Here is a 56,695-nt window from a genome sequence, read left to right on the forward strand (position 1 = left end):
GGCCGTTGCGGCCGGTGGTGGGGCTGTGGCGGGCGTGTTCAGCCCCATGGCCTTCTGCAGTTGCAGGCCCACGAGCAGCAACTCCTCCTCTTCGGTGTCCAGCGCGAGGGCCAGGCACTCGCGGGCATAGGCCGCGTCTTCCACGAACCGCATCACATCAAAGGGCTTGCCTTGCCGCCCCGACAGCTTGCGGAACTTGGCAAGCAGTTGCAACGTTGCTGGATTCATGTGGACTCCCTGTGTGGTTGGATCGAATGGAATGCTGGGAGGCTGGGTGGGGTGCGCTCCCTGTCGCCGCGCTGGTGAGCAGGGAGTCGGGCGGTGCGGCCCGCTCGCCATTCTGAGGTTGCCCGCCCGTTGACGCGAGCCTCCATTCGCTGGGCGAGCAAAGCCGGCGACGAAAGGGCACTCACGCGCTGCGCGCGCGGCCACCTTTCTCCGCCCACGTGCGCGTCCAGCGCACCTGCATCGTGCGCATCACGCCCAGCATCAGCACCGAGAACACGGCCATCACGATGAAGCCGGTGAGGAAGCTGTCGGTGTGTTGTTTGGACTGGCCCATCATGGCCGGCACCAGGCCGCCGCCGAGTGCGCCGATCTCGCCAATCATTGAGCCGGCGACGGCGGTGGACATCGGCCAGCGCAGCGGCACCAGCTGGAACAGCGCGCCGTTGCCCGCGCCCAGCGCGGCGAAGCAGATGATGAGCAGCAGCGTGGTCAGCACGATGGAGTGCGACGACAGGCCCACGCCCACCAACGCCACCGCCACCACGACCAGCACCACGGTGAGCGTGTTGACGCCGCCCCAGTGGTCGGAAATCCAGCCGCCGAAGACGCGCACCACCGCGCCCATCAGCGCGGCCAGCATGGTGAGCTGACCGGCCTGCACCTTGCTCACGCCAAACTGGTCGTAGTAATAGGTGGGCAAAAAGGTGGTGATGCCGATGAAGCCGCCGAAGGTGACGACGTAGATCAGGCTGAAGACCCAGCCGTCTTTTTCCAGCAGGCAGGCCAGGTGTTCGCGCATGCCGGCGTGCACGTCGCGGTCGGGCGGCTCTTTGGCCATGAAGGCCACGACCAGCATGGGCAGCACCGAAGCAATGGCCGCGAAGCCGTACACGGTCTGCCAGCCGTAGGCCTGCGCCAGCGGGGGCGCCAGCAGGGCGGCGATGGCGGTGCCGGCGTTGCCCGCGCCCACCAGGCCCATGGCCAGGCCCTTGTATTTGGGCGGGTACCAGCCCGAGCCCAGCGACATGGCCACGCCGAAGCTGGCACCGGCCACGCCCAGCAGCAGGGCCATCTTGAGCATGTCGTCGTAGGTCTGCACGAAGAAGTAGCCGTACGACATGGTGACGGTGATCAGCGCCAGCTCGACCAGCGTGGCGGTCTTGCGGCCGACGTACTGTGCGAGCAGGCCAAGCGGGAAGCGCATGACGGCGCCGGCCACGATGGGGATCGACAGCAGCAGGCCCTTCTGAGCGGGCGTGAGGTTGAACTCTTCGCTGATAAAAGGCGCCATGGCGCCGTTCATGACCCAGATCACGAACGAGAACGTGAGGTAGAAGAACGCTGCAAACAGCGTCGGTGTGTGCCCGCTTTTCAGGAACGTACGGAAGCCCGCCATGGCGTGGACCTTTTGAGAGAGAGGTGGGGGATTGAAACCCATGCCGCGGCCCCTGTGCCGGACGGCAGGGAGTCATGGGATGGGGCGCTGTGGATCGCCCAGGGCGGGCGACTCGAAGCATCGAGCAAGGCCATCGTCAGCCTTGCAGATGCTGAGCAAATTCCATGCCTGTTTCAGGGGCGTTGCGGTGGGGCAGAAGCCCGGTCTGGCGCACCATGGCGGTGATGTCGGACCCCCTGGGCGTAAAAAACGGGGCATGCCCGGCAGCATGCCCCGTTTTGGGCTGGAGGCGGGATGGGCGGTCTACGCCATCTGCATGTCGAATGCGTTCAGCGTCATGGCCACGAAGCTGTAGTAGCCCACGATGGCCACCAGTTCGACCATGCCCCGCGTGCCCAGCTCGCGAACGCCCTCGTCGTACAGCGCGTCGCCGATGCGGTTCCTTTTCAGAAGCTCTTCCGCGATCGCATGGATCATCGTGAGCCGGGCGCTGGCCAGGCGCGTGGGGCGCTTCTCGCGGATGTCGGCGATGTTCTCGACCGACAGCCCCGCTTCGGCGGCGATGGGCTCGTGGATCTGCTGTTCGCCGACGCAGCGGAAGTGGGCCGCCACGACCAGAATCAGCGTTTCCGATTCCACCAGCAAAAAACCGGTCTGGTACCGGCAAAAGGCGCCGAGCTTCTCGGCATGCGAGGCCAGCTCGGGGCTGTGCATCCAGGCCAGGAAGGGGCCGGTGAGGTTGCCCCGGGTGGACATGATGGACCGGTACACCGCTTGCTGCGGGGCGTCCAGCTGGTCCACGTCCGGCAAGGGCAGGCGTGATTTCATCGCTCGGGTGGCGCTCAGGTCGAAGCAGTGAAGTTGAATGACTTCACGATGGGGCGCCATTTGTCGATGTCGGCCTTGAGCCGGGCGGCGAGGTCGGCGGAGGTGGTCCACCGCAGTTCCAGGCCGCGTTCTTCCATGGCCTTCATCAGCGGTGGGCTGTTCAGCGCCGTTTTGAGTGCCGCGCCCAGGGCGTCCACCTTGGTGGCCGGGGTCTTGGCGGGCAGGAAGAAGCCGAACCAGTCGTCGAGCACGACGTCGCGGTAGCCCTGTTCCAGGAAGGTGGGCACCGAGGGTGTGAAGCGGCTGCGCTTCTCGCCGGTGGTGGCCAGCAGCCGGCACTTCCCCCCGGCCACGAACGGGATGAAGTCGCCCAGGGGCGCGCACACCGCGGCGATCTGGCCGCCGACCATGTCCAGGATCGCGGGGGTGGTGCCGCGGAAGGGCACGTGCGTGAGCTCGGTGCCGGCCGCCCGGGCGGCCATGCTGCCAGCGAAGTGGGGCGTGGAGCCCGCCGCGGGCGACCCGAAGTTGGCCGCGCCGGGGTTCTGTTGGCACCACTTGAAAAACTCCGCCATGTTGGTCACGTTGGCGGGCACCATGGGGCCGACCGCGAAGGCGAGGTCAAACACCCCGCCCATGGACACGGGGATGAAATCCGCCACGGGGTCGTAGGGCAGCTTGGGGTAGCTGTGCGGAAAGATGCCCATCATGGGCATGGGCGTCAACAGGATGGTGTTGCCGTCCGCCGGGGCGGCCTTGACCGCCGACACCGCGATCTGGCTGGCCGCGCCCACCTTGTTTTCGACCAGCACGGTGCGCGCATAGGCGGGCGTGATCGCCTCACCCACCCGTCGCGCGAACAGGTCAACGAGGGTGCCGGGCGGTGGCCCGATGATGATGCGCGCGAGTTCCGAAGGCGCCGCGGCGCTTTGCGCGTGGGCCGATGGCAGGCCGCTGGCGGAGGCCAGCGCAGCGGCCGACAGCTGCAGGTATTGGCGACGCGAGAGGGGGCGTGGATGGGTCATGGTGGTCTCCGTGGGTGTTATGGGGAAGCGGTTGGCTCAAGCGATTGCACAAGAAAGGCGCCCACGGTTTCGGTGAACGCCAGGGCTTGCTGCACGTTGCCGATGTGGCCGGTGCCGGGCAGCGTGTTCAGGGTGGCCGTGGGCAAGCGGTCGGCCATCAGCCGGGCCAGGGCTGGCGGGGCGGCCGCGTCCAGCTCCCCGGCCACCACCAGCGTGGGCGCGGTGATGCGGTGCAACTGGTCCAGGTGGTCCAGTCGCTGGATGGCGCCGATGGCCGCCGCGTAGCCGGCGAAGGGGGTGGACTCGATCTGCGCCGCGACCCATTGCAGCGTCATGGGCGCCGACGCCGCGAAACCGGCCGGGAACCAGCGTCCCAGGATGGCCGGGACCTGGGCCGCCAGGCCCTCGCCGGCCGCCTGTTGCAGGCGGGTGCTCCACAGGTCTCTGACGGCGGGCTCGGTCCGGGCGCTGGTGTGTGCCAGCACCAGGGCGCGGGTGCGCTCGGGCCAGTCGAGCGCAAAGGCCTGCGCGACCATGCCCCCCAGCGAGAGCCCGACCAGGGCCGTGCGGTCCACGCCAATGGCGTCGAGCACCTGCCGGACCTCCCCGGCGTACTGGCTCAGGGTGGTGACCTCGGGCAGCACCGGGCTGCGGCCGTGGCCGGGCAGGTCGACACAGACCACCCGGAACCGGGTGGTCCACGCGGGCAACTGCGCAAGCCAGAGGTCGCTGTGGGTGGCCAGCGGATGCAGCAGCACGACCACGGGCGCACCGTCCGGCCCGTGCACGCGGTGAAACAGGCGGGCGGTGTTCACTGGACAACCCCCCGTGCTGCGCCCCCGTTGCGCCAACGACCGAGGCCGATGCCGGTGTACCACGCCGGGACGGCCTTGTAGTACAGGGCTTCGAAGGCGGCGCCTTCGGCCACACCGTGGGCGATCAGCCAGGTGCGCACCTCTTCGGCGCCGTTGCCCGCCTCGTGCACATGGTGGGTCGCGTGGTCCAGCAGGTCGGCGTCGTTTCCGGCCGCCAGCAGGCGCAGGAACTCGCGGTCGAAGGCTTCGTTCACCAAGCCCATGCGGGGTGTGGCGATGTCGTGGCTGAGGCCGCCGGTGGCCAGCACGGACACCCGTTCGCAGCCGCTGTAGCTGCGCAGCGCCTGGCCCAGAAGGCGGCCCCACTGCAGCGCGCGCTTCATCGGCGGCAGCGGTGGCTGCACACAGTTGATCAGCACCGGAACCACCACCACTTCGCGGGCGATGCCGGCCAGGTGCAGCGGGGCGAGCGTGCCGTGGTCCAGGGTGAGCTCCATCGAGAAGGCGGGGTCGAAGCCGCCTTCGAGCGCGCTGGTGATGAGGTGCCCGCCCAGCTGCACGTCGCCGCGCAGCTCGTGTTTGTCGATCTTGAGCCAGTGCTCCACCGGCGACTTCCAGGAGGCGGCGGCGCCGATGCAGACGGCGGGCAAGTTGTCGAGAAAGAAGTTGTGGACATGGTCGTCAGAGACCACGACCACGGTGTCCGGGCGGGCCTGCCGGATCTCTTCGCCCACCTGCCGGAAGCCGGCAAAGATGCGTTCGCGGTCCTCGTCCGGAATGGCTCCCGGGAAATTGATCATCACCGGCGTGTGGCTGGTGGCGTGCACGGAGACGATCTCAGCCATGGGACGGCTCCTCGGTCGAACCCTCGCCCACCGCGCGCAGCGAGGCGACGAACATGCTCTCGGGGATCTGAAGCCCCAGGCAGTGCGCGCGCAGCAGCAGCGGGTTGACGCCCGCGAGGTACATGGCGCCGATGTCGTTGTCGCGGATGGCGGCCTTCATGGGCGCGGCCAGCGGCACCTCGGCCATGTAGGTGTCGGGGTCGGCCTTGTAGCGTTGCAGGTGGCTGTCGACGTGGTGGATGTCGTAGAGCACGCGGTTCATCCAGTAGGCCTCGGTCGACGGCATGGTCTGGCGCCAATTGCTCTTGCTCACTGGGCTGCCCTTCGTGTTGCGCGGAGCTGGCGCTCCAGCCAGTCCACGATGGTGGGCAGGGTCATCGGCGTGAGGCCCATGTGCCCGCCAGGGAACATGCGAACCGACTTGGGCCAGCCATGGTCGAGCAGCAGGTGGATGTCGGCCACCGGGCACTGTTTGTCTTCCTTGCCGTTGACCAGCAGCAGCGGTGCGCAGGGTTGGTCCAGCAGGCCCTGGTCGAGCAGCGAGAGCCGCCCGAAGCCGCTCACGTACTCGGCGTCGTTGGTTGCGCCCAGCATGCGGCTGCGGGTTTCGACCAGCTCCATCAGGTAGCTGTCCGGGTAGCGCGAGGCCTGCACCCAGGACGGTTGGAACATGTGGTGCACGCCACCGCCCCAGTTGACCGCGCCGGCCAGGGCATCGGGCAGCAGGTGCGCCAGCTTGGTTGCCCAGTAGCCGCCGAAGGAGCGGCCGAGACAGGCCGGCTTTGTGCCGTCGAGATCGGCCTGCGCACCGATCCAATTCAGCGCGGTGATGAACTGGCGCTCGGCGTCCGGCACCCCTTTCACGGGCGACTCCCCGGTGCCAGCGTTGTCCATGGCCACGGTGGCCACGCCCCGCGCCAGCAAGGCATCGGACGCGGCCGTCATCTGCTCCTTGCAGGCGTCCACGCCGCCCCACATCAGCACCACGGGCGGGCGGGTCACGCCGGCCGGTTTGCGCACCAGCACCACGACCTGCTGCCCTTCGCCGGGGTGGCCGGCAAAGGGGATTTCGACGCGCTCGGTGGGCTCGCGCCAGTGGCGGCTGCCCGCCAGGTAGGTCTCGCGTTCGGCCACCGCACAGCGCTCCTTGGCGGGGTGGTTGGGGCAGGGAAACCGGCCCATGAAGAAGAGCCCGCTGGCCTTGCGGTACAGAGCTTCCGCCTGTTCGGCGCGGCCGGCCTGATCGGCCTGGACGGCCTCGCTGCGCAGGCGGTCGCCGAGACCGAACCAGTAGCCGCCCCAGGTGGCACCGTCCAGGCCCGGCACACCGTCGATGAAGGCGGGGCCGTCGTCCAGGTCGAGCGCGTTCATCGGGTGGAAACGGGCGGCCAGCCGCTGGTGCATCCACCGCTTGGACTCGTCGAGGGTCTTGGGGCGGTCGGCAACGTCAGCGACCGGTGCGGCGTGGCTCAAGGCGGGGACTCCTGTGGTGGGACAACAGCAAAAAGGGCTGCGGTGATCGTAGGGAAAAGCACGGTGCGGTGTTGTGCTGTTCGTGTAGCGGAACTTGACTGCGCCTGCATCGGTGACGGCTGTCCAGAGGGCTGTGCCGGGCGCTGGCCGTTGGCTGGACGCCTGCGGGAAGGGCGCCATTTGTCTGGGCTTGCGGTGCGTGTTGCCTGGGTTGGCGACAACCCTTCCGGCGCATTGACGCCCGTTGCGCGCCACCCGCCTAATGCCTCCAGGCATCGCCATTGCGGGCGATTCGAGCCCACCCTATCTACCGAACGAGCACCATGGAAACGTCATCCACACGCAGGGCTTTGATCGTCGGCGGCGGCATTGCCGGCATGTCCACCGCCATCACGCTGAGAAAGATCGGCATGGCCGTGGACCTGATCGACCTGGACCCGCACTGGCGGGTGTACGGCGCGGGCATCTCGATCACCGGCCCCACGCTGCGCGCTTTCGGTGCGCTCGGCATCCTCGATGACATCCGGCGTGAAGGCTTCACGGGCGACGGCATCCAGGTGTGCGACGCGCAAGGCACGCCGTCGCACGTGATGCCCACGCCCATCGTGGCCGACGGCGACGTGCCCGGGTCGGGCGGGGTCATGCGACCGGTGTTGCACCGCATCCTTTCAGAAAAGACCCTGGCCAGTGGTGCCCGGGTGCGCCTGGGCATGACGGTGGATGCGCTGCGGTCCGACGCCGACGGGGTCACGGCCCGTTTGTCTGACGGTCAATCAGGCCGCTACGACCTGGTGGTGGGCGCGGACGGGGTGTTCTCCAAAGTGAGGCGCCTGCTGTTTCCCGAGGCGCCCGGGCCGACGTACACCGGTCAATGCGTCTGGCGCGTAACCGTGCCGCGGCCGCCCGAGGTGGTCCGCCGCATGTTCTTTCTCGGTGGGCCGCTGAAGGTCGGGTTGACGCCGGTGTCGCGCGACGAGATGTACATGTTCCTGCTCGAACCGGGCCCCAAGCGGCCCGCCATGCCGGACGAGCAACTGCCCGGCGAGCTCCAGCGGTTGCTGGAGGGATACGGTGGCGTTCTTCGGGACATCCGCAACGGCCTGAATGCGTCTTCTTGCGTGGTGCTGAGACCGCTCGAGGGCTTCCTCTTGCCGCGCCCCTGGGAGAAAGGCCGGGCCATCCTGATCGGCGACGCGGCGCACCCGACCACGCCGCACCTGGCCTCGGGCGCGGGCATGGCCGTGGAAGACGCCCTGGTGTTGGGCGAAGAGCTGGCCCGACGCGGGTCGGTCGAGGCGGCCTTTGAGGGCTTCATGAACCGGCGCTATGAGCGCTGCCGCCTCGTGGTGGAAAACTCGCTGGAGATCGGCCGCAGAGAGCAGGCGCGTGCGCCCATGCATCAACAGGCCGAGCTGGTGGAGCGCTCGCTACAGATACTCGCCGAGCCGATCTGAGCCCGCGCGAAAGAGGCCCGTCGCTCAGTGGTGGCGAAGATGGGTGGCACCCGGCAGCAAGGCCAGGTCTTGGGACCGTCGGAACTCGCGCGGTCCGATGCCGAACTCGGCCTTGAAGGCACGACTGAAATGCGACACGTTGCTGAAGCCCCAGGCGTAGGCGATCTCGCCGATGGACCGGGAGCGCATGGCCGGCGCCGACAGGTCGCGGCGGCACATGCCCAGCCGCTGTTTCCACACCGACTTCATCAGCGGGTGCCCGTCCCGCTCGTCGAACAACTCGTAGACGTGGCGCGGGGACAGGTTGACACCCTGCGCGATGGCTTGCGCGCTGAGCTGGCTGTCCCACAGATGGTCGCGCACGTAACTGAGGATGCGCTGGCGGTGCAGCGCTTTCAGGCGGGAGGGCGAGGTGTCCGCTTCGTCCTGCAGTGTTCTCAGCGCGGGGGCCAACAGGTGCGGCAAGGCCTCTGCAATGTCGTTGGCCGTGTCTTCGCCGATGTCTGGTGCCATGGCGAACAGCTGGTCCAGCAGGCCGGTGAAGAGCGCGGCGGTTTTCACGCCGGGCCGGATGGCCCGGGCCGTCAGCATGTCCCATTGCGGCAGCACATGGCGCAAGGCCTGGGGTTCCAGGTAGACCGAGTGCACCTCGCTGTCGGTGGTCTGGATGTGAAAGGGCCGCGACGGATCGATCACGAAAAAATCACCCGCTTCGATGCGACTCTCGCGTCCCCCCTGCGCCACCACGGCGGCACCCTGCTTGTGACAGGACACCAGCAGCCGCGACTCGCTCGCGTGCCGGGTTCGGGTGGACACCGTGGAGTGGGCCGAGAACCTCAAGGCGGCAAAACGAAGCTTGCGTCCGAAGTAACCTCGCACCTCCGCCGTCAAGGGCGTGGTGGGCGGGCTGCTGATCGCCAGGTGCATGGAAAAAGTGGATTGCATCTCCTTCTGGAACAGCTGCGCCCTGAGGGGTTCAGGGGTGGATTCCATCGTGAAGTGGCAAGCCTTGCCGGGGGTGGCGGTGGGCATGTTGTCTCCATCTCGTTTTTCTGCGGTTTCAGAACCGGTGGGCCATTAGAGCCGATCAGAAAAACCAGACAGGAGGACGGGTTGTGCAACGCACCAGATGGGTGCGCCGCCGGCATGGGCCCTGCCTGGTGCCCATGCCCGCCTGCTTCAGGCTGCTTTTTCCACGTGCGCCTGGCGCGTGTAGAGGAAGTCGATCACGGCCTTGCGGTGCTGCTGGTACTTCGGGTCGTCGGCCAGGGCCACGCGGTGGCGCGGGCGCGGCAGATCCACCGCCAGCACCTCGCCGATGGTGGCGGCTGGGCCATTGGTCAGCATCACGATCTTGTCGGACAGCAGCACGGCTTCGTCCACGTCGTGCGTGACCATGACCACGGTGGCCTGCGTGGCCGCCACGATCTCCAGCAGCTCGTCCTGCAGCTTGGCGCGGGTCAGCGCGTCGAGCGCGCCGAAGGGCTCGTCCATCAGCAGCACCTTGGGTTCCATCGACAGCGCCCGGGCAATGCCCACGCGCTGCTTCATGCCACCCGAGATTTCGCCGGGGCGCTTCTGGGCCGCGGCGGTCAGACCGACCAGGGCCAGCGCGGACTCGGTGCGGGCCTTGAGCTGGGCCTTGTTCTCGGTGGCGGCAAACACGCGCTCCACCGCGAGGTAGACGTTTTCAAAACACGTCAGCCAAGGCAGCAGCGAGTGGTTCTGGAACACCACCGCGCGCTCGGGGCCGGGGCCGGCGATCTCGCGGTCGGCGCAGAGCAGCACACCGTGGGTGGGCGTGGTCAGGCCGGCGATCAGGTTGAGCAGGGTGGACTTGCCGCAACCCGAGTGGCCGATGAGCGTCACGAACTCGCCTTTGGCGACCGTCAGGTTGATGTCCTTGAGCGCGGGGAAGCTGCCCTTCTTGGTCTTGAAGGTCTGTTCGACGCTCTGGATGTCGATGTAGCGTGCAGGGTTGGAGTTGCTCATGACTTGACTTCCTCAAACGTGAACAGGGTGGCGATCTTGATGAGCGCGAATTCGAGCAGCAGGCCGACGATGCCGATGACGAAGATCGCGATGATGATGCTGGAGACGTTGAGGTTGTTCCACTCGTCCCAGACCCAGAATCCGATGCCCACGCCGCCGGTCAACATCTCGGCAGCCACGATCACCAGCCAGGCCGTGCCCACCGCGAGGCGCACGCCGGTCAGTAGGTAGGGCAGCACGGCGGGAAACAGGATCTTGGTGAAGATCTTCCACTCGCTCAGGTTGAGCACGCGGGCCACGTTCATGTAGTCCTGCGGCACGCGCTGCACGCCCACCGCGGTGTTGATGATCATGGGCCAGATGGAGCAGATGAAGATGGTCCAGATGGCGGCCGGGTTGGCGCCCTTGAACACCAGCAGACCGATGGGCAGCCAGGCCAGCGGCGACACCGGGCGCAGCAGGCTGATGAGCGGGTTGAACATGCGGCTCAGGAACTCGAAGCGGCCGATGGCGAAGCCGGCGGGGATGCCGACCGCTGCGGCCAGGCCGAAACCGATGGCCACGCGCTGCAGCGAGGCCAGCACGTTCCAGCCGATGCCCTGATCGTTCGGACCTTCGCTGTAGAACGGATCAGAGAACACCTCCAGCGCCTGCGCCCAGGTTTCGGCGGGTTTGGGGATGCCGCTGTTGCTGGTGCTGGCGATCAGTTGCCAGAGCAGCACCAGGCAGGCCAGCCCCAACACGGGCGGCAGCACCGCCATCCACACGCCCCGGAAGTCGCGGCTCGCGGCCGACGGACGGGCACTGACCACAGGCGCCGCGGGCGCTTCGGTTTTGGGTTTGCTCATGGCTTTGCCAATCGGTGAGTGGGTGCTGGTGACCGGCGGTGCCGAAGCCTCCAGCGGTGAATGAAAAACGGCGCTGACCATGGTGGATGTCCTTTCAGAGCAAAGCGACGGGAGAGGTGTCTTCAAACAGAGAACGCCGCGGAACTGGCTTCGCCGGGCCGCCAGCGTTGCCCCCCTCCGGGGGGTGACGGCCAACGGCCGGCGCGGGGGGCATCAAGGCTCATGCCTTGATCTTGAATGAATCGGCGTACTTCGCCGGGTCCTTGCCGTCCCAGACCACGCCGTCCATCATCTTCACGCTGCGCATGTCCGACTTGGGCAGCGGCGTCTTGCTGGCGCTGGCGGCCTCCTTGTAGACGTCGATGCGGTTGACCTTTTTGGCCACGGCCAGGTAGTCGGGGTGGGTCTTCATCAGGCCCCAGCGCTTGTGCTGGGTCATGAACCACATGCCGTCGGACAGGTAGGGGAAGTTCACCGAACCGTCGTTGTAGAACTTCATGTGGTTCGGGTCGTCCCAGGTCTTGCCCATGCCGTTCTGGTAGCGGCCCAGGATGCGCTGGTTGATCGCGTCCACGCCGGTGTTCACGTAGGCGCGCTGGGCGATGGTCTCTGCCATCTTGTTCTTGTTCTGCAGGCCGGCGTCGATCCACTTGCCGGCTTCCAGGATGGCGGCCGTCACGGCACGGGCGGTGTTGGGGTTCTTGGCGACGAACTCGGCCGTGGTACCCAGCACTTTTTCGGGGTGGTCTTTCCAGATGTCCTGCGTGGTGTTGGCGGTGATGCCGATGCCGTCCACGATGGCGCGGTGGTTCCAGGGCTCACCCACGCAGAAGCCGTCCATGTTGCCCACGCGCATGTTGGCCACCATCTGGGGTGGGGGCACCACGATGGCGCGCGTGTCTTTGAATGGGTCGATGCCGGCACTGGCCAGCCAGTAGTAGAGCCACATGGCGTGGGTGCCGGTGGGGAAGGTCTGGGCGAAGGTGTATTCGCGTTTCTCGGCCGCCATCAGCTTGGCCAGCGAGGGGCCGTCCACGGCGCCCTTGTCGGCGAGTTTTTTCGACAGCGTGATGGCCTGGCCGTTGTGGTTCAGGTTCATCAGCACGGCCATGTCTTTCTGCGGGCCCGAGGTGCCGAGTTGCAGACCATAGACCAGGCCGTAGAGCACGTGGGCCATGTCGAGTTCGGCATTGACCAGCTTGTCACGCACACCGGCCCAGCTGGCTTCCTTGGTGGGCACGATCTTGATGCCGTACTTCTTGTCGATGCCGAGTTCGGCGGCCATCACCACGCTGGCGCAATCGGTCAGGGGAATGAAGCCGATCTTGACCTCGGTCTTTTCTGGTGCATCGGAGCCGGCGGCCCAGACGCCGCTGTGGCCCAGCGTGGAGAAGAAGGTGGCGGTGGCCGCACCCTTCTTGATGAAGTCGCGGCGCGAGGCGCTGGCCGAGACCGGCGCTTCGGGCGTGGCTGCAACGGTGGGGGGGGTGGTGCTAGCGGTCATGTCCAACTCCTTGCTGATAAAAGATCAAAAAATGGGTGGTCAAAAACAAAACGGCGCCCATTTCCAGCCCAGCTTGATGGGGCTTGAAATGGACGCCGTTGTCCTGTGTCTCGGGAGACTGCGGGGTTTGTGCCGCCGTTGGCACAGTTCCCGTTGCAGGGATCTAAGCAGGGAGCGTGCCAGGTCTGTATTTGTGACCCGATGTGACCGGAAGATACTTGTTATTCAAAGGAAAACGGGCTTCGGCCCTGGGGGCGGGCACCGCTGGAGCCCGGTTTCAGTGGCGGGGCGGGGCGGTGCTCAAGGCATCAGCTTGGTGCGCCGCGGAGGTGGGGCACAGGTTTTGTGCGCCGCAACACCTTGGCGCGGTCTCAGGTGGTCAGCGCCGCCGCTCGGGCAGCACTTCGGCCATCGACAGCACCGCTTCGGCCACGTCGATCAGGCGGCGGTTCTGGTTCATGGCCATCTGGCGCAGGGTCTTGTGGGCCTCGGCCTCGCTCAGATTGCGGTGCGCCATGAGCAGGCCCTTGGCGCGCTCGACCAGCTTGCGCTCGTTGAGGCTGGCGCGCACGGTGTCGAGCTCGTCGCTGATGGCCTGCAGCCGGCGCGCCTGGTCTTGCACCATGTCGAGGATGGAGCGGTCCAGCTGGTGGCCGTAGCCCTGTGTCGGGTTGCTGCCGGCCACGTGGTCGGGCACCGGGTGCTGGAAGAACGAGAGCGGATCGGCCGGCTGGGTGGCGGCGGCGTTGAGGCCCTCGAACCCCAGCAGCTCGTCCAGTGCGGCCTGGGTCTTGTGTTCGCACAGCCGCTGCAGGCTGTGGGCAAGCCGGTCTTCCACCGTCTTCATGCGGTCCATGCGCAGGCTGCAGCAGTCGAACCAGGGCTGGCTCTGGTTGGCGTCGAGTGGGCTGCCGTCGACGGCGGTGCAAAGCACGCGGCGCATGCGTTCGAGCTCGGCGCGGGCCGCGATGGTGTCCTGGTCGGCGGTGGCCCAGAGCGTGGCGAGCTCGTCGTTGGCGAACTCCTTGAACACCTGCAGACAGCGTTCCTGCGAATCAATCAGGTGCAACAGACGCTGCTGCTCGGCGGCGTCGGCGCGACCGCTGGCGAACAGGGCCGAGCCGGCAGCGCGCTCCTGACCCGCGAACTCCTTGCCCTGCATGAAGTTGAACAAGGCCACCAGCTGGCGCGAGATGGCCGGGTCGCTGGCGCTGTCGGCGGCCTCAAACACCACCGCCAGCAGGCCAGCGATCAGGCGCACATAGGCTTCGGTCGCGTCGCGGGCCGCCCAGGCCTGCGCGTCCACGCGCTCGCGCAGCGCGGGCAGGGCGTCGAGCCCTTGCAGCACATAGGCGATGCGGCTGAAGAGGCGCGCGCCGTGGCCGAGGTGCGCGTCGAGGTTGGCGAAACAGCGGCGCAGCTCGGTCTCTGTGGCCTGGCACTCAGCGATCTGCTGCTGGCGCGGCTCGGCGAAGCGGGTGCCTTGAGAACCCAGGAACAGGTTGGAGAGGCCGCGCTCGCGCTGCAGGCCATGGACCAACCGGCCGGTGACGTTCACCAGCACGCTGGTCAGGGCGAGCTGGCGCAGGGCGTCGATTTCGCAGCGCTTGGCGGCGATCAGGAAATGGAGGCCTGATTTCAGGGCCAAGGCGGTGGAGGACATGGTGTATTGGACATCAGCAATAACTGTGCCTCAGGCGATGGCGCGGTGTGTGGCGGGGGTGGCTCATCGGCCACAGGCCGCCGCTCGTCTCGACCCACGCGCGCAGGCGCAGCGCTTGGGTTGAAATGCGAGGTCTTTTTCCCGCAGAAATCCGCCAATCACCGTCTGGGCCTCAACATGGAATTGTTTTCGCGTCACCGTCTGTTGCCCGCCACCCGAGCGGCTCGTGGGCGGCTGGTGGCTGGGTTGTGTGTCGGTCTGCTGGTGGCCTGCGGCGGCGGTCAGTCGGGTGGCGATGCGCAGGGGTCGGGTGCCGGCGCGTCGATGGCCCGTGATTCGGACACACCGATGACCGAGGCACAGGCGCTGCAGGCGGGTGCGGCGCTGAACGCGAAGAGCCTTCAGGACGCCCTGAGCCGTGCCCAGACACTGCCTGCCACCAGCAAGGTGGCGCCGGGCGATGTGGCGCCAATCAGTGCCTATGCCCAGGGCGAGGTGTCACGCAAGGCGGTCGGCCGGGTGTCGGTTTTTCGCTTCTACAACACCGGCACGGGCGCGCATTTCTACACGACCAGCGTGGACGAGCGCGAACAGGTGTACCGCACCGCGCCTTCCATGAGCCCGGAGGGTGAGGCGTTTTATGCGGCCAGCGCCGCCTCGACCGGCCTGAGCCCGGTGCACCGCTTCTTCAACACCCAGACGGGCGTGCACTTCTACACCATCAGCGAGGAAGAACGGGTCAGCGTGCAGGCCAACCTGCCCCAGTTCAACTACGAAGGGGTGGCCTACCACGCCAGCCTGGTGCCCGCAGCCGGCTTCAAGCCGCTGTACCGGTTCTTCGTGAGGAACCAGGGTGTGCACTTCTACACCGCGAGCGAGGAAGAGAGCCTGTCGGTGCAGGCCAACATGACCGCCACCCACCAGTACGAAGGTGTGGGCTACTACGTGATGGACGCCGCCTGTGCCAGCCCGCCTTGCGGCAGCACCGGCCCCAATCGACCACGCGTCTTCATCGCGCTGCACGGCAACAACCAGCTGGCCGACAACGCCTCGCTGGACGCGCAGTGGACCTATGTGCGCCAGAACGCGCACGGCATCTGGGGCAACAACGCCAACATCTCGGACGCCCAGAGTGCCAGCCTCATCCGCAAGATGACCACGCGCAACCTGATCACCGAGTACCCGGTGCCCTCGGGCGCGGCTGCGTGGTTGCCGCTCAGCGCGTTCAACAACCTCCAGGTGCTCTACCCCGACCTCGACCAGAGCCTCAACCCGGAGGCGATCGCGTTCTACACCAGCGACATCAGCCGCTGGAACGGGCGCACCGTGGCCCAGGCCGAGGCGATCTACACCAACCCCGCCGCGTCGGCGACCCGCCGGTACGGGGGCGTCTACACCGGGTGGCAACCGCAGAACTTCGATCCGGCCAACGCCAAGTACATCTACAACAACCCCAACGCATTGATGGCCTTCCGCAGCAGCAAGGGCACCTTCATCGAGTGTCCGCTGGGCGCCTGCACCAGCGGGAAGCTTGGTGAAGCTTTCCGCCGGGCGATCCGTGAGACCCACGTGCGCGGCCGGCCCTTCATCTGGTTCGCCAGCAACAGCGGCTCTCCTGGCTGGCTGGCCGCCTTCCAGGCGACCTACAACGCGGTGGCGACCGAAGGCCTCTGGCGTTCGGAAGACGTGATCGCCATCGTGAACTACGGCGGTGTGTATCCGAAAGTGCCCGAGGCGGTGGGTGGCGTGGCGGCCGACACGTCCACCGGCCTGGCCTACTGGGCCCTGCAGCAGCGCGCCGCGGCGACGCCCTGACGGCGCCCGCTCAACCGCCCCTCACGCCATCGCGGACCGGTCCAGGACGGCGCTGGCGCTGTCCTGGGGCCGGCCGGCCTGCAGCGCCCGGGCCGGTTCGCGGGCTTGCAGCTGCGCGCGCAGCGCCACCACCCCCCCGATCATGATGAGCGCCGGCGGGCGCACCTGGTGGCGCAGCGCCAGCGCCGGCAGCTCGGCCACCGTGCCGGTGACGCAGCGTTCTTCGGGCATCGTGGCCTTTTCCACCAGCGCCGCTGGCGTGCCTGGCGGCAGGCCGTGGGCGAGCAGCTGGCGGCAGATCTCGGGCAGGTTGTTCACCCCCATGTAGAGCACCACGGTCTGGCGCGGGCGCGCGAGCATGGCCCAGTCCATGTCCAGGCCGTTGTCGTCGCGCGTGTGGCCGGTGGCCAGCACCAGGGCGCAGGCGTGGTCGCGGTGGGTGAGCGGAATGCCCACCGACGCCGCGGCGCCCTGGGCGGCGGTGAGGCCGGGCACTACCGTGAACGGAATGCCTTCGGCGGCCAGGGCCTGGGCCTCTTCGCCGCCCCGACCGAAGATGTAGCCGTCGCCGCCCTTGAGGCGCAGCAGCGAACGGCCGCCGCGCGCCAGCTGGACCATGAGGTCGATGATCGACGCCTGAGGCAGGGTGTGGCGCGAGGACTCCTTGCCCACGTAGATGCGTTCGGCATCGGGGCTGAGATGGTCGAGCACCGCCGGACTCACCAGGTGGTCGTAGAGCACCAGCGTCGCGGCCTGCAGCGCCTTCACGGCCTTGACCGTGAGCAGTTCCGGGTCGCCAGGGCCGGCACCCACCAGCGTGACGGTACCGGGCACCGTGCCCTGCGGGGAACGCTCGGGGAGCAGCAGATGGCCGAAGTGAACCAGGTTCATGGGGGTGCTCCGTTCTCGTGGCGTTTCTTCTCTGGACGGGGCCCATTGTTCTGAGGCCCTGGTGGCCTGTCCTTGAACCAGTTCAAGGACAGGCCGTGTGGCCGCCTTGACGATCTCTCCTGTTCGCCACGGTCCTGGACAGCAACCGGGCGAATGGGTCCAAAGCCCCCACAGGGACGGCCACTTCAACAGCTGATCCACGACGGAGAGAGAAACCCATGAAACCCAGAACGATCATTCGCCTGACCACGCTGGCCATGGCCGCCATGCTTGGCGCCGGTGCCTTCGCGCAGACGACCGACAAGAAGGTCAGCCCGGCCGAGACGAACTACCAGGCGGGCAGTTCCCCCATCGGTGCCGAGGCCATGGTGCAGAGCGTGAACCCCAAGGCGCCGCCCATGACGCAGACCGAGTTCGATGTGGCGCGCAAGGTGTATTTCGAGCGCTGTGCGGGCTGCCACGGCGTGCTGCGAAAGGGCGCCACCGGCAAACCGCTCACGCCCGACATCACCGTGGGCAAGGGCACCGACTACCTCAAGGTCTTCATCGCCTATGGCTCGCCGGCCGGCATGCCGAACTGGCAGACCTCGGGCGAGATGACCGAGAAGGAAGTGGACATGATGGCGCGCTACATCCAGCACGAGCCACCGACCCCGCCCGAGTTCGGCATGGAGCAGATGAAGGCGACCTGGAAGGTGATCGTGCCGCCCGAGAAGCGGCCCACCAGGAAGATGAACAACTACAACATCACCAACATCTTCAGCACCACGCTGCGGGACACGGGTGAAGTGGCGCTGATCGACGGCGACACCAAGAAGATCATCAACATCATCAAGACCGGCTACGCGGTGCACATCTCGCGCCTGTCGGCCTCGGGCCGCTACCTATTCGTGATCGGGCGCGACGCCAAAATCAACATGATCGACCTGTGGATGGAGATGCCCGACAACGTGGCCGAGATCCGCACCGGGCTCGAAGCGCGTTCGGTGGAGACCAGCAAGTTCAAGGGCTTCGAAGACAAATACGCCATCGCCGGTTCGTACTGGCCGCCGCAGTTCGTGATCATGAACGGCGACACGCTGGAGCCGCTGAAGATCGTCGCCACCCGTGGCATGACCGTCGACAAGCAGGAATACCACCCCGAGCCGCGCGTGGCTTCCATCGTCGGCAGCCACTACAAGCCCGAGTTCGTCGTGAACGTGAAGGAAACCGGCCAGACGCTGCTGGTGGACTACTCCAACATCGACGCGCTGAAGATCACCACCATCGGCACCGCGCGCTTCCTGCACGACGGCGGCCTGGACTCGACCAAGCGCTACTTCATGGTGGCGGCCAACAACAGCAACAAGATCGCGGCGGTGGACCTGAAGGAAGGCAAGCTCACGAAGCTGATCGACGTGGGCAAGATTCCCCACCCCGGTCGCGGCGCGAACTTCACCCATCCGAAGTTCGGCCCCGTGTGGTCCACCGGCCACCTGGGCGACGACAGCATTTCGCTGATCGGCACCGATCCCGTGAAGCACCCCAAGGAAGCCTGGAAAGTGGTGCAGACGCTCACCGGCCAGGGCGGCGGTGCGTTGTTCATCAAGAGCCACCCGAAGAGCACACACCTGTATTCGGACTCGCCGCTGAACCCCGATCCAAAGATCTCGCAATCGGTCGCGGTGTACGACATCAACAACCTCGAAAAGGGTTATGTCGTGCTGCCGATCGCCGAGTGGGCGGGCATCAAGGACGACGGCGCCAAGCGCGTCGTGCAGCCCGAGTTCAACAAGGCGGGCGACGAGGTGTGGTTCTCGGTGTGGAGCGCCAAGAACAAGGAGAGCGCGCTGGTCATCGTCGATGACAAGACGCTCAAGCTCAAGGCCGTGATCAAGGACCCACGCCTGATCACCCCCACGGGCCACTTCAACGTGAACAACACCCAGCACGACGTGTATTGACTCCCCCCTGCGCCGCTTTGCGGCTTCCCCCCGGAGGGGGGACGGCCCTGGTGGCCCGGCAAAGCCGGTTCCACGGGGCCCTGGGGTGGGGTCATTTCGTCTTCGTTGTGCTTTTTCTGGAATTTCAAATGAACAAAATTAATGTGTTGTTGCTGGCGTCGTTCATGGCGCTCGGGTCTGGTGCTGCGTTTGCCGATGGCGACGCTGCCTTGACCAAGTCCGGCTGCATGGCCTGCCATTCGAAGGACAAGAAGCTGGTCGGTCCTTCGTTCAAGGACATTGCGGCCAAGTACAAGGGGCAGGACGTTTCGGCCAAGCTGTTCGAGAAGGTGCGCAAGGGCGGCTCGGGTGTGTTTGGCCCGATTCCCATGTCGCCCAACGGCGCCGACAAGATCGGCGACGCCGATCTGAAGGACGCCATCGCGGTGATCCTCAAGTCCTGAGGCATTGATCTTGCGCACCGCCTTGTGTCTGCTGTCGCTGCTGCTGTGGGGCAACGCGCATGCCGCGCCGCCCGACGCGGCTCGCGAGCAGGCGCTGGTGCGCATGGTGCGGCAGGACTGCGGCTCGTGCCACGGCATGCGCCTGACCGGCGGCCTCGGCCCGGCGCTCACGCGCGAAGCCCTGGCCGATGTCCCTCTTGAAAGCCTGGCCGCCGTGATCTTTCACGGTCGGCCCGGCACCCCCATGCCGCCCTGGCGCGCGATGCTCAGCGAGCCCGAGGCGCGCTGGATCGCACAACGCCTGCTCCAGGGCTTTCCTGAAGAAATGGTGAAAGCACCATGAAGCGCCGTGAATGGCTGGCCGCTGCGGCCACCCTGTCTTCCATCGGCGCGCTGGGCCTGTTGCCCGGTTGCGCCTCACCCGTCTTGCGCGGCACCGGCGACCTCGGTGTGGTCATCGGCCGCGCCAACGGCACGCTCTACCTCGTGGACACCACGGCCCAGGCGCTGATCGGCGAGGTGCCCGGCTTGGGCGACCTTTCACACGCCTCGGTGGTGTTCTCGCGCGACGGCCTGTTTGCCTACGTGTTCGGGCGCGACGGTGGCCTCACCCAGGCCAACCTGCTGGAGCGCCGCATCACGCGGCGTGTGATGCAGGCCGGCAATTCCATCGGCGGCGCGATCAGCGCCGACGGCACGCTGGTCGCGGCGCAGAACTACACGCCCGGCGGTGTGAAGGTGTTCGATGCGCGCACGCTGGAACTGCTGGCCGATATCCCCGCCGAGTACGCACCGGGCAAGTTGTCCCGCGTGGTCGGTCTGGTGGACTTGCCCGGCCGGCGTTTCGCCTACAGCCTGTTCGACGCCAACGCGATCTGGGTCACCGATTGTTCGGACCCGCGCCACCCCAAGACACAGAAGTTCGACAACATCGGCCGCCAGCCCTACGACGCGCTGGTCACGCCCAACGGCCGTCACTACATCGCCGGCCTGTTCGGTGAAGACGGTCTGGCCCAGCTGGACCTGTGGGCGGCAGAGCCCAAGGTCCAGCGCATCCTCGGTGGTTACGGCAAAGGCCAGGCGCCGCTGCCGGTCTACAAGATGCCGCACCTGCGTGGCTGGGCCGTGGCCGGGCGCCGCGCCTACCTGCCCGCCATCGGGCGGCACGAGGTGCTGGTGGTGGACACCGAGACCTGGGCCGAAGTGGGGCGCATTCCCGTGGCCGGCCAGCCGGTGTTCGTGATCGCGCGGCCCGACGGGCGCCAGGTCTGGGTGAATTTCGCCGTGCCCGATTACCACCGCGTGCAGGTCATCGACACGCAGAGCCAGCAGGTCGTGCAGACGCTGGAACCCGGCAAGGCCGTGCTGCACATGGAGTTCACCCCGCGCGGTGAAGCAGTGTGGATCAGCAGCCGCGACGACAACCGCGTGAGCGTCATCGACACGCAGAACTTTGCCACCCGCGCGCGGCTGGACATGCCCGCGCCCAGCGGCATCTTCTTCACCGCGCGCGCCGCGCGGGTGGGGTTCTGAAACATGGACGCCCGTTTGCGTCTGCTCAACGACTGGCAGCACGGCTTCCCGTTGTGCGCCGATCCATTTGGTGAGCTCGCCAGCGCAACCGGACTGGACCGCCCGACCGTGATCGAGACCCTGCGCCAGGCCCAGGACGATGGACGCGTCAGCCGCATCGGTGGCGTGTTCGCCCATGGCTCGGGTGGCGATGCGGTGCTGGTTGCCATGGCGGTGCCCGCGCACCGCATCGACACCGTGGCCGCCCTCGTTTCGGCTCACCCCGGCGTCAACCACAACTACCTGCGCGAGCACCACCACAACCTGTGGTTCGTGATGACCGGCGCCCACCGCGATGCGGTGGAAGCCGGCGTGGCCGAACTCGAAAGGGCGACGGATCTGCCGGCGCTGCGGCTGCGCATGCTGCGGCCCTACCGCATCGATCTCGGCTTCGATCTGCGCGGCGACACGGCACAGGCGCCGATGCGCCGCCCGGCAGGCGCACTGAACACAGCGCCCTTGCCGGCCGATCAATGGCCTCTGGCACGCCATGTTGAAGCGGGGCTGTCGCTGGTGGATCGACCGTTCGCTGCCTGGGCCGACGAACTCGATCGTGATGAAAGTTGGATCACACAACGCATCGGCTGCTGGCTGGCCGAGGGCCGGCTCAAGCGCTTTGGTGTGGTGGTGCGACACCACGAGCTGGGTTTTCACGCCAACGCCATGACCGTGTTTGACGTGCCCAACGACCAGATCGACGCTTGCGGCATGGCACTGGCCGAACAGGTGGGCGTGACGCTGGCCTACCGCCGCGCGCGGGCAGGGGGCTGGCCGTTCAACCTCTATGCCATGGTGCATGGAACCCACCGCGATGCCGTGAAAGCGGTGATTGATCGCGTGACACATGCGGCCGGCCTGTCGCGGTTTCCGCGCGAAGTGCTGTTCTCCACGCGCCGGTTCAAGCAGACCGGCGCACGCCGTTTCCGTGGCTGGGCTTCGACCCCTGCCGTGGCCCCTTTGCCGGAGGTGCCCCATGCTGTCGCCGGATGACGCCCGCCTCGTGAGCTTCCTGCACGGCGGCTTCCCGCTGAGCGACCGACCGTTCGCAGACGTCGCGGCGCAACTCGGCTGCAGCGAAGACGCGGTGATCGAACGCCTGCAGCGCCTGCTGTCGCACGGCGATCTCACGCGTTTTGGCCCGCTGTTCCAGATCGAGCGGGCGGGTGGCCGCTTCGTGCTGGCCGCCATGGCCGTGCCCGAAGAACGCTTCGATGCCGTGGCGAAACAGCTCGAAGGCATGAATGAGGTGGCGCACAACTATCGGCGCGAATCGGCCCACCCGGACCAGCCCGGCGCCACGCCGCTCAACATGTGGTTCGTGCTGGCGGTCGAGTCGGCCGAACAGATCGGGCCCGTGGTCGACCGCATCGAAGCGGCCACCGGTTTGGCGGTGTACGCCTTCCCCAAGGAGCGCGAGTTCTTTGTGGAGCTGAAACTGCCCTTGTTCGAGGGAGGCGCCCATGGCACTCGATGAACTCGACCGCCGCCTGATCCGCGCCACGCAGGCCGGCCTGCCGCTGGTGCCGCGGCCCTACGAAGCCGTGGGCGCCACGCTGGGCATCAGCGGCGAGCAGGTGCGCGAGCGCCTGCAGGCCATGCTCGACGCCGGCCTGATCCGCCGCATCGGCGCCGTGCCCAACCACTACCGCCTGGGCTTCACCGCCAACGGCATGAGCGTGTGGGACGTGGCCGACGACGTGGTCGATGCGCTCGGCGAACGCATCGGCCTGCTGCCCGGCGTGAGCCACTGCTACCGCCGCCCAAGGCGCTTGCCCGTGTGGCCGTACAACCTGTTCGCCATGCTGCACGGCCGCTCGCGTGAAGAGGTGGAACAGCAGGCCAGCGAGATCGCTTCGATGCTCGGCAGCGCCTGCCGAGCGCACGACATCCTTTATTCGACCGCGATCCTGAAGAAGACCGGATTGCGGTTGACCGACTCCTGAAACGAAAGCCTCACCATGTTTCGCATCAGCCAGTACATGCGCGAAATCGCCGAAGCCGAACAGACCGGCCGGTACCCGATACCTGCACCCCGCTTGCGGCAGCAGCCCGGGAGAAACGCATCCGACGCGAAGGGCAGCCCGACCCAGGACGCCGCCGGGCTGGCTTCGCCAGACGGCCAGCGTCGCCCCCTTGAGGGGGTCGGGCGAAGCCCGGCGGGGGTGGGCCCAGTTGTGATCTGGAATTTGATCCGCCGCTGCAACCTCACCTGCAAACACTGCTACGCGCTCTCCGCCGACCACGAATACGCCGGCGAGCTGAGCTGGAACGAAGTCGTGACGGTGATGGACGACCTCAAGGCCTTCCGCGTGCCGGTGCTCATCCTCTCGGGTGGCGAACCGCTGATGCGGCCCGACATCTTCGACATCGCGGACCGCTCGCGTGCCATGGGTTTCTACACCGGCCTGTCCACCAACGGCACGCTGATCGACGCCCCCATGGCCGACCGCATCGCGGCGACAGGCTTCAACTACGTGGGCATCAGCCTGGACGGCCTGCGCGAGACGCACGACAAGTTCCGCCGGCTTGAAGGCGCGTTCGACCGCAGCCTCGCCGCCGTGCGCCTGCTGCACGTGCGTGGCGTGAAGGTGGGCCTGCGCTACACCATGACCGCGCTCAACGCGCACGACTTCGCGCCACTGCTGGACCTGATGCGCACCGAGCAGGTGGACAAGTTCTATTTCTCGCACCTCAACTACGCCGGCCGCGGCAACATCCACCGCGGCCAGGACGCGCAGCACCTCGCCACGCGCGAAGCGCTGGACCTGCTCTTCGAGCGCGCATGGGACGCCGCCACCCGCGGGCTGGACGAGGAGTACGTGACCGGCAACAACGACGCCGACGGCCCCTACCTGCTGCAGTGGGTGCAGGCCCGCTTTCCGCGCTGGGCCGACGCGCTGCGCGAGCGCCTGGTGGCCTGGGGCGGCAACAGCAGCGGTGTCAACGTGGCCAACATCGACAACCTCGGCCACGTGCACCCCGACACCATGTGGTGGCACCACACGATTGGCGACGTGCGCCAGCGCCCGTTCTCACAGATCTGGAGCGACACCAGCGAGCCGCTGATGGCGGGCCTGAAAGCACATCCCCGGCCGGTCGAGGGCCGCTGCGCCAGCTGCCGGCACTTCGTCCTCTGCGGTGGCAACACCCGCACCCGCGCCCAGCAACTCACCGGCAACCCCTGGGCCGAAGACCCGGGCTGTTACCTCACCGACGAAGAGATCGGCGCCTTGGCCGGCAGCGACGCGGGCCGCCTCGCGCTCACGCCGTTCCGGAAAATTCATATCCTGCGCCAGGAGACCGACCATGTTTGACACCTCGAAGAGGCCGTTTCGTGAGGTCTTGGCCAACGTCGCACGCGCCTCGCTGGTGCTGGGCCTGTGCTGGATGGGCGTGGACATGGCCAGTGCACAAACGTCGCCCAACGCCGCCGCGCTCTACACCCAGCACTGCGCCGCCTGCCACGGCGAGCAGCGCACCGGCCTCATGGGCCCGGCGCTGCTGCCCGAGAGCCTGGAGCGCCTGCGCCCGGCCGAGGCGCTGAAGGTCATCGCGCAGGGCCGCACCGCCACGCAGATGCCGGGCTTTGCCGCGCAGCTCAGCGCCGCCGACATCGCCGCGCTGGCCGCGCACATCCGCACCCCGGTGTCGCCCGTGCCCGTGTGGGCCGAGGCGGACATCCGCGCTTCGCGCACCTTCAACCCCGCGCCCGCGGGAGAGCCGGCGAAGCCGCTGTGGCGCGCCGACCCCATGAACCTCTTCGTGGTGGTGGAGGGCGGCGACCACCACATCAGCCTGCTCGACGGCGACCGCTTCGAGGTCATCACCCGCTTCCCCAGCCGCTTCGCGCTGCACGGCGGCCCCAAGTTCACGCCCGACGGCCGCTACGTGTTCTTCGGTTCGCGCGACGGCTGGATCATGAAGTACGACCTCTGGCGCCTGCGCGTGGTGGCCGAGGTGCGGGCCGGGCTCAACATGCGCAACGTCGCGGTCAGTGGCGACGGGAGGTGGGTCATGGCCGCCAACTACCTGCCGCACAGCGTGGTGCTGTTCGACGCCGACCTGAAGCTGCAGAAGACCTATGCGGCGGCCACGCTCGACAGCAGGCAGACCTCGCGTGTCTCGGCGGTGTACGACGCCACGCCGCGCCAGAGCTTCGTGGTCGCGCTCAAGGACATCCCCGAACTCTGGGAGATTTCGTACAACCCCAAGGCCGAACCCATCTACGACGGCCTGGTGCACGACTACAAGATGGGCGAGGCCATCGCCAAGCCCGGTTTTCTCGGCGTGCGCCGCACGCCGCTGGACGAGCCGCTGGATGATTTCTTCTTCGACCAGAGCTACCGCCATGTGCTCGGCGCCACGCGCCCCAAAACGGCTGAGGGCTCGGCCACCGCTCAGGTGGTCAACCTCGACGCGCGCCGCAAGATCGCGGACCTGCCCATCGCCGGCATGCCGCACCTGGGCTCTGGCATCACCTTTGCGTGGAACGGCAGCACCGTGCTGGCCTCGCCGAATCTGGGTCATTCGCCGGGCCGCCCCAAGAATGACCGCCCCCCTTGGGGGGAGGGGCTCTCGAGCGAGACCCAGGGGGCCAACAGTTCTGCGGGCGCCATCGACGTCATCGACATGAAGACCTGGAAACCGGTCGCCACCATCCCGACGCCCGGCCCCGGCTTCTTCATGCGCAGCCATGAAAACAGCCGCTTTGCCTGGACCGATTCGATGATGAGCCCGACCGCGAAGGACACCCTGACCATCATCGACAAGACCACGCTGCAACCCGTGGCCACGGTGAAGGAGCCCGGCAAGACGCTGGCCCACATCGAGTTCACGAAAGACGGCCGGTACGCGCTGGCCAGCGTGTGGGAGATGGACGGCGCGCTCATCGTCTACGACGCGCAGACCTTCAAGGAAATCAAGCGCCTGCCCATGAGCAAGCCGGTGGGCAAGTACAACGTGTGGAACAAGATTTCCAGATCTGAAGGCACATCACATTGAACCCCCTGCGACGCTGCGCGTCTTCCCCCTCTCCTGCGGGAGGGGGACGCAGCCAGTGGCCCGGCGAAGCCGGTTCCACGGCTGCCCTGGATGGGGCGCGCGCTTCGGAGAGGCTTCCTTCTTCGCCGCGCCTGGCCGGCGACGGCGTGGTCTGGCTGCTGGTGCTGGCCGAGCTGCTGACCTTCGGTCTGCTGTTCGTGTCGTTTGCATTCGCGCGCTGGCGCGAGCCCGCCGTGTTTGCGCAGGGCCAGGCCGCGTTGAGCCTGCACACCGGCGCGCTCAACACCTTGCTGCTGGTGGCGGCCAGCTGGGCGGCCGTGCGTGCGGTGCGGGCTTTTGAATTGGACCGGGGCGATGCCGGTGCGAACTGGCTGCTGGGCGCGTTGGCCGGCGCCATCGGCTTCCTCATCGTCAAGTCCCACGAGTTTGCGGGCAAGGTGCACGCCGGTTTCGACTGGGCCACCGATGCCTTCACGCTGCTCTACACCCTGCTCACGGGCTTTCACTTCCTGCATGTGGTGGTGGGTGCCATCGTGTTCGCGCTGCTCTGGCGCAAGGCGCGGGCCGGTGCCTACGGCCGGGCCAACCACATGGGCCCCGCCTCGGGCGCGGTGTTCTGGCACATGGTGGACCTGCTGTGGATGGTGCTGTTCCCGCTGGTTTACGTCATTCGATGAGGGGGCAGGGCATGCGATTCACAAGGGCAGACACCGTGTTCGCGCTGCTGGCGATCGCCACGCTGGTGAGCTGGTGGCTGGGTGAGGGCGCGGCCCTCAGTGGCCAGCACCTGGGCACGGCCGCCACCCTGACGGTGCTCGCGCTCGCGGCCTTCAAGGGCGCGCTGATCGCGCTCGACTACATGGAGCTGCGCACCGCACCCGCGCTGTGGCGGCGCGCGGTGGTGGGCTGGCTGGTGGTGGTGATCGGGCTGGTCCTGCTGGCCAGCCTGCTGCCGCGCGCGTGAGCCCTCAGTGCCCGCGCCGCACCGCGCGCACCATCACCGCGCCAAACAACACAAAGGCCAGCGCGTGTCCCGCGCCCGCCACCGCCAGCCCGGCAGCCCAGCCGCCGGGCGCGGCCACGGCCCGCAGCGCCAGGCTCGCCCCCAGCACGCCCAGTGGCAGCAGCGCCCAGCGTGTGGGCTCGGGCCGCCAGCCGGCCAGGGCCGGCAGCATGATGGGCGCGTGGCCGAACACCATGGCCATCACGAAGCCCAGCCACAGCCCGTGCCAGGCCACGGGCTGCCCGGCGAGCCCGAGGCCGGCCGCCAGCAGCAGCCAGACGTAGCCCACCGAAAGGCAGATGGCGGTGTGGCCGGCCCAGCCTTTGGCGCGCCACTGCTTGGTGGCCACATCGAAGCGCAGCAGCCAGAGCGCCAGCGCGCCCAGCGCCAGCCACCACAGCGGCATCGCCACGCCGGTGGCACCGAACGCCGCCAGCGCCACGGCCAGTGCCAACGCAGCCCAGCCGATCAGGAAGGCCTGCGCGCTCCAGCGCGGCAGCCGCACCAGGCGCGTGAGCTCGCGCCGCTCGCCCGCGATGGTCAGCACCAGGAAAGCGCTCCAGCCCAGGCGCGCCAGGTCGATGTGACCGAAGGCAAAGCCCAGCGTGCCCGCCAGCAGGGCCACCGCACCCGAGGCCTCCACAGCGAGCGGGAGCGACATGGCGCGGCGCCAGCCGGCCCAGGCGTACAGGCCCACCAGGCCGGCGGCCGAAACCGCCCACAACACCTCGGCCGGCCGCCACCAGCCGCCGCCCCAGGCGAGCAGGCCACCCAAGGCCGCCAGCGCCGGCACCCAGAGCCCACGGCGCAGCGCCACCGCGCGCTCCAGCGCAATCAGGCTGCCAAAGAAGCCGGCCATCATCACCGCGCCGTGTGCCGCCACGGCCAGGGCGCCGGTGGGGCCGTGTTCGCCCGCGGGCAGGCTGCCCAGCCGCACCAGGCCGCCGCCGAGCGCGCCCAGCAGGTTGAGCACGGCGAGCAGGGCCACGGCCGCGACGGCCCAGCGTGGCAAAGGGGGCGGCTCTGCGGGGCGCCGGGCCGCCGATGCGTTCAGCTTCGGGTTCACCACCCGAAGCGTTCCCGCAACGCGGGGGCCAGGCGTTCGGGCGACCACTCGGTGTCCCAGTCCATCACCGCGTCGGCGGTGAAGCCGGGCGGGCAGATGCGCTGCAGCGCGGCGATGGCGTCGTCGATCATCACGTCGGCCATGGGGCAGGTGGCGCTGGTGGGGATCAGGGTGGCAAGGATGCGGTCGGCCGTGATCTCGACGCGGTGAACCACGCCGAGATCGACCAGGTTCTCGCCCATTTCAGGGTCATCCACCTCGGCCAGCGCGGCCATGGCGGCGGCGTGCAGATCGCCGGACGGGTGAGCGGGAAGGGCGGTGCTGTTCATGTGTTCGGCCTGGTGTGGGGGCGCCTGGCGCCGTTGCAACGAGCTTCCCTGAACAATCTGGGCGCTTCCTTGAACTGGTTCAAGGAACATACCCGAGCAAAAAAGGAGGATACCGCCATCGCCAACCGATGGAGGGTTCCATGAGCCAGAGTCAAAGCGGGTTTACCAAACAGATGGCCCGCAACATGTTTTACGGAGGCAGCGTGTTTTTCGCGCTGCTGTTTGCGGTGATCGTGTTCGACACCGAACAACGCATCCCCGAGCGTTCCAACGCCAAGGCCATCACGCCCGCCGTGGTGGCGGGCAAGAAGATCTGGGAAACGCGCAACTGCATCGGCTGCCACACGCTGCTGGGCGAGGGTGCGTACTTCGCCCCCGAGCTGGGCAATGTCTACAAGCGCCGCGGTGGCGACTTCATCAAGGCCTGGATGCAGGCCATGCCCACCGGCGCACCGCACCGCCGCCAGATGCCGCAGTTCAACCTGAACGAGCAGCAGCTGGGTGACCTGGTCGAGTTCCTGAAGTGGACCGGCGAGATCAACACCGAAAACTGGCCGCCCAACATCGAAGGTTGAGAGGAGAAAACACCATGACCATATCCACACTCAAATACCAGAGCCAGTCGGTCTCCAAGCTCTACTTCATCGCCGCCATGGTGCTGTTCGCGGGGCAGATCATCTTCGGCATCGGCCTGGGCCTGCAATACGTGATCGGGGACCTGTTCTTTCCCTACATCCCGTTCAACATCGCGCGGATGGTGCACACCAACCTGCTGATCGTCTGGCTGCTGTTCGGCTTCATGGGTGCCGCCTACTACATGGTGCCCGAGGAGTCGGAAACCGAGCTCTACTCGCCCTTGCTGGCCAAGGTGTTGTTCTGGATCTTCCTGGCCGCCGGCTCGCTGACCATCGTGGGCTACCTCACGGTGCCCTATGCCAAGCTCGCCGAACTCACCGGCAACGACCTGCTGCAGACCATGGGGCGCGAGTTCCTGGAGCAGCCGCTGCCGACCAAGCTCGGCATCGTGGTCGTGGCGCTGGGCTTTTTGTTCAACGTCAGCATGACGGCCCTGCGCGGCCGCAAGACCAGCATCACGCTGGTGCTGCTGATGGGCCTCTGGGGCCTGGCGATCTTCTTTCTGTTCAGCTTCGTCAACCCGGAAAACCTGGTGCGCGACAAGATGTACTGGTGGTTCGTGGTGCACCTCTGGGTGGAGGGCGTGTGGGAACTGATCCTGGGCGCGCTGCTGGCCTACGTGCTCGTGAAGACCACCGGCGTAGACCGTGAAGTGATCGACAAGTGGCTGTATGTGATCGTCGCCTTCGCGCTGATGACCGGCATCCTGGGCACGGGCCACCACTTCTTCTTCATCGGCCTGCCCGGCTACTGGCACTGGATCGGTTCGATCTTCTCGGCGATGGAGCCCATTCCCTTCTTCATGATGACGGTGTTCGCCTTCAACATGGTGCAGCGCCGCCGCCGCGACCACCCCAACCAGGCCGCTGTGCTCTGGGCCCTGGGCACCGCTGTCATGGGTTTTCTGGGCGCCGGTCTGTGGGGCTTCGCCCACACCCTGAGCGCGGTCAACTACTACACCCACGGTTCGCAGGTCACCGCCGCCCACGGCCACCTGGCCTTCTACGGCGCCTATGTGCTGGTGGTGATCACGCTGATCAGCTACGCCATGCCCACGCTGCGCGGCCGCATCGCCAACAGCCAGAAGGCCCAGGCCTTCGAGATGTGGAGCTTCTGGATCATGACCATCGGCATGGGGATCATGGTGCTGGCCCTCACCGGCGCCGGCATCCTGCAGGTGTGGCTGCAACGCATGCCCACCGAAGGTGCCATGGGCTTCATGGCGACGCAGGACCAGCTGGTGCTCTTCTACTGGGTGCGCATCGCCGGTGGCGTGGTGTTCCTGCTCGGCCAGTTCACCTACTTCGCCAGCTTCTTCGTCGGCGGTAAACACGTGCTGAAGGACAGCGTCACGACCACCACTTCCGGTGGTGGCATGCTGAACGCTCTCCCGGCTCAACGCGCCTGAGATGAAACACCCCCGCGCCGCCTTTGGCGTCACCCCCTCCAGGGGGCGATGCCAGCCGACTGGCAAAGCCAGATCGGCGGCATCCCCGGCTGGACCGATGCAGGCGGCGCAGGTGTTGAGAACACGCATATGGAATGAGTTTGTCAGTCATGGACCACAGTGAACAGCAGCATCTGATGCAGGTACCGTTCTACGCCGAGCAGGCGGGTGAGGCCACGCTCTTCGAGCACGCCTTCCGCCAGCGCCTGCCGGTGCTGATCAAAGGCCCCACGGGTTGCGGCAAGACGCGCTTCGTCGAGCACATGGCTTCGCGCCTGGGCCGACCGCTGATCACCGTGAGCTGCCACGACGACCTGAGCGCGGCCGACCTGGTAGGGCGCCATTTGATTGGGGCGGAGGGCACCGTGTGGCAGGACGGGCCGCTGGCCCGCGCCGTGCGCACCGGCGCCATCTGCTACCTCGACGAGGTGGTGGAAGCCCGCAAGGACACCACCGTGGTGCTGCATCCGCTGGCCGACGACCGGCGCGTGCTGCCCATCGAACGCACCGGCGAACAGCTGGTGGCGCCACCCGGTTTCATGCTGGTCATCAGCTACAACCCGGGCTACCAGAACCTGTTGAAGAGCCTGAAACCCAGCACCCGCCAGCGCTTCATCGCGCTGAGCTTCGGCTACCCCGAGCCGGCGGTGGAGCGCACCATCATCGAAGCCGAAACCGGCGTGAACGCCGCGCTGGCCGACCGCCTGGTGCGGCTGGCCACGGCCCTGCGGCGCCTGACCGACCACGACCTCGAAGAGACCGCGAGCACGCGCCTGCTGGTGATGGCTGCGCGCCTGGTGGCCAGTGGCCTGCCGCTGCACACGGCCTGCCGGGCGGCCATCGTGGACGCCCTGACCGACGACGCCGAGACCGCGGCCGCACTCGATGAGGTGGTTCTTGCCGTCATCGGATCGACCGGCTGACCATTCCTGTTTTGCGGCGGCGGCGCTGCGCTCCCTCCTCTGTTTGTCACACCATGCAACGCCGCCGCCTCTTCTTTCAACTCGGCTTTTTCGCGCTGTTCCTGCTGGCGCCCGCGCTGGACCTGCTGCGCTTCGACCTCAATGAAGCCCAGCTCTGGTTTCTGGGCCAGCGCTGGAGCCTGGGCATCGACGCCTTCAGGGCCGGCGAGATCACCGCCAACGAGGCGGCGATGCGCATTTTTCTGCGCGCCTTCCTTCCCGCCATCGTGGTGGCCGTGGCCTTTCTGGGCGTGGCCTGGCGCTACGGCCGCCTGTATTGCGGCTGGCTCTGCCCGCACTTCACCCTGGTCGAAACGCTCAACACCGCGCTGCACCGCGCCTGCGGCAAGCTCAGCGTCTGGGACAAGCACCGCACCACCCGCGCCGGTGTGGAGCCCTCGGCGCGCTGGTGGCCAGTCTTTGGTGGGCTGTGCCTTGCCTTCGGCTTCATGTGGGCCATCACGCTGCTCACCTACCTGCTGCCGCCAGCCACGATCTGGGGCAATCTCTTCGCCGGCACGCTCACGCCCAATCAGGCCCGCTTTCTGGTCATCGGCACCGCCGTGTTCACGGCCGAGTTCGGATTCGCCCGCCACCTGTTCTGCCGCTTCGGCTGCGCGGTCGGCCTGTTCCAGAGCCTGGCCTGGATGGCGAACCCCAAAGGCATGGTGGTCGCGTTCGACCGCGACCACGCGCGCGACTGCCGCACCTGCACCACGGCCACCCACCCGCAAGGCTCGGCCTGCGACAACGGCTGCCCGATGCGCCTGCACCCGCGCAACATCAAACGCATGATGTTTTCGTGTGTGCAGTGCGGCCAGTGCCTGGACTCGTGTGAAGAAACCCAGAGCGCGCAAGCGCGCGCGCCGCTGCTGCAGTGGAAGGTCGGCGCGGACGCGGTGCGCGAAACCCTGCGACAGCGCAAGGCCGAACTCGCGCAACAGAAAGAGAGCACCTGATGGAAGAGTGGGTCGGCCAGCAATGGCACCGTTTCATCCACCGCGCGGCGAGCCGCCAGCACGCGCACGCCGCCGTGCACCTGCCCGATGTGCAGCGCGCCGTCGGCATGCTGTTTCGTGCCGCAGGGGGTGCCCATGGCGTGCGCCTGGCGCCCGCCACCGACAGCCGCAGCGGCGGCCCGCGCGACTGGCTGCAGCGCATCGCGGGCAGTGGCACGCACGCGGCCACCGGCCGGCTGGAGACCGAGGCGCTGTCGCTGCCGTCGACCGTGGCCGTGTTCGATGACGTGGCGCTGAATCGCGCGCTCTACCTCTGGCTGGCGGCGCAGGGCGCCTGCATCGAGGCCACCGGCGACTGGCTGGGCGACAACGTGCGCGCCAGCGCGCAGGTGCTGCGGACCTTCCCCGGCCTGGTGGCGCGCCATCAAGATCTGCTCGCCGCCCAGCTCGCGCTGCGGCCGGATCCGGCGCGTCTCAAGGGTGCGGCGGCCGAAGCCGAACGCAGCGTGCAGCAGGCGCTGCGCGGTGTGGCGCCCGCCACGCGCAGCGGTCTGCAACCGCAGGACGTGGCACCGGTCTGGCTCTGGCTCGACGCTGGTGGCGAGCCCGCGGCGGCGGTGGCCCGGCCCGATGGCGAGCAAGCGACGGGCGATGCCCGCAAACCCGCTGTTCAGGACGCGCGCCGCCGCCGCGCCCAGACCGTGAGCGATGAGCGCGACAAGGCGCCGCTCATGATGTTTTTCCGCGCCGAGTCCATCCTGTCCTGGGGCGAGTTCGTCAAGGTCAACCGCGCCAGCGACGACGATCCCGACGACAACGCCGCTGGTGTGGCCAACGACATGGATGTGCTGGCGGTCGCTCCCGACGGGCAGAGCACCGCCGCGCGGGTGAAGTTCGACCTGGACCTGCCCAGCGCCGCCGCCGACGACCGGCCGCTCGGCCCCGGCATCCGCCTGCCCGAGTGGGATTTCCGGCGCAACGCGCTGCTGCCCGAGCACTGCGCCCTGCAGACCCTGGTGGCCACACCCGCCGAGTCCTATGTGCCGCCCACGGCCTTGCGCACCACGGCGCGGCGCGTGCGCCGCCGGCTGGAAATCCTGCGGGCGGGCACCGGCCGGCAGCGCGCGCAACCCGAAGGCGACGAGATCGACCTCGACGCCTGGGTGCGCCACCGCGTCGACGCGGCCGGTGCGCCGCACAGCGAATCGCCGGCCGTGTTCACCCGGCGCGTGCGCACCGAGCGCAGCCTGGCCACGCTGCTGCTGGCCGACCTCTCCCTCTCAACAGACGCACACGTGTGGACCCCCAGCCGCGATGCGGCGGCCCCCCGAGGGGGCATGCCCCGGCCTTGGGGCGGTCCGGCGCCCGTGGCTGCCACGCAGACGGCGCGTGTGATCGACGTGATCCGCGAAGCGCTCTACGTGTTTGGCGAAGCGCTCAGCGCCAGCGGCGATCCGTTCGAGATGCTGGGCTTTTCGTCGGTGCGGCGGCAGAACGTGCGCATCCAGCATCTGAAAGGTTTTGACGAACCGTGGAACGCAGCGGCGCGAGACCGCGTGGGCGCCATCAAGCCCGGCTACTACACGCGCATGGGTGCGGCGATCCGCCTGGCCACGCAGCGCCTGGGCGAGCGACCGGAGCGGCAGCGCCTGATGCTGATCCTGACCGACGGCAAGCCCAACGACCTCGACGTGTACGAAGGCCGCTACGGCCTGGAAGACACGCGCCACGCGGTGCAGGCCGCGCGCGAGGCCGGGTTGATTCCGTTCTGCATCACCATCGACGAAGCGGCCCACGACTACCTGCCCATGCTGTTCGGCCAGCAGGGCTATGCGCTGGTGCACCGGCCGCAGGATTTGGTGGACCGGCTGACGGGGGTTTACACACGTTTCATGCGCCAGGCGGCCCACTGAGACCGCTTTGCTTTCAAAGCGATAACGGCGTTGCTCAGCCTTGCCGTGCTGCAGCACTGTCTGCGGCATCGCGCCTTGCTCTCACTTTGAATGCAAACCGGTCTGAAAGCCACGCCAAGCGGGTACAGTGCGAGGCCGCTCTCCCCCAACATCCCGACCTTGCGTGTCCCGCGCGCCCCGGCCATGGACCTTGCCCAGTTCGACTTGCCCCGTTACCTCTCCATGTTGCCGCTGTTTCAGGAAATGAAACCGCCCGAGCTGCAACGCCTGGGCCAGGGCAGCCGCCTGCGCCAGTTGGCGCGTGGTGACGAGGTGTTCCACATCGGCGAGCAGTGCAACGAGTTCCACGTCACGGTTTCCGGTCAGATCAAGCTGTTCGCTATTTCACCGGCCGGGCAGGAAAAGATCATCGAAATCGTCGGGCCGGGCAACAGTTTCGCCGAGGCACTGATGTTCACCGACAAGCCCTACTTCATCAACGCGCAGGCGTTGACCGACACGCTGCTGCTCAGCGTGTCCAAGCAGAGCGTGTTGCAGGAGATCGAAACCGATCCGCGCTTTTGCATGCGCATGCTCGCGGGCCTGTCGCGGCGCCTGCACGGCCTGGTGAACGACGTGCAGGCCTACGCGCTGCACAGCGGTGTGGAACGCGTCATCGGCTACCTCATGCGCGACCTGCCCGATGGCGGCAAGGGCGGCGCGGAGGACGAGCTCGCGCAACGCGTGACCCTGCCGGTGAGCAAGGCGGCCATCGCCTCGCGCCTGTCGATGACGCCCGAGTATTTCTCGCGGGTCCTGCACGAGCTGGAGGCCAAGGGCCTGATCGTGATCGACAAGCGCGACATCCACATCCCGGACCCGCAGCGGCTGACTGGATACCCGTTGAGGTAGGCATCCCCCGCGCCGCTTCGCGTGCCTTGCAGGCCGCGCCACCGTCGGAGCCGGTGTCACTTCGGGCTGTCCAAGTCTGCGCAGGCAGACTCGGAGCCGCTGCCCTCAGCCCCCCAGGGGGCGATGCGAGTGGCCCGGCGAAGCCGGCTCCACCGCATCCTGAGCGAATGCACACGCGCCTGGAAGGCGCTTGCACACTTTGCGCCGAGGCCGGTCCTGTGAGATCGACCACTTAAACTCCCCGCCATGTTGATTCTGGGATTCGAATCGTCTTGTGACGAAACCGGCGTGGCCCTGGTGGATGCCAGTGGCAGCGCCGTGCCGCGCCTGCTCGGCCACGCGCTGCACAGCCAGATCGAGATGCACCAGGCCTATGGCGGCGTGGTGCCTGAGCTGGCCAGCCGTGACCACATCCGCCGCGTGCTGCCGCTGACCGACGCCGTGCTGGCGCAGGCCGGCTTGCCGCTCTCCGCCGTGGACGCCATCGCCTACACCCGGGGGCCGGGCCTGGCCGGCGCGCTGCTGGTCGGCTCCGGGGTGGCGTGTGCCATGGCCATGGCGCTGGGCAAACCGGTGCTGGGCGTGCACCACCTCGAAGGGCATTTGCTCTCCCCGTTCCTGAGCACCGATCCGCCCGAGTTTCCGTTCGTTGCGCTGCTGGTGTCGGGCGGCCACACGCAACTGATGCGGGTGGACGGCGTGGGCCACTACGAGCTGTTGGGTGAAACCATCGACGACGCGGCTGGCGAGGCCTTCGACAAGTCGGCCAAGCTGCTCGGCCTGGGTTACCCCGGTGGCCCGGCGCTGTCTCAGCGGGCGGAGCAGGGCAGTGCCACCGCCTACAAATTTCCGCGCCCGCTGCTGCACAGTGGCGATCTCGATTTTTCATTTGCCGGCCTGAAGACGGCGGTGCTGACCCAGGTGAAGCGCCTGGCCCACGCGCGGCCCGAAGGCCCGGCCACGCCGCAGCTGGCCGAGGCCTTGAATGCCGCGCAGATCGCCGACGTGGCCGCCAGCGTGCAGGCCGCCATCGTCGAGGTGCTGGTGAAGAAGTCGCTCGCCGCCATCGAATCTACCGGGCTGAACCGCCTGGTGGTCGCTGGAGGGGTGGGTGCGAACGCCTTGCTGCGTGAGCAACTCAACGCCGCCTGCGAGAAGCGGCGGGTGCGCGTGCACTACCCGGAGTTGCACCTGTGCACCGACAACGGCGCCATGATCGCGCTGGCCGCCGGCCTGCGGTTTCAGGCGGGGTTGTTGCCCACGGGCGCCGCTGGCGCGGGTTACCACTTCGACGTGCGGCCCCGCTGGCCTCTGTCTGAGCTGACTTCCGCGACCACGCCCGCGGCCTGAATACTGGGGCGGGGTAATGAAGATAATTATGAATTACACTCCGCCACCCTGTCGCTCAGGCGACTGAACGGGTGAGCGGCCCTGGTGGTCCTCGGGCCACCCGGCTCGGCTGGCCGCAACGCTGCGGCGACCCGCCACAACCACGGAGTTTTCCATGACATCGCGACTTCCCCTGCGCCGCAGCGCGCTCGCCACTTTGCTCGTCTCGTTGTTGAGCGCGGCGGTAATGGGCCTTCCTGCTCAGGCGCAGACCGCGCCCGAGGCGGGTGCACCCATCCGCATCGGCATGATCGAGGGCCTGTCGGGCCCGTTCGCCAACACCGGCGAGGCGGTGTACCGCAACCTGGTCTGGGCCACCGAACGCGTCAACGCCCGTGGCGGCGTGAAGCTGCCAGCCTCGCAGGGCGGCAACCGCCCGCTGGAGATCGTGCGCTTTGACAGCAAAGGCCAGACCGAAGAGGCGCTGTCGGCCCTGCGCTCGGCGGTGGACCGCGACATCACGGTGGTGACGCAGGGCAACTCGTCCGCCGCGGCGTCGGGCCTGATCGACGCCATCAACAAACACAACCAGCGCGACCCGGCGCGCCAGGTGCTGTTCCTCAACTACTCGGCCATCGTGCCGGCGCTGACCAACGAGCAGTGCAGTTACTGGCACTTCCGCTTTGATGCCCATGCCGACATGCGCATGACCGCGCTCATGAGCGTGCTGCGTGAGGACAATGCGCTCAAGAGCGTTTACCTGATCGGCCAGGACTACAGCTTCGGCCAGGCCGTGCTCGGCGAAGCACGCCGCCAGCTTGCCGCCCAGCGGCCCGACGTGAAGGTCGTCGGCGACGAACTGCACCCCATGGCCCGCGTGAAGGACTTTGCGCCCTACGCCGCCAAGATCAAGGCCAGCGGTGCGCAGGCCGTGCTCACCGGCAACTGGGGCAATGACCTGACCCTGCTGGTCAAGGCCGCGCGCGAAGCGGGCTTCGACGGCACGTTCTACACCTTCTACGGCAACGCGCTGGGCGCTCCGGCCGCCATTGGCGACGCCGGCACCGGCAAGGTGATTGCCGTGGCGGACTGGTTCCCCAACGTGCCCACCAAGGAGTCCGAGGCCTTCTACCAGTCGTTCCGCCAGCGTTTCCCCAACCCGACCGACGACTACGTGCACATGCGCATGCAGCTCATGGTCGAGTCGCTGGCGCAGGCCATCGAGCGCGCCGGGTCGGTGAAGGCTGCCGACGTCGCGGCGCAACTGGAAAAGGCCGAGGTCAAACTCGCCGGCCAAACCGCCCGCATGCGCGCCGGAGACCACCAGTTCCAGCAGCCGCTGGTCGTGGCGGTGATGGACCGCCTGGGTGCGCCTGGGGTGAAGTTCGATGTCGAAGGTTCGGGTTACGGTTTTCGCGTCATCCGCAACCTGACACCTCTACAAGCGGAGCTGCCTCACAGCTGTACGATGCAACGGCCCTGATCGAGGGCCGTCATTGAGGAGCTTTCATGCGGGCAGTGGTGGAGAGTCTGGAAGAGTCGCGTATTCGCGAGGTGGCCAACGAGGGACTGGGCCGCATCGACGTGCTCAAGTTCTGGTTTGGCGAGAGCGACGAGGTGACGCCGGCTTTCATTCGAGAAGCGGCCATCGCGTCGCTGCACGCGGGTGAAACCTTCTACGCCCACAACCTGGGCCTGACCGAACTGCGCCAGGAGATCGGTGTCTACACCCACGGCCTTCACCCCCAGCACACCACCGACCACTGGTTCGACCGCATTGCCGTCACCTCCGGTGGTGTCAACGGCCTGATGCTGGCGTCGCAGGCACTGGTGAACGCGGGCGACGAGGTGGTGGTGGTCACGCCCGCATGGCCCAACCTCGTGGCGCAGCCGAAGATCATGGGTGCCACGGTGAAAACCGTGCCGCTCAAGGTGGTGCAGCAAGGCGGCAACGCCGGTGCCTGGGCGCTGGACATGGAGGCGCTGCTGGCGGCTGTCACACCTGCCACGCGCCTGCTGATCGTCAACGCGCCCAATAACCCGACCGGCTGGACGTTGAGCCACGACGAGCAGGTCACCATCCTCGCGCACTGCCGCCGCACCGGCACCTGGATCCTGGCCGACGAGGTGTACGAGCGCCTCTACTACGCGCCCGATTCGCCCAATGGGGCTGCGCCCAGCTTTCTCGACGTGTCAGAGCCCGAAGACCGCCTCATCGTCGCCCACAGTTTTTCCAAGAGCTTCCTCATGACCGGCTGGCGCCTGGGCTGGTTGGTGCTGCCCCCGTCGATGACCCACGCGGTGGGCAAGCTGATCGAGTTCAACACGTCGTGCGCGCCGGTGTTTGTCCAGCGCGCTGCTGCGGTGGCGCTGCAGCGGGGTGCGGATGTCACGCCCGGGTTGGTGGCGCATCTGCAAACCTGCCGTGACACGCTGGTGCCGCTGCTGAAAGCCGTGCCGGGCGTGACGCTGGCGGAGCCCAAAGGTGGCATGTATGCCTTTTTTCACCTGGATGGGCACGACGACTGCCTGGACACCGCCAAGCGCTTGGTCCGCGAAGCGGGGTTGGGGCTGGCGCCCGGCAGCGCTTTCGGCCCGGAGGCGGCCGGATGGCTGCGCTGGTGCTTCGCCAGTCGCGATCCCCAGCGCCTGGTGCAGGGCGTGGAGCGCTTGCGCACCTGGCTGGCAGCGCAGCGATGACGTCCACTGGGCTATAATCTGCGGTTGCCGTCTTTCTAGAAGGCAATTCACGCCCGCTGCGGCGGCCGGACCTCAATCAGGTGGTGGCAGGCTGCGACGGGACGCATGTAACCGACAGGAATCATCATGATTGAAAAAACCGTCAAGGCCGCTGTAGTGGCCGACAACGCCCGCGCTGCCAACGACACTGGCAGTCCCGAAGTGCAGGTCGCTATCTTGACCGCACGCATCAACGAATTGACCCCCCACTTCAAGCAGCATGCCAAAGACCACCACGGTCGCCGCGGCCTGCTGCGCATGGTGAGCCGCCGCCGCAAGCTGCTGGACTATCTGAAGTCCAAGAACGCCGACCGTTACATCGCCTTGATCGCGAAACTGGGTCTGCGCAAGTAATTTTGGACGGGGCATGACGCGCAAAACGCCTGAGTTGGTTCGCTGGCTCGGGCGTTTGTCGTTTGTCTGCCACCTTTTTTGATTCCGGAGAACCAACAACAGAGCGAAGCTGTGTCATTCCAAAGGCGTTGCGTGCCCCGGGCACGCTCGCAGCACCTCTGGAATGGCATCGTGTTCTGGGTTGAGTTTCCGGGTTTTGTGCAGATGGTCTGCATGCCACGCCGCCCCCTGTTTTGAGGGCGGCACAGAGGAGAAAACCCATGAGTCTTTTCAATAAAGTCACCAAGACCTTCCAGTGGGGCCAGAACACGGTCCGCATGGAAACCGGCGAAATCGCCCGCCAGTCCAGCGGCGCCGTGCTGCTCGACATGGACGGCACCGTGGTGCTCGCCACTGTGGTTGCCAAGACCGACGCCAAAGCCGGTCAGGACTTTTTCCCGTTGACCGTGGATTACCTGGAAAAGGCCTACGCCGCCGGCAAGATTCCCGGCAGTTTCTTCAAGCGCGAAGGTCGTCCGAGCGAATTTGAAACGTTGACCAGCCGCCTGATCGACCGCCCGATCCGCCCGCTGTTTCCCGAAGGCTTCTTCAACGAAGTGCAGGTGGTCATCCACACGCTGTCGCTGAACCCTGAAGTCGACGCCGACATCGCTGCCCTGATCGCCACCTCGGCCGCTCTGTCCATCAGCGGCATCCCGTTCAATGGTCCGATCGGTGCCGCCCGCGTGGGTTATGTGAACGGGCAGTACGTGCTGAACCCGGGCCAGACCGCCCGCAAAGATTCCCAGCTCGATCTGGTGGTCGCCGGCACGCAAGCCGCCGTGCTGATGGTGGAATCCGAAGCCCAGCAGCTGAGCGAAGAAATCATGCTCGGCGCCGTGGTGTTCGGCCACGAGCAAGGCAACATCGCCATCGCCGCGATCAACGAACTGGTGCGTGACGCTGGCAAACCCGAGTGGAACTGGACCGCGCCCACCAAGGACGAGGCACTGATTGCCAAGATCGACGACCTGGCCAAGGCCAAGCTGGAAGCCGCTTACCAGATCCGCAACAAGCAGGCTCGCACGCAAGCCTGCCGCACCGCATACGCCGACGTGATGGGCGCCCTGAAAGCCGAAGGCATGGCCTTTGACAGTGTGGCCATCGAAGGCTTGCTGTTCGAGATTGAAGCCAAGATCGTGCGCGGCCAGATCCTGGCTGGCGAACCCCGCATTGACGGTCGCGACACGCGCACCGTGCGCGGCATTGAAATCCGCAACGGCGTGCTGCCCCGCACCCACGGCTCGGCGCTGTTCACGCGCGGCGAAACGCAAGCGCTGGTGATTGCCACGCTGGGCACCGACCGCGACGCGCAGCGCATCGACGCCTTGTCGGGTGACTACGAAGACCGCTTCATGCTGCACTACAACATGCCTCCCTTCGCCACCGGCGAAACCGGTCGCGTGGGCAGCCCGAAGCGCCGCGAAATCGGCCACGGCCGTCTGGCCAAGCGCGCGCTGATCGCCGCACTGCCGAGCAAGGAAGACTTCCCCTACACCATGCGCGTGGTGTCGGAAATCACCGAGTCCAACGGCTCCTCCTCGATGGCTTCGGTGTGCGGCGGCTGCCTCGCTCTGATGGACGCTGGCGTGCCCATGAAGGCCCACGTGGCCGGCATCGCCATGGGCCTGATCAAGGACGGCAACCGCTTCGCCGTGCTGACCGACATCCTGGGTGACGAAGATCATCTGGGCGACATGGACTTCAAGGTCGCAGGCACCACCAACGGCGTGACCGCGCTGCAGATGGACATCAAGATCCAGGGCATCACCAAAGAAATCATGCAGGTCGCGCTGGCCCAGGCCAAAGAAGCCCGCATGCACATTCTGGGCAAGATGCAGGAAGCCATGGGCGAAGCCAAGACCGAGGTGTCGAACTTCGCGCCCAAGCTCTTCACCATGAAGATCAACCCGGAAAAAATCCGTGACGTGATCGGCAAGGGCGGCGCTGTGATCCGTGCGTTGACCGAAGAAACCGGTTGCCAGATCAACATCGACGAAGACGGCACCATCACCATCGCCGCGACCGAAGCCTCCAAGGCCGACGAAGCCAAGCGCCGCATCGAGCAGATCACCGCCGAAGTCGAAATCGGCAAGGTCTACGAAGGCCCGGTCACCAAAATCCTGGACTTCGGCGCCCTGATCAACCTGCTGCCCGGCAAAGACGGTCTGCTGCACATCAGCCAAATCGCCCATGAGCGCGTCGAGCGCGTCACCGACTACCTGAGCGAAGGTCAGATTGTCAAAGTCAAGGTGCTCGAGACCGACGAAAAAGGCCGCGTGAAACTGTCGATGAAGGCCCTGATCGACCGCAACGCCGCACCTGTCGAGCAAGCCGCTCAGCAGCAACAGCAATAAGCTGGACGCTTCCATCGCGATGCAAGCCGTTGAGATCAGCGCTTTTGGCGCGCCCGAAGTTCTGCGTCTGACCGAGCGTCCGACGCCGGTCGCGGGTGCGGGCGAGCTGTTGATCCGCGTGCGTGCATCGGGCGTGAACCGGCCCGATGTGTTGCAACGCAGTGGTGCCTACCCGCCGCCGCCCGGTGCTTCCGACCTGCCGGGTCTGGAGGTCGCGGGTGTGATCGAGTCGGGTGATGCCGTGGCGATGGCCGAGTCGGGTTTCAAGGTCGGTGACCGCGTGTGTGCGCTGGTCGCCGGCGGAGGCTATGCCGAATATTGCGTGGCACCGGTGGGCCAGTGCCTCCCTGTGCCGGCGGGTTTCGATGATGTGCAAGCCGCTTCATTGCCCGAAACCTTCTTCACCGTCTGGAGCAACGTGTTTGATCGGGCGCGGTTACAGCCGGGTGAAACGCTGTTGATCCAGGGTGGCACCAGCGGCATCGGCGTGACCGCGATCCAGATAGCAAAAGCGCTGGGCGCATGCGTGATCGCCACCGCAGGCAGCGAAGAGAAGTGCTCCGCCTGCCTGTCGCTGGGTGCTGACCACGCCATCAACTACAAGACGCAGGATTTCTCTGCCGTGGCGCGCGAGCTCACGGACGGGAAAGGTGTTGACGTTGTTCTGGACATGGTCGCGGGCAGCTATGTGGCGCGCGAGATCGAGTGTCTGGCCGAAGACGGCCGGCTCGTGATCATTGCGGTGCAGGGCGGCGTCAAGGCCGAATTCAATGCCGGTTTGGTCTTGCGTCGCCGTCTGGTGATCACCGGCTCGACGCTGCGCCCGCGTCCTGTGACGTTCAAGGCGGCGATTGCTGTGGCCTTGCGTGACAAGGTGTGGCCACTGCTGGAACAGGGGAAGATCAAGCCCGTCATCCACAGCGTGTTCGAAGCATCCCAGGCGGCGCAAGCACATGCGTTGATGGAGACGAATCAGCACATTGGAAAAATCGTGCTCACCTGGGCTTGAGAGAGCTGGGAGAACCTATGAAAAAACTGATCGCAGGCAACTGGAAAATGAACGGCTCGTTGGCCGCCAACGAAGCTCTGGTGAAAGCCATGCTCGATGGCCTGCAAGGCGCAGAGCCTGCCGCTGACATGGCCTTGTGCGCTCCCGCGCCGTACCTGGCGCAGATGCAGGCCTTGCTGCAAGGCGGTCCCATCGCCTGGGGCTCGCAAGACGTGTCTGCCCACGAGCAGGGTGCCTACACCGGCGAAGTGAGTGTGACCATGCTCAAAGACTTCGGTTGCCGCTACGCCATCGTTGGCCATTCGGAGCGTCGCCAGTACCACGCGGAAACCGATGAAATCGTTGCGGCGAAGGCTCAATGCGCCCTGGCCGCTGGCGTCACGCCCATTGTCTGCGTGGGTGAAACGCTGGCTCAGCGCGAAGCCGGTCAGACCGAGGCCGTCGTCAAACGCCAGCTTGCGGCCGTCATTCACACAGTGGGTCATTGCATCACCGAAATCGTGGTGGCCTACGAGCCCGTCTGGGCCATCGGCACTGGCAAGACGGCCACACCCGAGATGGCGCAGGCTGTGCACGCTGTGCTGCGCGCCCAGTTGGCCGCGGCCTCGACCAACGCCAAGCGTGTGCACATTCTTTACGGTGGCAGCATGAATGCGGCCAACGCCGCCAGCCTGCTCGCCCAACCCGACATTGACGGCGGTCTCATTGGCGGAGCGTCGCTCAAGTCGGCTGACTTTTTGCAGATCGTGGCCGCCGCAGCTTGAGCTGACGCAGACCCCATTCCACATCCGGAGAAACAAATGAACATTCTGATGACCATCCTTCAAACCGTGCAGATCCTCGCCGCGATCGGCATGATCGGTCTGATCCTCATGCAGCATGGCAAAGGTGCCGATGCGGGCGCGGCCTTCGGGGGAGGCGCCGGCTCAGCCAGCCTATTTGGTGCCTCGGGTGGTGCGAATTTTCTCTCGCGCACCACAGCGGTGCTGGCTGGTCTGTTCCTCGCAGGGACGCTGGGATTGGCCTATTTTGGCAACTTGGCGCCTGCCTCTGCTCGCACTGGTAGCGTGCTTGAAAATGTCGCGCCACCCGCGCCCGCATCGCAGATTCCAGGAGCTTCCTCCGCACCGGCCGCGGCAAGTGCTGCACCCGCTGAGGTGCCAGCTGCGCCAGCCACGGGTGCGGCCCAGATTCCGGGCAAGTAAGATCACTGAAAGCTCTGCGTGATCAGAGGGCAGAACAAGGGTTTGTGACCCGCCTGCTACTCTGAAAATCCACTGTTCCGTTCAAAATTCAAGGTGGTTTCAGGGTAAACTCTATGGGTTGTCAGCAGGGCTCGCACCTTTCCTCGCAAGCCCGACAATGCAGACCCAGCCGACGTGGTGAAATTGGTAGACACGCTATCTTGAGGGGGTAGTGGCGAAAGCTGTGCGAGTTCGAGTCTCGCCGTCGGCACCAATCATTGGCAATCATGGCGATCGAGGCCATGTGCAGCGGAACCGACCCAAATGAGTCTCGAACAATACCTGCCCGTGCTCTTGTTCATTTTGGTGGGCGTGGCCGTTGGGGTCATTCCGCAGGTGTTGGGCTACATCTTGGGGCCCAATCGCCCTGATGCTGAGAAAAACTCGCCCTATGAGTGCGGCTTCGAGGCCTTCGAAGATGCCCGCATGAAGTTCGATGTGCGCTACTACCTGGTGGCCATTCTCTTCATTCTCTTTGATCTCGAAATTGCATTCCTCATCCCGTGGGCTGTGGCGTTGACCGACATCGGTTCCCATGGTTTCTGGGCGGGTGTGGTGTTCCTTGTCGATCTGCTCGTGGGTTTCATCTACGCGTGGAAAAAAGGCGCGCTGGATTGGGAATGAGCGACAAGACCTGTTTGAAACGCACGCTGCCAACAGCGCACCGGAGGGGAAGATGATCGAAGGCGTATTCAAGGAAGGTTTCGTCACCACGAGCTACGACTCTGTGGTGAATTGGGCCAAGACCGGATCGCTCTGGCCCATGACCTTTGGTCTGGCCTGCTGTGCTGTGGAAATGATGCACGCCGCGACGGCGCGTTACGACCTGGGGCGTTTCGGCGCGGAGGTGTTTCGCGCCAGTCCGCGCCAGTCCGATCTGATGATCGTGGCCGGGACGCTGTGCAACAAGATGGCGCCCGCCCTGCGCAAGGTCTATGACCAGATGGCGGAGCCACGCTGGGTGCTTTCCATGGGTTCTTGTGCCAATGGTGGTGGCTATTACCACTACAGCTATTCGGTGGTGCGTGGTTGTGATCGCATTGTTCCGGTGGATGTGTATGTGCCTGGTTGTCCGCCGACCGCCGAAGCCTTGCTGTACGGGATCATTCAGCTCCAGCAAAAGATCCGACGCACCAACACCATCGCGCGGGCCTGAGCGCCGTCGCAGTCCACAGGTTCAGAAAGACGGTCCATGAGCGACACCGCTATCTCCTACACCACTCCACCTGAGGCCATTTCGGCCACGCTGGCCGGCTTGCTGGGTGAGCGAGCGAAATCAATCGATGTCGAGCGGGGCGAGGTCACGCTGGTTGTCACGGCGTCCGACTATCTGGCCGTCATGCAAACCTTGCGAGACGCGCCTGAAACGCGCTTCGAGCAATTGATCGATGTTTGTGGCATGGACTATTCCACCTACGGCGATGGTGGCTGGGAGGGGCCTCGATTTGCGGCTGTGGTGCATCTGCTGTCGGTGAGTCTGAATCACCGTGTGCGGGTGCGCGTGTTCTGTCCGGATGACGACTTCCCGGTGGTGGCGTCGTTGTCAGGGCTTTGGGCGTCGGCCAATTGGCCGGAGCGCGAAGCCTTTGACCTCTTCGGTATCGTGTTTGAAGGCCACAACGACCTTCGCCGCATCCTGACCGACTACGGCTTCATTGGCCATCCGTTCCGCAAGGACTTCCCACTCTCGGGTCACGTTGAAATGAGATACGACGCCGAGCGCCAGCGTGTGGTCTACGAACCGGTGACCATAGAACCCCGGGAAGTTACCCCCCGCGTGATTCGCGAAGACAACTACGGCGGTCTGCACTGACATGGCTGAGATCAAGAACTACACCCTGAACTTCGGTCCGCAGCACCCGGCCGCGCACGGCGTGTTGCGTTTGGTGCTGGAGCTCGATGGCGAGGTCGTGCAACGTGCCGACCCGCACATCGGCCTGCTGCACCGAGCCACCGAAAAGCTGGCTGAGCACAAGACCTTCATCCAGTCGCTGCCTTACATGGACCGACTGGACTATGTCTCGATGATGTGCAACGAGCACGCCTACTGCCTGGCTATCGAGAAGCTGCTGGGTATCGAGGTGCCGATCCGCGCGCAGTACATCCGCGTGATGTTCAGCGAGATCACCCGCCTGCTCAACCATCTGATGTGGCTGGGTTCGCACGGCAACGACTGCGGCAGTTCGACCATCCTCATCTACGCATTCCGTGAGCGTGAAGACCTGTTCGACATGTACGAGGCGGTATCGGGTGCGCGCATGCACGCGGCCTACTTCCGTCCCGGCGGTGTGTACCGCGATCTGCCGGACGAGATGCCGCAGTACAAGTACAGCAAGATCCGCAACGCGAAGGCGATGGCCGAGCTCAACACGAATCGCCAGGGTTCGTTGCTCGATTTCATCGATGACTTCACGCAGCGCTTCCCCACCTACCTGGCCGAGTACCACACGCTGCTGACCGACAACCGCATTTGGAAGCAACGCACCGTCGGCATCGGCGTGGTGCCGCCCGAGCGCGCGCTCAACCTGGGCATGACCGGTCCCATGCTGCGCGGCTCAGGCATTGCCTGGGACCTGCGCAAGAAGCAACCGTACGAGGTGTACGACCGCATGGACTTCGACATCCCGGTGGGCAAGACCGGCGATACCTACGACCGCTACCTCGTTCGTATGGAAGAGATGAAGCAGTCCAACCGCATCATCAAGCAGTGCGTGGACTGGCTGCGTGTGAACCCTGGTCCGGTCATCACCGACAACCACAAGGTGGCGCCGCCTTCTCGTGAAGCGATGAAGTCGAGCATGGAAGAGCTGATCCACCACTTCAAGCTCTTCACCGAAGGTTTCCACGTGCCCGAGGGCGAGGCCTATGCCGCCGTCGAACATCCCAAGGGCGAGTTCGGTATCTACCTCGTGAGCGACGGCGCCAACAAGCCCTACCGCCTGAAGATTCGAGCACCCGGCTTCACGCACTTGTCCACGCTCGACGAGATGGCCCGCGGCCACATGCTGGCCGATGCGGTGGCCATCATCGGCACCATGGACATCGTTTTCGGAGAAATCGACCGATGAGTCACGCACCGCAATCCTCCGGGCCTGTGCAGGCCATGGTGCTGTCGGACGCCACGCGCGCCCGCTTTGCCCGCGAAGTCGCCAAGTACCCGGCCGAACAGGCGCAGTCGGCTGTGATGGCCTGCCTGTCCATCGTGCAGCAGGAGCAGGGTCATGTGAGCCTTGAGGCCGAAAAGGCGATCGCGGCCTATCTGGGCATGCCGGTGATGGCCGTGCACGAGGTCACGACCTTCTACAACATGTACAACCAGCGGCCGGTGGGCAAGTTCAAGCTCAACGTCTGCACCAATCTGCCGTGTCAGTTGCGTGACGGCTACCAGGCACTGCACCACCTGGAGCAGAAGCTGGGTGTCGCCATGGGCGAAACCACGGCCGATGGCCTGTTTACGCTGCAGCAAAGCGAGTGCTTGGGTGCCTGCGCCGACTCGCCCGTGATGCTGGTCAATGACCGCCACATGTGCAGTTTCATGAGCAACGAAAAGCTCGATCAGCTGATCGACGGCCTGCGCGCTTCCGGAGGTCAGGCATGAACGCCGATCAAGTGCTGTCCCAGTTCCGCTCCAATGGTGTGGAGACCTGTTTTCACGGTCGCCACATCAACCCTCAGATCTACGCCGACCTGAATGGCAGCAACTGGTCACTCAAGGACTACGAAGCCCGTGGGGGCTACCAGGCGCTGCGCAAGATTCTCGGCCAAGATGGAGCGGCTCCACACCCTGAGACGGGTGTGGTCGGCATGACGCAAGATCAGGTGACCGCCACGGTCAAGGAGTCCGCCCTGCGTGGTCGCGGTGGTGCGGGTTTTCCGTCCGGCTTGAAGTGGAGCTTCATGCCGCGCCAGTTCCCGGGTCAGAAGTACCTCGTCTGCAACTCCGACGAGGGCGAGCCGGGTACCTGCAAGGACCGCGACATCCTGATGTTCAACCCGCACATCGTCATCGAAGGCATGGCGATCGCGGCCTATGCCATGGGCATCAGCGTGGGCTACAACTACATCCACGGTGAAATTTTTGAGGCTTATGATCGCTTCGAGGCCGCGCTGGAAGAAGCCCGTGCCGCTGGCTACCTCGGCAACAACATCATGGGCAGCGACTTCAGCTTCCAGTTGCATGCCCACCATGGTTTCGGTGCCTACATCTGCGGCGAAGAAACCGCGCTGCTCGAATCGCTCGAAGGCAAAAAGGGTCAGCCGCGCTTCAAGCCGCCATTTCCCGCCAGCTTTGGCCTGTACGGCAAGCCGACGACGATCAACAACACCGAAACCTTCGCGGCGGTGCCGTGGATCATCCGCAACGGTGGCCAAGCCTATCTTGGGTGCGGCAAACCCAACAATGGTGGCACCAAGATCTACTCCGTCAGTGGTGATGTGGAGCTGCCCGGCAACTACGAGGTACCGATGGGTACGCCGTTTGCCAAGTTGCTGGAACTGGCAGGTGGTGTGCGCAAAGGTCGTCAGCTGAAAGCCGTGATCCCCGGTGGTTCTTCGTCACCGGTGCTGCCCGCGTCGGTCATCATGGAATGCACCATGGACTACGACTCGATCGCCAAAGCCGGCTCCATGCTGGGTTCGGGCGCGGTGATCGTGATGGACGATTCGCGCTGCATGGTCGAGTCGCTCAAGCGGCTTTCCTATTTCTACATGCATGAGAGTTGCGGCCAGTGCACGCCGTGTCGGGAAGGCACGGGCTGGCTTTGGAGGCTCGTGGACAAGATCCACTGTGGTGAAGCCAAGTCCACTGACATGGCGCTGTTGGACAACGTGGCCGAGAACATCATGGGGCGCACGATCTGCGCCCTGGGCGACGCGGCGGCCATGCCGGTGCGCGCCATGCTCAAGCACTTCCGGCCCGAGTTCGCGGCCATGATCAAGGCCGATGTCTCCGCCTGAACACAAGACGCAACACCATGGTTGAAATCGAACTTGACGGCCTGAAGGTCGAAGTGCCACCGGGCAGCATGATCATGCATGCCGCCGAGAAGGCTGGTACCTACATTCCTCACTTCTGCTATCACAAGAAGCTGTCGATCGCGGCGAGTTGCCGCATGTGCCTGGTGGAGGTTGAAAAGGCCCCCAAGCCCATGCCCGCCTGCGCCACGCCCGTGACCATGGGCATGATCGTGCGCACCAAGTCCGACAAGGCCATCAAGGCCCAACAGTCGGTGATGGAGTTTCTGCTCATCAACCACCCACTGGACTGTCCGATCTGCGACCAGGGTGGCGAATGCCAGCTGCAGGATCTGGCTGTTGGTTACGGCGGCGGGGCTTCGCGCTACGAAGAAGAAAAGCGTGTGGTGTTCCACAAGGACGTAGGCCCGCTGATTTCCATGGAGGAAATGAGCCGCTGTATCCACTGCACCCGTTGCGTGCGCTTCGGTCAGGAAATAGCCGGCGTGATGGAGTTGGGCATGTCGCACCGCGGCGAACACGCTGAGATCGAAACCTTCGTCGGGCAGTCGGTGGACTCTGAACTGTCGGGCAACATGATCGACGTGTGCCCGGTGGGTGCGCTCACCAGCAAGCCCTTCCGCTACAGCGCCCGCACATGGGAGCTCTCGCGCCGCAAGAGCGTGAGTCCGCACGACTCGACCGGTGCCAACCTGATTGTTCAGGTGAAAAACCACAAGGTCATGCGCGTGGTGCCACTGGAAAACGATGCGGTCAACGAGTGCTGGATCGCCGACCGTGACCGTTTCTCATACGAAGCCGTCAACAGCGAAGACCGCCTGACCGCGCCCATGCTCAAGCAAGGCGGCGAGTGGAAGACGGTGGACTGGCAGACCGCGCTCGAATACGTGGCCAATGGCTTGAAGCAGGTCACAGCCGACCACGGCGCAAACACGATTGGCCTGCTCGCCAGCCCGCACAGCACGGTGGAAGAGCTGGCGTTGGCCGGTGCGCTGGTGCGAGGCCTTGGCAGCCAGAACATTGACACCCGTCTGCGTCACGCTGACTTCTCCAACAAAGCCGCAGCAGGCTCGGCCCGCTGGCTGGGCATGCCAGTGGCGTCGCTGTCCTCGCTGCACCGAGTGCTGGTGGTGGGCTCGAACCTGCGCAAGGACCATCCCCTTTTCGCGCAGCGCATCCGTCAAGCCGCCCGCAAAGGATGCCAGGTCAGTGCGCTCCATGCCCAACCCCAGGATTGGGCCATGTCGCTGCGCCAAGAGGTGCTTGCCGACAGCGCTGTGTGGGTGTCGGCCTTGGCCGGCATCGCTGTCGCCGTGGCCCAGGAGGCCGGGGTCCAAGCACCGGTGGCCGCCGAGGTCACCGACGCGGCGCGGGTCGTGGCGAAGTCCCTGTTGGGCGGGGAGCAGAAGGCCATTCTGCTGGGCAATGCCGCCGCCCATCACGAAAAAGCAGCCAGTCTGCTGTCGCTGGCCAACTGGATCGGTCAACAAACCGGTGCGACGGTGGGCTACCTGTCCGAGGCGGCCAACACCGTGGGCGCCCAGTTGGTGCGTGCCCTGCCCGAACAGAGCGGGTTGAATGCAAGCCAGATGCTCGGTGGTGCACTCAAGGCGGCATTTCTGCTAAACACCGAGCCTGTCTTCGACAGCGCCGCTGGCGCCGAAGGCCTCAAGACCGCCAGCATGGTGGTGACGCTCAGCCCGTTCAAGGCCAACATGGACGTCAGCGATGTGCTGCTGCCCATCGCGCCGTTCACCGAAACCTCAGGCTCGTTCGTGAACGCTGAAGGCCGCTTGCAAAGCTTCCACGCCGTGGTGAAGCCCTTGGGCGATACGCGACCGGCCTGGAAGGTGTTGCGCGTGATGGGCAACCTGATGGGTCTTTCCGGGTTCGATGCCGACTCTTCGCAGGCTGTGCTGGCAGCAGCGCTTCCCGGCTCGACGGCCGGACAGGTGGTGGTTGGCGCTCGCTTGTCGAACGCCGACGCCGTAGTCGGGCCTGCTGCTGCAGATCAAAGCCCGGCGAAGAAGGCACCCTGCGTTGCGCCCATCTACCAACTGGACTCGTTGGTGAGGAGAGCCCCGTCTCTGCAATTGACCGCAGACGCCCGCGCCGCCGAAGGAGCTCACGCATGATCGACGCGATGTACAACGGCGGGCTCGGCCTGCTCTCGGCGCCCTGGTGGACCACGGCCATGTGGCCTGTGATCTGGGGCTTGTTGAAGATCGTGGCGGTGCTGGCCCCGCTGATGGGCGCTGTGGCCTACCTCACCCTCTGGGAGCGCAAGCTGCTCGGGTTCATGCAGGTTCGCCTGGGGCCGAACCGCGTGGGGCCGTTCGGGTTGCTGCAGCCGATCGCCGACGCGGTGAAGTTGTTGACCAAAGAAATCATCAGCCCGAGTGCGGCCGCGCCGGGCCTGTTTCGCCTCGGTCCGATCATGGCCATCATGCCGGCGCTGGCCGCATGGGTGGTGATCCCATTCGGGCCTGAAGCGGTGATTGCCAATGTCAACGCGGGCATCCTGGTGATCCTGGCCATCACTTCGATTGAGGTCTACGGCGTGATCATCGCCGGCTGGGCATCGAACTCCAAGTACGCTTTTCTGGGGGCTCTTCGCGCATCGGCGCAGATGGTGAGCTACGAGATCGCCATCGGTTTCTGTTTCCTCGTGGTCGTGATGACCGCGGGCAGCCTGAATCTCGGCGACATCGTGGCTTCGCAGTCGCGCGGCATGGCCGCTAGCCAAGGCCTGTCCTTCCTGTCCTGGAACTGGCTCCCGCTGTTGCCGATCTTCCTCGTGTACCTGATCTCCGGCGTGGCCGAAACCAACCGTCACCCGTTTGACGTGGTGGAAGGCGAAGCCGAGATCGTGGCCGGTCACATGGTCGAGTACTCGGGCATGGGTTTCGCCATCTTCTTCCTGGCCGAATACGCCAGCATGTGGCTGGTCTCCATCCTCGCGGTGCTGATGTTCCTGGGTGGCTGGTTGCCCCCGATCGACAGCGCCTTGTTCAACTGGATTCCCGGCTGGATCTGGCTCGGCCTCAAGACCTTCTTGGTCGTGTCCATGTTCATCTGGATCCGCGCCACCTTCCCGCGTTTCCGCTACGACCAGATCATGCGTCTGGGCTGGAAGATTTTCATTCCTGTGACCCTGGTCTGGCTGCTGCTCGTGGGCGGTCTGATGCAGACCCCGTGGAACATCTGGAAATAAGCAGGGCGATCCATCATGTCCACCACCGCCGTTGCCCCTTTTTCTCTCCGCGATTTTTTCAAGAGCTTCCTTTTGCTGGAGCTCTTCAAAGGCATGGCCCTGACCGGTCGTTATGCGCTGCGCCGCAAGATCACGGTTCAATTTCCTGAAGAAAAAACGCCCCTTTCACCCCGCTTCCGTGGACTGCACGCACAGCGCCGCTACGAAAACGGCGAAGAACGCTGTATCGCCTGCAAACTGTGCGAGGCCGTTTGCCCTGCGTTGGCCATCACCATCGAAGCCGGGGAGCGCGCGTCGGATGGCACGCGCCGCACCACGCGCTACGACATCGATCTCACCAAATGCATCTTCTGCGGCTTCTGTGAGGAAGCCTGCCCGGTGGACGCCATCGTTGAGACACACATCCTCGAATACCACGGCGAAAAACGCGGCGACCTGTACTTCACCAAAGAGATGCTGCTGGCCGTGGGCGACCGCTACGAGCCTGAGATCGCAGCCGCCAAGGCCGCGGACGCGAAGTACCGCTGACAGGCCCAGCGAAAGACAAGAACCATGGATTACCAGACCGGCTTTTTTTACCTGTTTTCGACGGTGATGCTGTTCGCGGCATACCGCGTCATCACCTCGCGCAATCCCGTGCACGCGGTGCTGTACCTGATGCTCGCCTTCTCCCAGGCTGCCGCACTCTGGTTGATCCTCAAGGCCGAGTTCCTGGGCCTGACGCTGGTGCTCGTGTACCTGGGCGCCGTGATGGTGCTGTTCCTTTTCGTCGTGATGATGTTGGACATCAAGATTGACGATGATCGCTGGGGCTTCTGGCAGAACTTTCCCTTGGCCGCCACCATTGGTGCGCTGATCGCGGCCGAGTTGATCGCGGTCTTGTGGATCGGCTTCCCGAACGTGACCACACCTGCTGCCATGGTGGGTCAAGGTGCGGAGGTCTCAAACACCAAGGCCCTTGGCCGCCTGTTGTTCAGTGAATACCTCTACCCGGTGGAGGTGGCTGCCGTGATTCTGTTGGTGGCCATGGTGACGGCGATTGCGCTGACCCTGCGTCAGCGCAAGGACAGCAAGGCCATCGACCCCGGTCAACAGGTGCACGTGCGTGCCAGCGACCGGCTGGTGGTGTTGCCCATGGCCGCGACCCAAAAAACCATGCCTGTCCAGACAGCCGCAGCCGAGGAGGGCAAGGCATGAGCCTCACACTGAGTCACTTTCTGTCCGTGGGTGCGATCTTGTTCGCCCTGTCCGTCATCGGCATTTTCCTGAACCGCAAGAACATCATCGTGCTGCTGATGGCGATCGAGCTGATGCTGCTGGCGGTGAACATGAACTTCGTGGCCTTCTCCCATTTCCTGGGCGACATGCACGGCCAGATCTTTGTGTTTTTCATCCTCACCGTGGCAGCGGCCGAGTCGGCCATTGGCCTCGCCATTCTGGTGCTGCTGTTCCGTGCCAAGTCGTCGATCAGCGCCGAAGAACTCAACACCCTCAAGGGTTGAAGCCCATCCCGAAGAGGCAAGAACACCATGAGCACCACTCTCTCTGCAAGCACCCTGCTGGCTGTTCCGCTGGCTCCCCTGGCGGGCGCGTTGCTGGCCGGCATCCTGGGCACCACCTTTGGCGGCAACGTCATCGGCCGTCGCGCCTCCCACACGCTCACCATCCTGGGTGTGTTGATCGCCTTCATCATTTCGGCCATGACGCTCAAGAGCGTCGCATCCGATGGCGCGCGCTTCAACCAGACCATCTACGAGTGGATGGTGGTGGGTGGCCTGAAGATGGAAATCGGCTTCATGGTCGATGGCCTGACCGCCATGATGATGGTCGTGGTCACCTTTGTCTCGTTGATGGTGCACCTCTACACCATCGGCTACATGGAAGAGGATGCCGGCTACAACCGCTTCTTCGCCTACATCTCGCTGTTCACCTTCTCCATGTTGATGCTCGTGATGAGCAACAACCTGCTGCAGCTGTTCTTTGGCTGGGAAGCGGTGGGCCTGGTGTCCTACCTGCTGATCGGGTTCTGGTTCAACAAGCCCACGGCCATCTTTGCCAACATGAAGGCCTTCCTGGTCAACCGCGTCGGTGACTTCGGTTTCATCCTCGGCATCGGCCTGATCGTGGCCTATGCGGGCACGCTGAATTACACCGAGGTGTTTGCCAAGGCGCCCGAGCTGGGCAAGCTGGGCTTCCCCGGCACCGACTGGCTGCTGATCACCGTCATCTGCATCTGCCTGTTCATCGGTGCCATGGGCAAGTCGGCCCAGTTCCCGCTGCACGTCTGGCTGCCCGATTCGATGGAAGGCCCCACGCCCATTTCGGCGCTGATCCACGCCGCCACCATGGTGACGGCCGGCATCTTCATGGTCGCGCGCATGTCGCCGCTGTTCGAGCTGTCGGACACCGCACTCAACTTCATCATGGTGATCGGTGCCATCACGGCCCTGTTCATGGGCTTCCTGGGCATCATCCAGAACGACATCAAGCGGGTGGTTGCCTATTCCACGCTGTCCCAGCTCGGCTACATGACGGTGGCGCTGGGCGCTTCGGCCTACTCGGTGGCGGTGTTCCACCTGATGACCCACGCCTTCTTCAAAGCCTTGCTGTTTCTTGCGGCTGGCTCGGTCATCATGGGCCTGCACCACAACCAGGACATTCGCTGGATGGGTGGCGTGCGCAAGTACATGCCCATCACCTGGATCACCTCGCTGCTGGGCACGCTGGCTCTGATCGGAACGCCGCTGTTTTCAGGGTTCTATTCCAAGGACTCGATCATTGAGGCCGTGCATTTCAGCAACCTGCCGGCGTCGGGCTTTGCTCACTTCGCGGTGCTGGCCGGTGTCTTCGTGACCTCGTTCTATTCGTTCCGTCTGTACTTCCTGGTGTTCCACGGCAAAGAGCGCTTTGACCAGAACCCGGACGCGCACCATGGTCACGATGACCACCATGGGCACGGGCACGGCGATCACAAGCCGCACGAAACCCCCTGGGTCGTGACCGTGCCCTTGTTGTTGCTGGCGATCCCTTCGGTGGTGATTGGTTTCATGACCATCCAGCCCATGTTGTTCGGTGACTTCCTGAAAGATGCCATCACCATCAACTCGGCCGCACATCCGGCGGTGGCGAAGTTCGCGGAAGAGTTCCACGGCCCGTTGGCCATGGCCTTGCACGCGCTGTCCACCGCACCGTTCTACCTGGCGCTGTCGGGCGCGGTCATCGCTTGGTACATGTACCTGATCAACCCGGCCGTTCCCGCCGCCATCGGACGCGCGCTCAAACCCCTCATCACCGTGCTTGACAACAAGTACTACATGGACTGGTTCAACGAAAACGTTTTGGCCCGTGGTGCACGGGCATTGGGTACCGGCCTGTGGAAGGGGGGCGACCAGGGCGTGATCGAAACCGGTGTGGTGAACGCCAGCTGGAGGTTGGTCGGCGCCTTCTCGTCCTTCGTGCGCGGCGCTCAGAGCGGTTACCTCTACCACTACGCGCTGCTGATGATCGTGGGTGTGTTCCTGTTCATGACGTATTTCGTGTGGCTGGCCAAATAAGGAGAAGAACAAGATGGGTTTGCTGAGCCTCGCGATCTGGATGCCAATTGTTGTCGGCGTCGTGCTGTTGGCCTTGGGCCGGGATGATCAGGCGCATGTCGTGCGCTGGCTGGCGCTGGTGGGGGCGTTGCTCTCGCTGGCCGTGACGGTGCCGCTGTACACCGGTTTCAAGCTGGGCACGGCCACGATGCAGTTTGTGGAAAAGTCCACCTGGATTGATCGATTCCACATCAATTACCACTTGGGCGTGGATGGCATCTCTCTCTGGATGGTGTTGTTGACCGCCTTCATCACGGTGGTGGTGGTGATCGCGAGTTGGGAGTCCATCACCGAGCGCGTGAACCAGTACATGGGCGCGTTCCTGATTCTGTCGGGCCTGATGATCGGTGTCTTCGCCGCCCAAGACGGTATGCTGTTCTACGTGTTCTTCGAAGCCACACTGATTCCGATGTACCTGATCATCGGCATCTGGGGCGGGCCGAACAAGATCTACGCGGCTTTCAAGTTCTTCCTCTACACCCTCATGGGCTCGCTGCTCATGCTGGTGGCCCTGATCTATCTGTACACCCAGTCGGGTGGCAGCTTTGATCTGGCCACCTGGTACAAACTACCCATTGGCAGCACGGCGCAGACGCTGCTGTTTTTCGCGTTTTTCGCTGCCTTCGCGGTCAAGGTGCCGATGTGGCCCGTGCACACCTGGTTGCCTGACGTGCACGTGGAAGCACCCACCGGTGGCTCTGCCGTGCTGGCCGCCATCATGTTGAAGCTGGGTGCCTACGGTTTCCTGCGCTTCTCCTTGCCCATCCTGCCCGACGCATCGCACGAGTGGGCCTGGCTCATCATCACGCTGTCGCTGATTGCCGTGGTGTATGTGGGCCTGGTGGCCATGGTCCAGAAGGACATGAAGAAGCTGGTGGCCTACTCGTCGGTGGCACACATG

Annotated in this window: 56 protein-coding genes and 1 tRNA gene (1 of these 57 cut by a window edge); 41 read left to right on the forward strand and 16 right to left on the reverse strand. The window is 65.6% G+C overall.

Features of this window, described 5'->3' with window-relative positions; translation table 11 throughout:
• The 8 genes from B0E41_RS14830 to B0E41_RS14865 form a co-directional block, all read right to left on the reverse strand.
• A partial coding sequence (locus B0E41_RS14830) for a hypothetical protein (RefSeq protein ID WP_143433846.1) occupies positions 1-228 on the reverse strand: 228 nt, incomplete at its 3' end.
• Positions 229-409: 181 nt separating this feature from the next.
• Positions 410-1,624: an MFS transporter gene (locus B0E41_RS14835; RefSeq protein ID WP_077331935.1), complete on the reverse strand. Its 1,215-nt coding sequence runs from the start codon at positions 1,622-1,624 to the stop codon at positions 410-412.
• 303 nt (positions 1,625-1,927) lie between these two features.
• On the reverse strand, positions 1,928-2,452 hold the full coding sequence (locus B0E41_RS14840; protein WP_077331936.1) for a hypothetical protein: 525 nt from the start codon (positions 2,450-2,452) through the stop codon (positions 1,928-1,930).
• 14 nt (positions 2,453-2,466) lie between these two features.
• Complete coding sequence (locus B0E41_RS14845; RefSeq protein WP_077331937.1) at positions 2,467-3,477, reverse strand: Bug family tripartite tricarboxylate transporter substrate binding protein; 1,011 nt, start codon at positions 3,475-3,477, stop codon at positions 2,467-2,469.
• Between the two features lie 17 nt (positions 3,478-3,494).
• Entirely contained in the window at positions 3,495-4,292 is a 798-nt protein-coding gene (locus B0E41_RS14850; protein ID WP_171984775.1) for an alpha/beta fold hydrolase, read from the reverse strand.
• Positions 4,289-5,137 carry a 2,3-dihydroxyphenylpropionate 1,2-dioxygenase gene (locus B0E41_RS14855; protein ID WP_077331938.1) on the reverse strand — a complete coding sequence of 283 codons (849 nt, stop codon included), beginning with the start codon at positions 5,135-5,137 and terminating at the stop codon, positions 4,289-4,291. Before B0E41_RS14855 ends, B0E41_RS14850 begins: the two co-directional genes overlap by 4 nt.
• Positions 5,130-5,450: a subunit of meta cleavage enzyme gene (locus B0E41_RS14860; RefSeq protein WP_216350765.1), complete on the reverse strand. Its 321-nt coding sequence runs from the start codon at positions 5,448-5,450 to the stop codon at positions 5,130-5,132. The genes B0E41_RS14855 and B0E41_RS14860 overlap by 8 nt, the downstream gene beginning before the upstream one ends.
• Positions 5,447-6,610, reverse strand: coding sequence for an alpha/beta hydrolase (locus tag B0E41_RS14865; RefSeq protein ID WP_253194885.1), 1,164 nt, complete (start codon positions 6,608-6,610; stop codon positions 5,447-5,449). Before B0E41_RS14865 ends, B0E41_RS14860 begins: the two co-directional genes overlap by 4 nt.
• A gap of 323 nt (positions 6,611-6,933) precedes the next feature.
• Here B0E41_RS14865 and B0E41_RS14870 point away from each other — a divergent pair, with 323 nt between their 5' ends.
• Complete coding sequence (locus B0E41_RS14870; protein ID WP_077331939.1) at positions 6,934-8,064, forward strand: FAD-dependent oxidoreductase; 1,131 nt, start codon at positions 6,934-6,936, stop codon at positions 8,062-8,064.
• 24 nt (positions 8,065-8,088) lie between these two features.
• Here the strand turns inward: B0E41_RS14870 and B0E41_RS14875 are convergent, their stop codons facing one another.
• The 5 genes from B0E41_RS14875 to B0E41_RS14895 form a co-directional block, all read right to left on the reverse strand.
• Positions 8,089-9,096 (reverse strand): helix-turn-helix domain-containing protein, encoded by a 1,008-nt coding sequence (locus B0E41_RS14875; protein WP_077331940.1) that lies wholly within the window; start codon positions 9,094-9,096, stop codon positions 8,089-8,091.
• Positions 9,097-9,243: 147 nt separating this feature from the next.
• Positions 9,244-10,056, reverse strand: coding sequence for an ABC transporter ATP-binding protein (locus B0E41_RS14880; RefSeq protein ID WP_077331941.1), 813 nt, complete (start codon positions 10,054-10,056; stop codon positions 9,244-9,246).
• The gene (ntrB, locus tag B0E41_RS14885; RefSeq protein ID WP_077331942.1) at positions 10,053-10,985 is read right to left on the reverse strand and encodes a nitrate ABC transporter permease; all 933 of its coding nucleotides are present in this window, start codon (positions 10,983-10,985) and stop codon (positions 10,053-10,055) included. The genes B0E41_RS14880 and ntrB overlap by 4 nt, the downstream gene beginning before the upstream one ends.
• A 139-nt stretch (positions 10,986-11,124) precedes the next feature.
• Positions 11,125-12,408, reverse strand: coding sequence for a CmpA/NrtA family ABC transporter substrate-binding protein (locus tag B0E41_RS14890; protein ID WP_077331943.1), 1,284 nt, complete (start codon positions 12,406-12,408; stop codon positions 11,125-11,127).
• Positions 12,409-12,787: 379 nt separating this feature from the next.
• Complete coding sequence (locus B0E41_RS14895) at positions 12,788-14,050, reverse strand: nitrate regulatory protein (protein ID WP_077331997.1); 1,263 nt, start codon at positions 14,048-14,050, stop codon at positions 12,788-12,790.
• Between the two features lie 198 nt (positions 14,051-14,248).
• Between B0E41_RS14895 and B0E41_RS14900 the strand changes: the two genes are divergently transcribed.
• Positions 14,249-15,886 carry a hypothetical protein gene (locus tag B0E41_RS14900; RefSeq protein ID WP_143433848.1) on the forward strand — a complete coding sequence of 546 codons (1,638 nt, stop codon included), beginning with the start codon at positions 14,249-14,251 and terminating at the stop codon, positions 15,884-15,886.
• Between the two features lie 21 nt (positions 15,887-15,907).
• Here B0E41_RS14900 and cobA read toward each other — a convergent pair whose 3' ends face one another.
• The gene (gene cobA / locus B0E41_RS14905) at positions 15,908-16,777 is read right to left on the reverse strand and encodes a uroporphyrinogen-III C-methyltransferase (RefSeq protein WP_077331945.1); all 870 of its coding nucleotides are present in this window, start codon (positions 16,775-16,777) and stop codon (positions 15,908-15,910) included.
• A gap of 218 nt (positions 16,778-16,995) precedes the next feature.
• Here cobA and B0E41_RS14910 point away from each other — a divergent pair, with 218 nt between their 5' ends.
• From B0E41_RS14910 to B0E41_RS14960, 11 genes are all read left to right on the forward strand, one after another.
• Entirely contained in the window at positions 16,996-18,720 is a 1,725-nt protein-coding gene (locus B0E41_RS14910; RefSeq protein WP_077331946.1) for a nitrite reductase, read from the forward strand.
• Positions 18,721-18,884: 164 nt separating this feature from the next.
• Positions 18,885-19,163 carry a c-type cytochrome gene (locus B0E41_RS14915; protein ID WP_253194896.1) on the forward strand — a complete coding sequence of 93 codons (279 nt, stop codon included), beginning with the start codon at positions 18,885-18,887 and terminating at the stop codon, positions 19,161-19,163.
• Between the two features lie 37 nt (positions 19,164-19,200).
• On the forward strand, positions 19,201-19,506 hold the full coding sequence (locus B0E41_RS14920; RefSeq protein ID WP_253194897.1) for a cytochrome c: 306 nt from the start codon (positions 19,201-19,203) through the stop codon (positions 19,504-19,506).
• Positions 19,503-20,696: a cytochrome D1 domain-containing protein gene (locus tag B0E41_RS14925; protein ID WP_077331948.1), complete on the forward strand. Its 1,194-nt coding sequence runs from the start codon at positions 19,503-19,505 to the stop codon at positions 20,694-20,696. Before B0E41_RS14920 ends, B0E41_RS14925 begins: the two co-directional genes overlap by 4 nt.
• 3 nt (positions 20,697-20,699) lie before the next feature.
• Positions 20,700-21,725, forward strand: a complete 1,026-nt coding sequence (locus B0E41_RS14930; protein ID WP_077331949.1) for an Lrp/AsnC family transcriptional regulator — start codon at positions 20,700-20,702, stop codon at positions 21,723-21,725.
• On the forward strand, positions 21,709-22,209 hold the full coding sequence (locus B0E41_RS14935; RefSeq protein WP_077331950.1) for an Lrp/AsnC family transcriptional regulator: 501 nt from the start codon (positions 21,709-21,711) through the stop codon (positions 22,207-22,209). Before B0E41_RS14930 ends, B0E41_RS14935 begins: the two co-directional genes overlap by 17 nt.
• A complete protein-coding gene (locus B0E41_RS14940; RefSeq protein WP_077331951.1) occupies positions 22,196-22,678 on the forward strand; it encodes an AsnC family transcriptional regulator in 483 nt (160 codons plus the stop codon). Before B0E41_RS14935 ends, B0E41_RS14940 begins: the two co-directional genes overlap by 14 nt.
• A gap of 15 nt (positions 22,679-22,693) precedes the next feature.
• Positions 22,694-24,049 (forward strand): heme d1 biosynthesis radical SAM protein NirJ, encoded by a 1,356-nt coding sequence (gene nirJ, locus B0E41_RS14945; protein WP_253194887.1) that lies wholly within the window; start codon positions 22,694-22,696, stop codon positions 24,047-24,049.
• Between the two features lie 73 nt (positions 24,050-24,122).
• On the forward strand, positions 24,123-25,736 hold the full coding sequence (locus B0E41_RS14950; RefSeq protein ID WP_143433852.1) for a nitrite reductase: 1,614 nt from the start codon (positions 24,123-24,125) through the stop codon (positions 25,734-25,736).
• Complete coding sequence (locus B0E41_RS14955; RefSeq protein ID WP_253194888.1) at positions 25,733-26,413, forward strand: cytochrome c oxidase subunit 3; 681 nt, start codon at positions 25,733-25,735, stop codon at positions 26,411-26,413. The genes B0E41_RS14950 and B0E41_RS14955 overlap by 4 nt, the downstream gene beginning before the upstream one ends.
• 11 nt (positions 26,414-26,424) lie before the next feature.
• The gene (locus tag B0E41_RS14960) at positions 26,425-26,700 is read left to right on the forward strand and encodes a cytochrome C oxidase subunit IV family protein (protein ID WP_077331953.1); all 276 of its coding nucleotides are present in this window, start codon (positions 26,425-26,427) and stop codon (positions 26,698-26,700) included.
• 4 nt (positions 26,701-26,704) lie between these two features.
• On the opposite strand, the gene B0E41_RS14965 is transcribed toward B0E41_RS14960, so the two are convergent.
• Together B0E41_RS14965 and B0E41_RS14970 are read right to left on the reverse strand one after the other, a co-directional pair.
• Complete coding sequence (locus B0E41_RS14965) at positions 26,705-27,751, reverse strand: hypothetical protein (RefSeq protein ID WP_216350766.1); 1,047 nt, start codon at positions 27,749-27,751, stop codon at positions 26,705-26,707.
• A gap of 50 nt (positions 27,752-27,801) precedes the next feature.
• Positions 27,802-28,134, reverse strand: coding sequence for an iron-sulfur cluster assembly protein (locus B0E41_RS14970; RefSeq protein WP_077331954.1), 333 nt, complete (start codon positions 28,132-28,134; stop codon positions 27,802-27,804).
• 140 nt (positions 28,135-28,274) lie between these two features.
• Between B0E41_RS14970 and B0E41_RS14975 the strand changes: the two genes are divergently transcribed.
• From B0E41_RS14975 to B0E41_RS15110, 28 genes are all read left to right on the forward strand, one after another.
• Entirely contained in the window at positions 28,275-28,709 is a 435-nt protein-coding gene (locus B0E41_RS14975; RefSeq protein WP_077332002.1) for a cytochrome c, read from the forward strand.
• 14 nt (positions 28,710-28,723) lie between these two features.
• Entirely contained in the window at positions 28,724-30,178 is a 1,455-nt protein-coding gene (locus B0E41_RS14980; RefSeq protein ID WP_077331955.1) for a cbb3-type cytochrome c oxidase subunit I, read from the forward strand.
• A gap of 176 nt (positions 30,179-30,354) precedes the next feature.
• Entirely contained in the window at positions 30,355-31,140 is a 786-nt protein-coding gene (locus B0E41_RS14985; RefSeq protein ID WP_253194899.1) for a CbbQ/NirQ/NorQ/GpvN family protein, read from the forward strand.
• Positions 31,141-31,193: 53 nt separating this feature from the next.
• On the forward strand, positions 31,194-32,138 hold the full coding sequence (locus B0E41_RS14990; protein ID WP_077331957.1) for a 4Fe-4S binding protein: 945 nt from the start codon (positions 31,194-31,196) through the stop codon (positions 32,136-32,138).
• On the forward strand, positions 32,138-34,051 hold the full coding sequence (locus tag B0E41_RS14995) for a VWA domain-containing protein (RefSeq protein WP_077331958.1): 1,914 nt from the start codon (positions 32,138-32,140) through the stop codon (positions 34,049-34,051). The genes B0E41_RS14990 and B0E41_RS14995 overlap by 1 nt, the downstream gene beginning before the upstream one ends.
• A gap of 183 nt (positions 34,052-34,234) precedes the next feature.
• A complete protein-coding gene (locus B0E41_RS15000; protein ID WP_077331959.1) occupies positions 34,235-34,942 on the forward strand; it encodes a Crp/Fnr family transcriptional regulator in 708 nt (235 codons plus the stop codon).
• A 246-nt stretch (positions 34,943-35,188) separates the two neighbouring features.
• Positions 35,189-36,292, forward strand: coding sequence for a tRNA (adenosine(37)-N6)-threonylcarbamoyltransferase complex transferase subunit TsaD (gene tsaD, locus B0E41_RS15005; protein WP_077331960.1), 1,104 nt, complete (start codon positions 35,189-35,191; stop codon positions 36,290-36,292).
• 226 nt (positions 36,293-36,518) lie between these two features.
• Complete coding sequence (locus B0E41_RS15010; RefSeq protein WP_253194901.1) at positions 36,519-37,754, forward strand: branched-chain amino acid ABC transporter substrate-binding protein; 1,236 nt, start codon at positions 36,519-36,521, stop codon at positions 37,752-37,754.
• A 26-nt stretch (positions 37,755-37,780) separates the two neighbouring features.
• Complete coding sequence (locus tag B0E41_RS15015; RefSeq protein WP_077331962.1) at positions 37,781-38,971, forward strand: pyridoxal phosphate-dependent aminotransferase; 1,191 nt, start codon at positions 37,781-37,783, stop codon at positions 38,969-38,971.
• 126 nt (positions 38,972-39,097) lie between these two features.
• On the forward strand, positions 39,098-39,364 hold the full coding sequence (gene rpsO, locus B0E41_RS15020) for a 30S ribosomal protein S15 (protein ID WP_077331963.1): 267 nt from the start codon (positions 39,098-39,100) through the stop codon (positions 39,362-39,364).
• Positions 39,365-39,624: 260 nt separating this feature from the next.
• Positions 39,625-41,760 carry a polyribonucleotide nucleotidyltransferase gene (gene pnp / locus B0E41_RS15025; protein WP_077331964.1) on the forward strand — a complete coding sequence of 712 codons (2,136 nt, stop codon included), beginning with the start codon at positions 39,625-39,627 and terminating at the stop codon, positions 41,758-41,760.
• Positions 41,761-41,779: 19 nt separating this feature from the next.
• Positions 41,780-42,769: an NAD(P)H-quinone oxidoreductase gene (locus B0E41_RS15030; RefSeq protein ID WP_077331965.1), complete on the forward strand. Its 990-nt coding sequence runs from the start codon at positions 41,780-41,782 to the stop codon at positions 42,767-42,769.
• 17 nt (positions 42,770-42,786) lie between these two features.
• The gene (gene tpiA, locus B0E41_RS15035; protein WP_077331966.1) at positions 42,787-43,533 is read left to right on the forward strand and encodes a triose-phosphate isomerase; all 747 of its coding nucleotides are present in this window, start codon (positions 42,787-42,789) and stop codon (positions 43,531-43,533) included.
• A 36-nt stretch (positions 43,534-43,569) separates the two neighbouring features.
• Positions 43,570-43,974 (forward strand): preprotein translocase subunit SecG, encoded by a 405-nt coding sequence (gene secG, locus B0E41_RS15040; protein WP_077331967.1) that lies wholly within the window; start codon positions 43,570-43,572, stop codon positions 43,972-43,974.
• Between the two features lie 168 nt (positions 43,975-44,142).
• A tRNA-Leu gene (locus tag B0E41_RS15045) sits at positions 44,143-44,227 on the forward strand.
• A gap of 50 nt (positions 44,228-44,277) precedes the next feature.
• Positions 44,278-44,637 (forward strand): NADH-quinone oxidoreductase subunit A, encoded by a 360-nt coding sequence (locus B0E41_RS15050; protein WP_077331968.1) that lies wholly within the window; start codon positions 44,278-44,280, stop codon positions 44,635-44,637.
• A gap of 52 nt (positions 44,638-44,689) precedes the next feature.
• Positions 44,690-45,169: an NADH-quinone oxidoreductase subunit B gene (locus B0E41_RS15055; protein ID WP_068175390.1), complete on the forward strand. Its 480-nt coding sequence runs from the start codon at positions 44,690-44,692 to the stop codon at positions 45,167-45,169.
• Positions 45,170-45,205: 36 nt separating this feature from the next.
• A complete protein-coding gene (locus B0E41_RS15060; protein ID WP_077331969.1) occupies positions 45,206-45,826 on the forward strand; it encodes an NADH-quinone oxidoreductase subunit C in 621 nt (206 codons plus the stop codon).
• Between the two features lies 1 nt (position 45,827).
• Positions 45,828-47,081 carry an NADH-quinone oxidoreductase subunit D gene (locus B0E41_RS15065; RefSeq protein WP_077331970.1) on the forward strand — a complete coding sequence of 418 codons (1,254 nt, stop codon included), beginning with the start codon at positions 45,828-45,830 and terminating at the stop codon, positions 47,079-47,081.
• A 38-nt stretch (positions 47,082-47,119) separates the two neighbouring features.
• On the forward strand, positions 47,120-47,611 hold the full coding sequence (nuoE, locus tag B0E41_RS15070) for an NADH-quinone oxidoreductase subunit NuoE (RefSeq protein WP_077332003.1): 492 nt from the start codon (positions 47,120-47,122) through the stop codon (positions 47,609-47,611).
• Positions 47,608-48,969 (forward strand): NADH-quinone oxidoreductase subunit NuoF, encoded by a 1,362-nt coding sequence (gene nuoF / locus B0E41_RS15075; protein WP_077331971.1) that lies wholly within the window; start codon positions 47,608-47,610, stop codon positions 48,967-48,969. Before nuoE ends, nuoF begins: the two co-directional genes overlap by 4 nt.
• A gap of 17 nt (positions 48,970-48,986) precedes the next feature.
• A complete protein-coding gene (gene nuoG / locus B0E41_RS15080) occupies positions 48,987-51,122 on the forward strand; it encodes an NADH-quinone oxidoreductase subunit NuoG (protein WP_077331972.1) in 2,136 nt (711 codons plus the stop codon).
• Entirely contained in the window at positions 51,119-52,201 is a 1,083-nt protein-coding gene (gene nuoH, locus B0E41_RS15085; RefSeq protein ID WP_077331973.1) for an NADH-quinone oxidoreductase subunit NuoH, read from the forward strand. Before nuoG ends, nuoH begins: the two co-directional genes overlap by 4 nt.
• A 15-nt stretch (positions 52,202-52,216) precedes the next feature.
• Positions 52,217-52,729, forward strand: a complete 513-nt coding sequence (gene nuoI, locus B0E41_RS15090; RefSeq protein ID WP_077331974.1) for an NADH-quinone oxidoreductase subunit NuoI — start codon at positions 52,217-52,219, stop codon at positions 52,727-52,729.
• 24 nt (positions 52,730-52,753) lie between these two features.
• Positions 52,754-53,398, forward strand: a complete 645-nt coding sequence (locus B0E41_RS15095; RefSeq protein WP_077331975.1) for an NADH-quinone oxidoreductase subunit J — start codon at positions 52,754-52,756, stop codon at positions 53,396-53,398.
• Positions 53,395-53,703 carry an NADH-quinone oxidoreductase subunit NuoK gene (gene nuoK / locus B0E41_RS15100; RefSeq protein WP_077331976.1) on the forward strand — a complete coding sequence of 103 codons (309 nt, stop codon included), beginning with the start codon at positions 53,395-53,397 and terminating at the stop codon, positions 53,701-53,703. Before B0E41_RS15095 ends, nuoK begins: the two co-directional genes overlap by 4 nt.
• 27 nt (positions 53,704-53,730) lie before the next feature.
• Positions 53,731-55,755, forward strand: coding sequence for an NADH-quinone oxidoreductase subunit L (gene nuoL / locus B0E41_RS15105; RefSeq protein ID WP_077331977.1), 2,025 nt, complete (start codon positions 53,731-53,733; stop codon positions 55,753-55,755).
• Positions 55,756-55,768: 13 nt separating this feature from the next.
• Positions 55,769-56,695, forward strand: partial view of an NADH-quinone oxidoreductase subunit M gene (locus tag B0E41_RS15110; RefSeq protein WP_077331978.1) — the 5' portion only. Its footprint extends 549 nt past the window's final position; 927 of the gene's 1,476 nt are visible here — the first part of the coding sequence; the start codon lies at positions 55,769-55,771; the stop codon falls past the right edge of the window.

Origin of the sequence: Hydrogenophaga sp. A37 (genome assembly GCF_002001205.1) — a bacterium.
Classification (GTDB): domain Bacteria; phylum Pseudomonadota; class Gammaproteobacteria; order Burkholderiales; family Burkholderiaceae_C; genus Hydrogenophaga.

Coding starts and splice junctions, on each gene's coding strand:
- B0E41_RS14835 (WP_077331935.1), bottom strand. CDS start 1,624: ATGGCGGGCTTCCGTACGTTCCTGAAAAGCGGGCACACACCGACGCTG.
- B0E41_RS14840 (WP_077331936.1), bottom strand. CDS start 2,452: ATGAAATCACGCCTGCCCTTGCCGGACGTGGACCAGCTGGACGCCCCG.
- B0E41_RS14845 (WP_077331937.1), bottom strand. CDS start 3,477: ATGACCCATCCACGCCCCCTCTCGCGTCGCCAATACCTGCAGCTGTCG.
- B0E41_RS14855 (WP_077331938.1), bottom strand. CDS start 5,137: ATGGCTGAGATCGTCTCCGTGCACGCCACCAGCCACACGCCGGTGATG.
- B0E41_RS14870 (WP_077331939.1), top strand. CDS start 6,934: ATGGAAACGTCATCCACACGCAGGGCTTTGATCGTCGGCGGCGGCATT.
- B0E41_RS14875 (WP_077331940.1), bottom strand. CDS start 9,096: ATGCCCACCGCCACCCCCGGCAAGGCTTGCCACTTCACGATGGAATCC.
- B0E41_RS14880 (WP_077331941.1), bottom strand. CDS start 10,056: ATGAGCAACTCCAACCCTGCACGCTACATCGACATCCAGAGCGTCGAA.
- ntrB (WP_077331942.1), bottom strand. CDS start 10,985: ATGGTCAGCGCCGTTTTTCATTCACCGCTGGAGGCTTCGGCACCGCCG.
- B0E41_RS14890 (WP_077331943.1), bottom strand. CDS start 12,408: ATGACCGCTAGCACCACCCCCCCCACCGTTGCAGCCACGCCCGAAGCG.
- B0E41_RS14900 (WP_143433848.1), top strand. CDS start 14,249: ATGGAATTGTTTTCGCGTCACCGTCTGTTGCCCGCCACCCGAGCGGCT.
- cobA (WP_077331945.1), bottom strand. CDS start 16,777: ATGAACCTGGTTCACTTCGGCCATCTGCTGCTCCCCGAGCGTTCCCCG.
- B0E41_RS14910 (WP_077331946.1), top strand. CDS start 16,996: ATGAAACCCAGAACGATCATTCGCCTGACCACGCTGGCCATGGCCGCC.
- B0E41_RS14915 (WP_253194896.1), top strand. CDS start 18,885: ATGGCGCTCGGGTCTGGTGCTGCGTTTGCCGATGGCGACGCTGCCTTG.
- B0E41_RS14925 (WP_077331948.1), top strand. CDS start 19,503: ATGAAGCGCCGTGAATGGCTGGCCGCTGCGGCCACCCTGTCTTCCATC.
- B0E41_RS14930 (WP_077331949.1), top strand. CDS start 20,700: ATGGACGCCCGTTTGCGTCTGCTCAACGACTGGCAGCACGGCTTCCCG.
- B0E41_RS14935 (WP_077331950.1), top strand. CDS start 21,709: ATGCTGTCGCCGGATGACGCCCGCCTCGTGAGCTTCCTGCACGGCGGC.
- B0E41_RS14940 (WP_077331951.1), top strand. CDS start 22,196: ATGGCACTCGATGAACTCGACCGCCGCCTGATCCGCGCCACGCAGGCC.
- nirJ (WP_253194887.1), top strand. CDS start 22,694: ATGTTTCGCATCAGCCAGTACATGCGCGAAATCGCCGAAGCCGAACAG.
- B0E41_RS14950 (WP_143433852.1), top strand. CDS start 24,123: ATGGGCGTGGACATGGCCAGTGCACAAACGTCGCCCAACGCCGCCGCG.
- B0E41_RS14960 (WP_077331953.1), top strand. CDS start 26,425: ATGCGATTCACAAGGGCAGACACCGTGTTCGCGCTGCTGGCGATCGCC.
- B0E41_RS14970 (WP_077331954.1), bottom strand. CDS start 28,134: ATGAACAGCACCGCCCTTCCCGCTCACCCGTCCGGCGATCTGCACGCC.
- B0E41_RS14975 (WP_077332002.1), top strand. CDS start 28,275: ATGAGCCAGAGTCAAAGCGGGTTTACCAAACAGATGGCCCGCAACATG.
- B0E41_RS14980 (WP_077331955.1), top strand. CDS start 28,724: ATGACCATATCCACACTCAAATACCAGAGCCAGTCGGTCTCCAAGCTC.
- B0E41_RS14985 (WP_253194899.1), top strand. CDS start 30,355: ATGCAGGTACCGTTCTACGCCGAGCAGGCGGGTGAGGCCACGCTCTTC.
- B0E41_RS14990 (WP_077331957.1), top strand. CDS start 31,194: ATGCAACGCCGCCGCCTCTTCTTTCAACTCGGCTTTTTCGCGCTGTTC.
- B0E41_RS14995 (WP_077331958.1), top strand. CDS start 32,138: ATGGAAGAGTGGGTCGGCCAGCAATGGCACCGTTTCATCCACCGCGCG.
- B0E41_RS15000 (WP_077331959.1), top strand. CDS start 34,235: ATGGACCTTGCCCAGTTCGACTTGCCCCGTTACCTCTCCATGTTGCCG.
- tsaD (WP_077331960.1), top strand. CDS start 35,189: ATGTTGATTCTGGGATTCGAATCGTCTTGTGACGAAACCGGCGTGGCC.
- B0E41_RS15010 (WP_253194901.1), top strand. CDS start 36,519: ATGGGCCTTCCTGCTCAGGCGCAGACCGCGCCCGAGGCGGGTGCACCC.
- B0E41_RS15015 (WP_077331962.1), top strand. CDS start 37,781: ATGCGGGCAGTGGTGGAGAGTCTGGAAGAGTCGCGTATTCGCGAGGTG.
- rpsO (WP_077331963.1), top strand. CDS start 39,098: ATGATTGAAAAAACCGTCAAGGCCGCTGTAGTGGCCGACAACGCCCGC.
- pnp (WP_077331964.1), top strand. CDS start 39,625: ATGAGTCTTTTCAATAAAGTCACCAAGACCTTCCAGTGGGGCCAGAAC.
- B0E41_RS15030 (WP_077331965.1), top strand. CDS start 41,780: ATGCAAGCCGTTGAGATCAGCGCTTTTGGCGCGCCCGAAGTTCTGCGT.
- tpiA (WP_077331966.1), top strand. CDS start 42,787: ATGAAAAAACTGATCGCAGGCAACTGGAAAATGAACGGCTCGTTGGCC.
- secG (WP_077331967.1), top strand. CDS start 43,570: ATGAACATTCTGATGACCATCCTTCAAACCGTGCAGATCCTCGCCGCG.
- B0E41_RS15050 (WP_077331968.1), top strand. CDS start 44,278: ATGAGTCTCGAACAATACCTGCCCGTGCTCTTGTTCATTTTGGTGGGC.
- B0E41_RS15055 (WP_068175390.1), top strand. CDS start 44,690: ATGATCGAAGGCGTATTCAAGGAAGGTTTCGTCACCACGAGCTACGAC.
- B0E41_RS15060 (WP_077331969.1), top strand. CDS start 45,206: ATGAGCGACACCGCTATCTCCTACACCACTCCACCTGAGGCCATTTCG.
- B0E41_RS15065 (WP_077331970.1), top strand. CDS start 45,828: ATGGCTGAGATCAAGAACTACACCCTGAACTTCGGTCCGCAGCACCCG.
- nuoF (WP_077331971.1), top strand. CDS start 47,608: ATGAACGCCGATCAAGTGCTGTCCCAGTTCCGCTCCAATGGTGTGGAG.
- nuoG (WP_077331972.1), top strand. CDS start 48,987: ATGGTTGAAATCGAACTTGACGGCCTGAAGGTCGAAGTGCCACCGGGC.
- nuoH (WP_077331973.1), top strand. CDS start 51,119: ATGATCGACGCGATGTACAACGGCGGGCTCGGCCTGCTCTCGGCGCCC.
- nuoI (WP_077331974.1), top strand. CDS start 52,217: ATGTCCACCACCGCCGTTGCCCCTTTTTCTCTCCGCGATTTTTTCAAG.
- B0E41_RS15095 (WP_077331975.1), top strand. CDS start 52,754: ATGGATTACCAGACCGGCTTTTTTTACCTGTTTTCGACGGTGATGCTG.
- nuoK (WP_077331976.1), top strand. CDS start 53,395: ATGAGCCTCACACTGAGTCACTTTCTGTCCGTGGGTGCGATCTTGTTC.
- nuoL (WP_077331977.1), top strand. CDS start 53,731: ATGAGCACCACTCTCTCTGCAAGCACCCTGCTGGCTGTTCCGCTGGCT.